Raw genomic sequence first — 41,934 nt, 5'->3', positions numbered from 1 at the left:
GAGGTGACGTTCAGCACCACGTCGTCGGCGGCGACGCCGGGCGTTTCCCGCATGGTGTGCAGGAAGTTGACGACGCCGCGGTGCGGCACCTGCACGCCCTTGGGCTTGCCGGTGGAACCCGAGGTGTAAATGACATACGCGATGTGCTCGCCCTCTACCGGATACTTTGGATTGCCGCCGGCATGTTGGGCCGCCATCGGCCAGTCGCGGTCCATGCAAAACAGTTGGGCGGAACAGGCCGGCAAGCCCTTGAGCAGGCTGTCCTGAGTGAGCAATACGCGCGGATGCGCGTGCTCCAGCATATACGCCAGCCGGGCGCTCGGATAGGCCGGGTCCAGCGGCACGTAGGCGCCGCCGGCCTTCAGGATGCCCAGCAGCGCGACCACCAGGTCGAGCGAACGCTCCAGGCACACGCCGACCAGGGTTTCCGTCGTGACGCCGATATCGCGCAAATGGCCGGCCAGTTGATTGGCGCGCCCATTCAGTTCGGCGTAGCTGAGTTCCACCCCGTCGAACGCCACGGCCACACGGTCCGGCGTGCGCGCCGCTTGGGCTTCGACCATGCCGTGCAGCGTATCCTGGGGATAGGCGCGAGCAGTGTCGTTCCAGTCCAGCAGCAACTGGCGCCGCTCGGCGTCCGGCAGCAGCGGCAGGTCCGCCACGCGCATGCCCGGCTCGGCTACCACCGCTTCCAGCAGGCGCGTCAAATGGCCTGCCATCCTTTCTATCGTCGCCGCGTCGAACAGGTCGGTGCTGTACTTCAATACGCCGACCAGGGCGTCGCCCGCGTCGGCCATCTCCAGCGTCAAGTCGAATTGCCCCTCTTGCTGCATCAACTCGTACGGTTCGAGCGAAAGGTTTTTCCATTCCAGCCGCTTGCTGCCTTGCGCGCTGGACATGAGGCCGATGAATTCGTCCGACTGCTGCGATTTCTGCAGCATGAACGCGGCTTGAAACAGCGGGTTGCGGCTGCCGTCCCGCTCCAGCTGCAACTGTTCGACCAGCAAGGAAAACGGATAGTCCTGATGCGCCAACGCGCCCAATACCCGCTCGCGCGCCTGTACCAGCAATTGTTTGAACGTCAGCGCGGCGGACAGGTCCGCGCTCAACACCACCGGATTGACAAAATAGCCAACCACACCGGTGAGGTCGTTCTCCATGCGCCCGGCCATGGGCGAGCCGACCAGGATTCTTTCTTGGTGCGAATAGCGATACAGCAGCACCTGGTAAGCCGCCAGCAACAGGGTGTACAGCGTCACGCCTTCGGCCTTGGCCAGCGCCTTGACGCCTTGCGTCAATTGCGGCGCCAGGCGGAAAGTCCAGGAGGCGCCGCGATACGACAATTGCGCCGGACGCGCATGGTCGACAGGCAGCGACAACGCCGGCAGTTCGCCGGCCAGTTGCCGCTGCCAGTAGGCGCGCAGCGCCGCGCCGCGCGGGCCGGCCAGCATGTCTTGCTGGCGCCGCACGTGGTCGGTGTAGTTCAGTTTCAACGGCGCGAAGCCGGCGCTTTCGCCCGCGTCCAATTCATACAGCGTGCGCCACTCGTCCAGCAGCATCCACAGCGACCAGCCGTCGCCGATGATGTGGTGGGCCGATAGCAGTAGCACGCAGTCGCGTTCGTCGAGTTGGAACAGATAGGCGCGCAGCAGCGGACCGGCCTCCAGGTTGAAAGGGCGGCGGTAGGCGCCGACGACTTGCTGGTGCAATTGCTGCACGTCCCAACCGGCGGCGTCGATCTGCTCCAGCGAGAATTCCTTATGCCCATGCACCACCTGCACCGGCTCGCCGTCCTTCAGCGAAAACGTGGTGCGCAGGGCGGCGTGACGCCCGATCAGCGTCTGAAACGCCTGCCGCAGTTTTTCCACATCCAAGCTCGAGCGTATCCGGACGGCGAAGGCGATGTTGTAGGCCGCGCTATCGGGCACCATCGTGTGCAAGAACCACAAGGCCTGCTGCCCGTGCGAAAGCGGATACGCCGTCATCGCCGCCTGCGCAAGCTTGCGCTTCAACAGGGCGCGCTTTTGCTCGGCGACGGAGGCGGCGGTATGGGCTGTTTCAGGGTGCATCAGGCATTTCCTTCGGAGAGTTCGATCGAGGCCAACAGCGCGTCCACCTCGGCGTCGGATAACTGGTCGATATTGGCCAACATGTGCGCGGCCTGTACGCTGTCGAGCGCGGCGGCGGCAGCGCTTGCCGGCGGCGCGGGCTGGCTTGCCACGACTTGATCGCGTTCAATTTCCTCGCGCAACACGCTGGCGATCTCGGTAATATTCGCGCCTTCGAGAAACTTGACGATCGGCAGCGCTACTTGTAATTCGCTCTCGATCCGGTTCTTGATTTCGAGTGCCATCAAGGAATCGATGCCCAACGTATTGATCGGCCGCGCCGCTTCGATATCATGCGCGGCAATGCCCAGGCTTTTCGCCAGGTGCGCGCCCAGATGCCTTTGCAAGCAGTGCTGCCGCTCCTGCGCCGACATCGCCAACAACTCCCCGCGCGACAAGACCGAGACGGGCTTGCCGGTCGAGGTAGCGCCGGTCTGCTCCGCCGCCAACAGGGCCGCGAAAAACGGCATGTTGCCGATCTGTGGATAGGTCTCGCACACCTGGCGCCAGTTCGTCGCCATCACCGCCACCTGCGGCAACGCATGCCGCAGTAGCTTTTCGAGCATGGCGAAGCCCTGCTCGGGCGTCATGCTTTCAAACCCGCGCAGCGCGAATATTTCCGCCGCGCCGGCGTGGCGCGCCACCAGGCCAACTTGCGACCAGCCGCCCCAATTGATGCTCAGGGCCGGCAAGCCAAGCGCACGCCGCTGATACGCCAGCCCGTCCAGAAACGCATTGGCCGCGACATAATTCCCCTGTCCCGGCGTACCGAACAACGATGCCACCGAGGAAAACATCACAAAGAAATCCAGCGGCAAGCCCAGGGTCAGGCTGTGCAGGTTCCAGGCGCCGCCCGCCTTGGGCGCCATGACCGACTGGAAGCGCCCGGCGTCGAGGTTTTGCAGCAAACCGGGATCGACCACCGCGGCGGCATGGACAACACCGCGCAGCGGCGGCATCGTCTGCGCGATCCGCGCCAGCACGCCGGCCAGTTGTGCCGGGTCGGCAACGTCGACACTGGCGACATGCACCCGCGCGCCAGCCGCTTCCAGCACCTTGATCGCCGCGGCCGCCGCGTCGGACGGCGCGCTTCGTCCCAGCAGCACCAGATTGCGCGCGCCACGCAGGCACAACCATTGCGCAATCCCGAGGCCGATGCCGCCCAGGCCACCGGTCACTAGATAACTGGCGTCGGCCCGCAACGCGAGCGTTTCATCTTCGCGCCCATTGACGGCCGGCGGCAAGTGCTTGCCGCGCAACGGCGCGCCGGCCTCCAGGGACAAGCGGCGCAGCCGGGGTTCATAGCGGCCGTGGCGGCGCAACGCCACCTGCAGCGCCTTGCCCTGCACCGCGCGCAATTCTTCCAGCAATTCGGCGACGTCGTCCAGGCCGGCGTCGGCGGCCACATCGACCAGCGAGCAGGCCAGTTCGGGGTGTTCGAATGCGATGACTTTCCCCAGGCCCCATACCGCGGCCTGCGGCGGCGCCACCGTTTCGCCTTGCAACGCCTGGCCCTGGCGCGTCAGCACGCTCAAATTCACGCGCTGCGAGGTCTGCCCGGCCGCCAGGGCCTGCAGCAATTGCAGCAGGCTCAGGCAACCGGATTCGCAGGGGCCATGCCACCAATCGGCCGCGCCGGCTTCGGCGGATGCCGGTAGCAAGCTCCAGAAATGCAGGATATTCATGGCCCGTCCACCAGCGTCGTCGAGCAGCTGCGGCAGCAACAGCGCGTAGTGGTCGGGCGCCAGCGGGTCGATGTCGAAACAGTGCGCATCGGTACGCCGAAACTCGGCGCCGGCAAGGACCAGGCTGCAGCTTTCGCCGCGGCCGCGCAGCGCACGCGCAATCTCCGGCCCCAGCAAGTGGTCGCCGCACACCACCCAATGCGTTGGGGGCAGCCCTTGGGAAGCGCCATCGGCGTGCTCGCGCGAGACCGCGTCCCATTGCACGTCATACAGACAGGCATCGGCGTTTTGGTAGGCCAATGCCTTGCCGAAGCCGACCCGCTCCAACGCCAGGCCATGCACCTCGACCAGCACGCGGCCGGCCTGGTCGAGGATCTGCACGTCGCCCTCCACCCGCCTCATGTCCGGCGTGACGGCCGAGCGCAGCAAGGCGCGGCTCCACAATGCGGCGCCGGCGGGCGGCAGCGCGTAGACGGTCAAACTGCCTACGCCGACCGGCAAGAACAGGTCATTTTTCTGCAGTGCGCTTTCATTCTGGTGCAATTGCCCGGCCAATACCTGGAGGCAGGCGTCGAGCAGGGCCGGATGCAGCAGATAGGCGTCGTTCACCTGGGCGGCCGGCAATTGCACCGCGCCAACCGTTTCCCTGTCGCGCAGCCACAAGCTGTTCACGCCCTGAAAGGCCGGGCCGTACGCCACCCCTTTGTGGGTCAGCACCTTGTAGTGCTCGCCGCTGGAAATCGTCTGCGGATAATCCAGCGCCAGCGTCGCGGCGGAAAAATCCGATACCGGCGCCGCCGCATCCTGGGCGCGGCACAGCTCTATGCTCGCATGCAAAGTCCAAGCGGCGTCGTCGGCGCAAACTTGGGGCCGGCTGAAAAACTGGATAGCGGCGCTTTGTTCCGGCCCGGCAGTAAGGATCAATTGCAGCGTTCTGGCGTCCCGCTCGGGCAGGAACAGCGCCTTGCGGATGACCAGGTTTTGCAGCACGCAATTGTTGCAGCCGAATACCTGCTGGCCCGCCGCCAGCGCCATTTCAAGGTAGGCGGTGGTCGGCAGGATGATCGCGCCCTGGACCTTGTGGTCGGCGAAAAACGGAAACGCCGCGACATCGACGGCAATTTCCCAAAATCGCACGCCGGGGTTGGCGGCAAATTGCCGGCTCTGCTTGAGCAGCGCATGGCCGCCCGGCGCCAACGGCGGCGCGGCTGGCGCGGCGGCGGCGGCGGCCGGTACCCAAAATGCCTTGCGCTGCCATGGATAGGTCGGCAACGCGACAAAGGGCTGCGGCGCCGGATAGACCCGATCCCATTGCAGCGGATAACCCTGGGCATACAGGGCGCCCAAGGCGCCGAACAAGTGCATCTGCTCGTCGGCGTTGCGGCGCAGCACCGGCAGCGTGGCGCCTTCGCGCTTGGCATGGCGCAGGCATTGCGATATCGCGTAGGACAACACCGGCGGATACGGCGCGATCTCAATAAAGGTGTCGCACGCGGCGTCGATCAATGCGCCGACGGCATCGGCGAACAGCACCGCGTCGCGGATGTTGCGCGCCCAGTAAGCGGCGTCCATGTCGCGTCCGTCGATCATCTTGCCCAGCACCGACGACGCCAGCGGCAGCGTCGCCGATGTCGGCGCGATGCCCGCCAGCGCGCGCGTCAGCGCGTCCACATCGATACTCTGATCGTGGCCGGCGCCCGGGGTGTCGAGGATGTTGCAGAACACCTGCCGCGCCTTCAAGGACGCGACCAGTTTCGCCACGGACGCGGCATTGCCCGACAGGACCACCGAGGTCGGGCTGTTGTTGACGGCAATGGCGACGTCCGCCGCTTCCGCGTCGAGGATGGCTTGCACTTCCAGGCGCGGCATTTCGACGGTGGCCATGGCGCCACGCCCGGCCGCGGCCGCCGCGCCGTCCCGCAGGCAGCGGCTGCGCAAGAAAATAATCCGGGTCGCGTCGGCCAGGCTAAGCGCGCCGGCCACATGGGCCGCCGCCACTTCGCCGAAACTGTGGCCGACAATGGCCGCCGGCTGCACCCCTTTGGCGCGCCACAACGCGGCCAGCGCCACCTGGTAGGCGAATTGGCAGGGATGGTAGACGTCGAGCTGTTGCGGATCGAGCGCCCCGCCCTGCTCGCCACACAAGCGTGCCAGCAAAGGCCAATCCGCGTATTCCTGAAACAACTGTGCGCATTGGTTGAGGACGTCGAAAAAGACCGGCTCGCTGTCCAGGAAATCGCGGCTCAGGCTCCAAGCCTGGCCGCGATGGCCGGAGAAGACAAAGGCCAGTTTCGGCTGTCCGCCGGGCTGCCGAGGCAAATAGGACACGCCCGCCAGCATCTCGCCGGCAAGGAAGGCGCGCAAGCGCTCCACCAGTTCATCGCGGTCGGCAAACACGATGCCCAAGCGGCACGCGTGGTGGTCGCGGCGCAGCGCCGCACTGTGGCATAGCGCGTCCAGGTTCAGCGCATCCGCAGGCTGCTCCAGCAAATCCAGGTAAGCGCGGACCAGCTCGTGCAAGGCCTCCGGCGTGCGCGCCGACAGCGGCAACAGTTTCACCGTGCGCGGCGCCGGCGCGGGCCGCGCAACGCCAAGCGCCGGCGCCTGTTCCAGCACGACGTGGGCGTTGGTGCCGCCGAAGCCGAAAGCGCTGACTCCGGCAAGGTGCGGCCCGCCCTGGTCGCGCCAGGCGGCCTCGGTTCGCTGCACGCGCAAACCCAATCGATCGAAAGGGATGTAGGGATTCGGTACCGCGCTGTGCAGGCTGGCCGGTATCCGGCCATGCTTTAATGCCAGCGCGACCTTGATCAGCGAGGCGATCCCGGCGGCCGCTTCGGTATGCCCGATATTCGATTTCACCGACCCGATCGCACAAGTGCGGCCGGCCGGCAATACCTGGCCGAGCGCATGCGCCTCGATAGGATCGCCCAGCAGGGTGCCGGTGCCGTGCGCCTCGACGTACTGGAGTTGGTCCAGCGGACGCCGGGCGCGCTGGAAGGCGGCGCGGATGACCGCCTCCTGCGCCGCCTGGTTCGGCGCGCTGATGCCATTGCTTAAACCGTCGTGGTTGACCGCGCTGCCCGGGATCAGCGCGTAGATCTGGTCGGCATCGGCCAGCGCCCGCGACAAGGGCTTCAGCACGACGATGCCCACGCCTTCGCTGCGCACCATGCCGTTGGCCTGGGCGCCGAACGCCATGCAGCGCCCGTCCGGGCTGGTGCCGCCGGCGGCGGAAAAACTGATGGTCACATCGGGCTTGAGGATCAGGTTGACGCCGCCGGCCAGCGCCAGCGTCGATTCGCCGCTCCACAAGCTCTGGCACGCCAGGTGCACCGACACCAGGGAGGAGGAACAGGCGGTGTCGACCGCCAGGCTGGGCCCCTTCAAGTCGAAGACATAGGAAATCCGGTTGGCCGCGATACTGAACGCGTTGCCGGTCGCCCAGCGCGGATCGATGGCGCCGCCGGAGCCGGACAGCAGCGCGCTATAGTCGTTGTTGCAGATACCGATAAATACGCCGGTGCGCGACGCCTTGAGTCCGGCGGCGGGCATGCCGGCGTCCTCCAGCGCCTCGTAGGCGGTTTCCAGCAACAGCCGCTGCTGCGGGTCCATCGTCACCGCTTCGCGCGGCGAGATGCCAAAGAAGTTTTCATCGAAGCGGTCGATGTTTTCCAGGAAGCCGCCCCAGCGCGTATTCATTTTGCCCGGCACCGATGGCGCCGCGTCATAGAAGGCGTCGACCGGCCAGCGCTCCGGCGGAACTTGCGTAATCGCGTCGGTCTGCTCGCGCAGCAGAGTCCAGAACGCCGCGGCACCGGCGGCGCCGGGGAAACGGCAGCCGATGCCGACGATCGCAATCGGCTCGGCGGCGCCGGCGCCAGGCGGCGGCAGCGGCGCCGGCGCCGGCGCCCGCGCTGCCGCGTCAAGGCTGTTGGCCAGCAGGTCGATGGTCGGGCAGTCGTACAGCAGGGTCGGCGCAAGGCGTCGTCCCAGGTGCTGCTCCAGTTCGCCCGACAAGCGCACGGCGGTCAGCGAGTCGATGCCGTATTCGGCGAACGGTTTGTGAATATCGATCTCCGCGGCGGCGCGCTTGGCATACTCGCCCACGCGCGCTTTCAGCCAGTCGCGCACGGCCTGCGCCGCCGCCGTTGCCACTGGCGCAGCCGGCGCCGGCGCCGCCGCCGTACCGTCGCGCCAGGCGTGCAGCACATCGAGCGTGCCGTCCAGCAATGCTTCCTTGCAAGCACGGCGGCGTATCTTCCCGCTCGATGTTTTGGGAATGCCGCCGGGTTTCAACAGGTAGAGCGCATGCGGCCAAATTTCGTGCTGAAGAAAAACGCTGTCGCGCACCGCCGCGCACAAGGCCTCGACATCGAGCCGACGCACATGCTGCCGTTCCACTTCAACCACCAGCACCAGTTGCTCTTCGCCGTCGCGCTCCTGCGAAAAGGCGGCGCCGCAGCCATGCCGTAGCGCCGGGTGGGATTGCTCCATGGTCTGTTCGATATCGTGCGGATAATAGTTGCGCCCGCGCAGAATGATCAAGTCCTTCAGGCGGCCGGTAATGAAGAGTTCTTTGTCTTGTACAAAACCAAGATCGCCGGTGCGCAGGAAAGGCCTGTCGCCGCCGGCCAGGCGGGCGCCGAAGGTTTCCAGCGTCTGCGCCGGCCGGTTCCAATAGCCTTGCGCGACGCTCTCGCTGGCGACCCATATCTCGCCGACGCGGTCTGGCGCGCAGACACTGAAGGTCTGCGGATCGACGATCAGGACCGTTTCTTCGTCCGCGATCTGGCCACAGCCGACGCTGACGCGCACGCCGTCGCCGCCGCCCGCCACGGCGCCGACCCGGTCCTGCAACAGCAGCGAGGCGTCCAGGCCAATACTGACCGGACGCTCGCCGCGGCGCCCCGACGCCACCAGAATCGTCGCCTCGGCCAGTCCGTAGCAGGGGAAAAATGCGCTGCGGCGAAAGCCGCTGGGCGCAAAAGCGGCGGCAAAACGCTCCAGGGTGTCCAGACGTACCGGCTCGGCGCCGTTGAAGGCGACGTTCCAACGGCCAAGATCGAGGCCCGCGCGCTCTACCGCCGTGGTCTTGCTGACGCACAACTCATAGGCGAAATTCGGGCCGCCGCTGGTGCTCGCCCGGTAACGCGAAATGGCCCGCAGCCAGCGTATCGGCTGTTGCAGGAAATGCACCGGCGACATGAACACCAGCGTCGCGCCGACATACAGCGGTTCCAGCGTATTCGATATCAAGCCCATGTCGTGAAACATCGGCAACCAGCCGACCACCAGCATGTCGGGCTGTCCGCAACTCTGTTTGATGCGCTCCAAATTGGCCATCAGGTTGCGGTGGCTGACCATCACGCCCTTGGGCGTACTGGTCGAGCCGGAGGTGTATTGCAGGAAGGCCGTGGCGGACGGCTGCCGCGGCACGCCGGGGAAATCGCCTGCCGCCTCGGCCGGCACATCGTCCGTGGTCAGGCAGCGCATGCCGTGCAGCGGCGAGGCTGGCTGCGTCGACAGCGGCAACTCGTCGACGACGGCGCGGGTCGTCAGGAACAGGCGCGCGCCGCAATCCTTGATGACGCTCGCCAGGCGCTCGTCGGGGCGGTTGCGGCGCGGCGGATACAAGGGCACCGCGATCGCGCCCGCGTACAGCACGCCGAAAAGCGCCTCGATGAAATCCAGCCCGGACGGATACAGCAGCGCGACGGGCTGTCTGCCGGTGTCGAGCGCAATCAGGCGCGCCGCGATGGCGCGGGCTTTTTTATCCAGTTCGCCATAGCTGAGGCGAATTTCTTGCGTTTCGCCGTCGGCCAGGAAGATGTAGGCGGTCTGGTCGGCCTGATGCTCGGCGCGCCAGGCCAATACATCCAGCAGGGTGGCAAAATCCGCTCCGGCGGCGTCGACGTGCATACTCGTGGGCTTCATTTGTATCGCTTCCTCAAGCTGTTTCCAAAGAATTTTTGGTGCTACTGTCGGGCTTGGGAATGGACGCATCCGTCAAGAGGTCGAGGTTTCCGTTCAAGAAGCCGTCCTTGCAGGCGCCGCGGCGGATTTTTCCGCTCGATGTCTTGGGAATGCCGCCCGGCTTCAGCACGCACACCACATGCGGGCGCAATTCATGGTGCAGGAACACATTGCGTTGAACCGCCATCGTCAATTCGTCCAGATCGAGCGCACGCACATATTTCCGATCCACTTCCAACGCCACGAGCAGGCGCTCCTCACCCTCGACCTCAACCGAAAATGCCGCGCAGCAGCTTTCACGCACCGCCGGATGGGCTTCCTCGATGCTGCGTTCGATGTCTTGCGGGTAGTAATTCGCGCCGCGGATAATGATCAAATCCTTGAGGCGCCCGGTGATGAACAACTCATTGCCATGAATGAAGCCCAGGTCGCCCGTGCGCAAGAAGGTGGCGTCACTGCCGGCCAGTCGCGCGTGGTATTTTTCCCGGGTTTCCGCGGGCCGGTTCCAATAGCCCTGGGTCACACTGTCGCCGGCCACCCAGATCTCGCCGACGCGATCCGGCGCGCAGGCCGACAGGGTTTGCGGATCCACGATGGCGATTTTTTCGGCATCGGCAATCTGCCCGCAACCGACGTTGTTGCTGACCTTCCCGGCATCGTCGGCGGCGACGCGGACCCGGTCCTGCAACAGCGCCGCACTGTCCAGCCTCAGGCTGACCGGCCGTTGGCCGCGGTCGCCCGCGGCCAACAGCAAGGTCGCCTCGGCCATGCCATAGCACGGCAAGAAGGCGCCGCGGCGAAAACCGTGGGGCGCGAAGGCCGCCGCAAAGCGGTCGAGGGTTTCCAGCCGGACCGGTTCGGCACCATTGAAGGCGACCTCCCAGCTGCTCAAGTCCAGGCCCGCGCGTTGCTCGGGCGTCGATCTGCGGACACAAAAATCATAGGCGAAATTCGGCCCGCCGCTGGTCGTCGCCCGATGCCGCGAGATGGTGCGCAGCCAGCGCATCGGATTTTGCAGGAAATGCACCGGCGACATGAACACCAGTTGGCCGCCGACGTACAGCGGTTGCAGCGTGTTGCCGACCAGCCCCATGTCGTGGAACAATGGCAGCCAGCCGATCATTTTCAGTTTTTCCGTGTGGCCAAAACTCTGCCTGATCAGTTCCAGGTTGGCCATCAGGTTGCGGTGGCTGACCATGACGCCCTTGGGGCTACTGGTCGACCCGGAGGTGTACTGAAGGAAGGCGGTGTGCGAGGGATGCGGCAATGTTTGCGCCGGCTGCGCCAGCGCCGCGCACGCCGCGGTATCGGTATCGGTGGCGATGCCGCGCAGCGCGGCCAGCGCCGGCGTTTGCGCCACATAGCGCGCCATCTCGCCGAGGATATCGGCGGTCGTCATCAGGTAGCGCGCGTCCGAATCGGCGATGACGGCGGCCAACCGTTGGTCGGGCCGGTTGCGGTGCGGCGGGTACAAGGGCACCGCGATGGCGCCGGCATACAAGGCGCCGAAGAAAGCCACGATGAATTCGAGGCCGGCCGGATACAGCAGCAGGACCGCTTGCGCCCCTACCCCCTGTGCGGCCAGTTGCGCCGCGATCGCCTTGGCGCGCCGGTCGAGTTGGCCAAAGGTGATCGACACGGCGTCGTCCTCGCCGTCGACGAGAAAGGTATACGCCACCTGCTGCGATTGGTGCAGCGCGCGCCATTTCAACAGTTCGACCAAGGTAGGGAAATTTCTTCCGTCCACGTGTTGCTGTGCATTCTCAAGCGTCATCTTGTTTCCCCAATGTTTTTAACATCCACCGTCACGGCTCCCGCACGCCAGGCTACAGATCGTTGACTTTGAAAATCGGAAAATAACTTGAGATCTTTCCCTCCGCGTACTGTTGCGCCAGTTCGGGAATGTCGTCCCACGACCAGGGCGCGTCGGTGCACGGCACCATCCAGTCATGTTCTTCCGCGTAAAGCAGGGCCTCGTGGGTATTGCGCGAGCCGTGCGTGTAAACATGGATATGCCGGTTGATGCACTCGTTGGCACGATTGACCTGCAGCTCCGATCCTTCCTTCCAGCCGCAGGTGGTGATCACCCCTTGGCGCGCGAGCGACTTTTGCGTCGCGCGGAACACCGGCCCGCCGATGTTGTCGATAAAGATGGACACGCCGGCGCCACCGGTGTGTTCTTTGACGAGATCCAGGAAAATCCCCTCCGAGCGCACGTAACGCTTGCGGTAGTCGAGGTCTTCCTTGAATTTTTTTTCGTCGAACATCAGGTCCGGGAATTGCCGCCGGTCGATCGCGGTCAAGCCCAGGCTCCGGCACAGCGCCAAACGCCGGTCGTCGGACGCGACCATGGCCACGCGGCAGCCCTGGGACTTCGCCAGCATCAGTTGGGCCAGCGAGACGCCGCCGCCCCACGCCCACACATGCGGCGACTTCGCCTCTGTTTCATCGACTTGCAGACGCAAGGCGCCATACGCGACTTTCCAGTTATCCCACGCGGTGGCGTAACGGATGGGAAAGCTGGCCCACTGCTGGAGCGAACGTTTGGAATTGCGTGGAAGCGGATAAACCTGGCTGGCGTGGAGCTTCATTTGCTTGGCGAGCACGCCCATCGTGCCGGGCGCGTCGTAGGCGAGGATCTTGACTGGATAGCCGAACGCATCCCATAGATCGACGCTGACCAGGACGCACAGGTCGCCCTCCTTGACGTTGTCGACCGCCGCGCCGACCCGCAGGATCCGCACGACGCCGGCGTTGCCAAGCACCACGCGCGGTTCGCCCCGCTGGCGGCAGATGTCGAGCGGCCAACGGCTGATGGCATGCGCCATGTTGCCTTCCCAGCAGCCATAAATCGGCTCGGCAAGCACTTCCTGCTCGGTGATCGGCTTGAATGAAAAAATTTCACGCGTCAGCACGCCCGGCTCCGGAATACCCGAACCGGCACGCAGCACCCAAGCTTCTGTATCAATCATGGAATCTTTAACCCATCTCAAGAAAAGACCGCCGCGCGTCTACACCCCGACGTATCGGAGTGCAACTCAGCCCAGCAGGGGGATTTCGTTAATGTCGACTAACAGATGGAAGGCTGGACGGCATGCGTCCGCGCTTCGGCAAGCCCGGCAAGTCCAGCACGCCGAGCTTAGCGGCTCGCCTCGGCTTCCTCGATCGCAGCAAGGGTGGCGACCCCGCCGGCGGTGTGTGGAGTGGCAGCCATGTGCTTTCTGAGCGAGAGGGGACGCATGTCCAGCCACACCTCATTGATATATTCCAGGCAGGATTCGCGTACTCCGCGCTTGCCAGCGAGATGCCAACCCAAGGGGATGGCCTTGTCAGCCGGCCATATTGAATACTGCCCTTCGTCGTTCACCACGACTTCATACACGAGTCCAGCGGAGGCGTTTTCAGATAACATGGGGAAACCCTTGCATGATTAAAAGTAGATATTTACAAATAAACCAATGAATGCCAGCTCAGACAACTCTTTGCGGACCTGGCGCGCGCCGGCTCGGGATAAACGGGTAGCGAAAAACGTTCTACGCGCTTAATTGATATATCCGCTAGATTTCCCAATTATAATAGTTGTATTTATGCAAACAATGATTCTACGCTATTTTATTGACAAGATTCTATCAAAATGTAACAAAATTATAACTATCTAACCCGGCGGCGCGGACGCGGATACGCTTGTTGGTATCCTTTTTCCGCCGCCGACACCGCGCCGTCGGTAGGCGGGGGAAGGCCTGCACCGGAGCCGGATTCACCACAGGGGCGACGATTTGACGTATCCTCGCTTCATTCTTCCACCGAACAGGATCGAGCATGGGCAATCGCCTTTCTAAAATCGCCACCCGCACCGGCGACAACGGCAGCACCGGCTTGGGCGACGGCAGCCGCACCAGCAAGGACAGCGTGCGCGTGCACGCAATGGGCGACGTCGACGAGTTGAACTCCCACATCGGCCTGCTGCTGTGCGAAACCATGCCGGAGCCGCTGCGCGACGAACTGGTGGGTATCCAGCACGACCTGTTCGACCTCGGCGGCGAAATCTGCATCCCCGGCTACCAGTTAATTACCGAAGTGCACGTGGGCCGCCTCGACGATCTGCTGGAAAAATACAACGCCGACTTGCCGGCGCTGACCGAGTTCATCCTGCCGGCCGGCTCGCGGGCGGCGTCGATCGCGCACATCTGCCGCACCATCTGCCGCCGCGCCGAGCGCAGCATCGTCGCGCTGGGCAACGCCGAAACCATTCACGACCACCCGCGCCAATACGTCAACCGCCTGTCCGACCTGCTGTTCGTGCTCTCGCGCGTACTCAACCGCTTCGGCGGCGGCGGCGACGTCCTGTGGCAGCACGAACGCAAGCGCGGATAAGCACCGCACGGGGCTATCGGGCCGGGTGCACACCAAGGGGAATACGATGACTATATTCAATCCAAACCGGCGCGCCGCCGCCTCGTTCGACACGCCGGCGCCGCCGCGCCGCCGGTTTCTGCAAACCGGCGGCATGGCGCTGGCCAGCGCCATGGGCGGCAAGGCGATGGCGGCCGTTCCGCCGTCCAACGCGCCGGAACGCACCCTGCGCCTGTACAACACCCACACCGGCGAGCAATCGAACACCGTCTACTGGGCCGACGGCATCTACCAGCCGGACGGGTTGAGCGAAGTCAGCCGCCTGCTGCGCGACCACCGCTCCAACCAGGTCGGCGACATGAACAAGGGCCTGCTGGACCTGCTGTTCCTGCTCTCGTCCGCGCTCGACACGCAGGAACGCTTCCAGGTCATTTCCGGCTACCGTTCGCCGGCCACCAACGCCATGCTGCAAAAGAAAAACAAACACAGCGGCGTCGCCACCCGCAGCCTGCACATGGACGGCCTGGCGATTGACGTCCGCGTGCCGGGCCGCGACTTGGCCGACGTGCGCCGCGCCGCCATCGCGCTGCAAGGCGGCGGCGTCGGCTACTATCCCGAATCGGACTTCGTCCACGTCGACATCGGCAGGGTACGCACCTGGTAAAGGCGCCGCACCTGCAAATAATACGAGTGAAAATGATACAAGCAATGAATTTACGCGGTTGGCGCGGTCGCGGCGCCGGGGTGGTACTCAGCGCCTTCCTGCTGGCCAACGCCGGCAACGCGCACGCCGAGGGCGGCGCGGCCTGGTTTGTCGACGGCCGTCCCAGCGCCGAGGCCGGCGAGGCGCTGGCGATTTTGCAATCGGCCCCGGCCGACGGCCTCAATCCCGACGATTACCAGGTCGACATGCTGGCGCGCGCCTTGGGCGCCGCGGCGCCATTGACGGGCGCGGAACAGGCCAGCCTGGCGCGGACGCTGAGCGCGGCCATGGAACGCTACGTCTCCGACTTGCATTTCGGCAGGATCAATCCGCGCGACGTCCACGCCGCGTTCGCCTTGCCGCCCAAGCAACTGGACCCGGCCAGCTATGTCGCCGACGCCGTCGCCACGCACACGCTGCCGGCCGCGGTGCGGGCCGCGGCGCCGCAACTGCCGCTGTACGCGGGCTTGCGCCAGGCGCTGCAACAATACCGCGCGCTGGGCGCGCACCCGGCCTTGCAACAACCCCTGCCCGCCCCCGCCGGCGGCAAATTGGCACCCGGCCAAGCCTACGCCGGCGCCGCCGACCTGGCGCGGCGGCTGAGCGCACTGGGCGACTTGCCGGCGGACGCGAAAGGCGGCGCGCAGTACCGCGACGCCCTGGTCGACGGCGTCAAAGCCTTCCAACTGCGCCACGGCCTGGCCGCCGACGGCGTCGTCGGCAAGGGCACCCTGGTGCAGCTCAACACCTCGCCGGCGGCGCGCATCCGGCAAATCGAACTGACGCTGGAACGCCTGCGCTGGACCCCGCTGCTGCTGGGCGAACGGATGATCGTCGTCAACGTGCCGGAGTTCGTGCTGCGCGCCTACGAGGTGAAGGATGGCGGCGCGCAACTGCGCATGAACGTCATCGTTGGCAAGGCGCTCGACACGCGCACGCCGCTGTTCGTCAAAGACATGCTCAACATTGAATTTAGCCCGTACTGGAATATTCCGCCGTCGATCGCTAAGGCGGAAACCGTGCCGCGGCTGCGCCGCGACCCGGCCCACTTCAGCAAGCAGGGCCTGGAATTCGTCAGCGCCGCCGGCACCACCGTGCCACAATTGTCGGCGGCCAACCTGGATGCCGTGATGCGCGGCGAATTGCGCATCCGCCAGCGGCCGGGGCCGATGAACGCGCTGGGCGACATCAAGTTCATCTTCCCCAACAGCGACAACATCTATCTGCACCACACGCCGGCGGTGCCGCTGTTCAAACGCGACCGGCGCGACCTGAGCCATGGTTGCATCCGCGTCGAAGATCCGGTCGCGCTGGCGAAATTCGTGCTGCAGGACCAAGCCGAATGGACCGAGCAGCGCATCCGCGACGCGATGGGCAGCGGCAAGTCCCACACAATACGGCTACAGCGCCCGCTGCCGGTGGTGATCGCCTACGGCACCGTGATCGCCAAGAACGATGGCAAGGTGTATTTCTTCAACGATATCTACGGCAACGACAAGTTGCTCGATACCGCCTTGAAGTCAAAAGAAAGCGCAAGGCGCAGCCCGCCAAAAGCGTCGTAGGGCGGAAGTTGTTGCTACGCCGATTTGATCGCCGGCGCCCTGATCCGATAGGAAAAAAATAGACGCCGGTGGCCGCGAGGCCACCGGCGTTCGGCGCTCGGCGTTTAGTGCGCCGTCAGCGTCCCCGCGCGCTGCTCCATGAAGTGCAGGCCGCTGTGCGGGCACAATTCCAGCCAAGCCAGGTCGACATGGTCGAGACAGTCTTGCTTGCATCCAGTAACACCAATATCCGTCCAGCCATCGGGGATGGCCTTGCGCTCCGGCCAGATGGCGTACTGCTCTTCCTGGTCCATCAAAACCCGGAAGACAACCTCTTGATGGGTAAGTAACATATTTGGGCTCTTAATGTAAAAAAACATGGTTCGAGTTCAAAAAACAACCTTCATGCCCGTGGCCGAAACAGCGTTTTTCGAATTTATTTATGGCAATATCATATACGTTCTGGCCGCCTCAATATACGCGAATACACACATTTCCGATGCATAAACCACGCTCTCCGGCAGAGGTCGGAAATCCTGTATAAAGCTTGCCACAGCGCTGTTTCTTTGGCATGATTAGGCGCATGAACACGCCAAATTCTTCCGTCTCGAACCGCCCCCGCAGCGCCGCCACCGGCCCTGGCGCAGCGGCGTTCGGCGGTCGTGCCTGCGCGCGCGTGTCCTTCATCCGCGTTTCCGCCGTCTCCATTATTCGAATTATTCAGGGTCGCTGAGCTACGGCGTCGCCGGTGCTCGGCGCCCCGAGCAGCGACGCGTCGTCGACGCCTTCCCTCGTCTATTCTATGGAGAAACACCAATGCTTACTTGCGCGCCAAGCCCGGCCGAACTCGCCTATCCCAGCCTTGAACAAATCCGCCGCACCGCCGACCGCCTGAGCGGACAAATCCTCCACACGCCGGTCTGGCGCTGGCAAACCGGCATCGTCGAAGAGGCCTTGAGCCCCGCCAGCGAGGTGTGGCTCAAGCTGGAACTGTTCCAAAAAACCGGCACCTTCAAATTGCGCGGCGCGCTCAACTGCATCGCCGCGCTCGACCCGGCGGCGCTGCGCCGCGGCGTGGTCGCCGTCAGCGCCGGCAACCACGCCATCGCCGCGTCCTACGCCGCCAAACTGGCCGGCTGCGGCATCAAGGTGGTGCTGCCGCAACACGCGCTGCCGGCCCGCATCGCCGCTTGCAAAGATCTCGGCGCCGACGTGATATTGATGCCCGACATGCACCAGGCGTTCGCGCTCGGCCAGCGCATCGAGCGCGACGAGGGCCGCACCATGCTGCACCCGTACGACGGCGCGCTGACGGCGCAGGGCACCGCCACCGTCGGCCTGGAGTTGATGGAGCAAGTGCCCGGACTGGACGCGGTGGTGGTGCCGGTGGGCGGCGGCGGCCTGTGCGGCGGCATCGCCGCCGCCGTCAAACAGCTCAACCCGCACTGCGCGGTGTACGGCGTGGAACCGTTCGGCGCCGACGCGCTGTACCGCAGCTTCCAGTCGGGCCGGCCGGAAACGCTGGAGCGGGTCGACAGCGTCGCCGACAGCCTGTGCGCGCCGTACTCGATGGCCTACAGTTTCGGCGTGTGCCGCCGCTTCGTCGACGAGGTGGTGCGGGTCGGCGACGACGCGATCTGCGCCGCCATGCTGCACCTGTTCCGCGACGCCAAGCTGGTGGCCGAGCCGGCCGCCGCGGTCGCCACCGCCGCGCTGCTGGGGCCGCTGCGCGAGAAGCTCGACGGCAAGCGCGTCGCCCTCATCGTCTGCGGCTCGAACATCGACTCGGCGCGCTTCGCCGAACTGCTATGCCGCGGCGCGCGCGCCCGGGCGGCGTAGCAAAACCAAGGATGTAACCGTGGTGTCAGAGCTTCAGGTCCGACCCCGGCTCTGCGCCGCTGGTGGACTTTTTTTGCATTGCCGACGCGCGCTTTCAATACCGGCGCCAAATAAAAAACGACGCAACGGCGTCGTTTTTATTGCCAACCCACAAACGCTTGTCAGCCGTTGTTGACCACCAGCCGCGGCTCGCCGCCGGCGAAGCGCTGCTTGATCGACGCGCAGATGCCGGCGCCGTCCAGGCCGACGCTTTTCAGCAGCAAGGCGGTGTCGCCGTGGTCGATGAACTTGTCCGGCAGGCCCAGCATCAGCAGCGGCTTGACGATGCCCTCGGCGGCCATCGCCTCGGCCACCGCCGCGCCGGCGCCGCCCATGACGCAACCCTCTTCCACCGTCACCAGGTAGTCGTGCTCGCGCGCCAGCTGGCGCAGCAGTTCGACGTCGAGCGGCTTGACGAAGCGCATGTTTGCCACCGTCGCGTCGAGCTGCTCGGCTGCGGCCAGGCTAGGCGCGACCATCGTGCCGAACGCCAGGATGGCGATCTTGGCGCCCTGGCGCTTGATTTCGCCCTTGCCCAGCGGGATCGTGGTGAATTCCTTGTGGATCGCCGCGCCAACGCCGGCGCCGCGCGGGTAGCGGACCGCCGCCGGGCCGTTGTACTGGTAGCCGGTGGTGAGCATCTGGCGGCACTCGTTTTCGTCCGCCGCGGCCATGACGACCATGTTCGGGATGCAGCGCAGATAGGCGATGTCGTAATTGCCGGCGTGGGTCGCGCCGTCGGCGCCGACCAGCCCGGCGCGGTCGAGCGCGAACGTGACGTCGAGGTTTTGCAGCGCCACGTCGTGGATCAGCTGGTCGTAGGCGCGTTGCAAAAAGGTCGAGTAGATCGCCACCACCGGCTTCATGCCCTCGCAGGCCAGGCCGGCGGCAAACGTCACCGCGTGCTGCTCGGCGATGCCGACGTCGAAGTAGCGGTCGGGGAACTGCTCCTCGAACTTGACCATGCCCGAGCCTTCGCGCATCGCCGGCGTGATGCCGACCAGGCGCGGGTCCTTCGCCGCCATGTCGCACAGCCAGTTGCCGAACACTTCGGTGTAGGTGATCTTGCCGGCGGCGGCGGGCTTGAGGCCCTCGGCCGGGTTGAATTTCGGCGTGCCGTGGTACAGCCCCGGCTCGGCCTCGGCCAGCTTGTAGCCCTGGCCCTTCTTGGTGACCACGTGCAGGAACTGCGGACCCTTCAGCTGCTTCAGGTTTTGCAGCGTCGGAATCAGCGAGTCGAGGTCGTGGCCGTCGATCGGGCCGATGTAGTTGAAGCCGAATTCCTCGAACATCGTGGCCGGCATCACCATGCCCTTGGCGTGCTCCTCCAGGCGCTTGGCCAGTTCCCGCATCGGGCCGGGCAGCACCGACTTGCCGACGTTCTTGGCGGCCGCGTAGAACTGGCCCGACATCAGCCGCGCCAGGTAGCGGTTCAGCGCGCCCACCGGCGGCGAGATCGACATGTCGTTGTCGTTCAGGATCACCAGCAGCTTGATGTCTTCCTGCACGCCGGCGTTGTTGAGCGCCTCGAAGGCCATGCCGGCCGTCATCGAGCCGTCGCCGATGACGGCGATGGCGTGGCGCGGGTCGCCCTTGATCTTGGCCGCCTGCGCCATGCCCAGCGCGGCCGAGATCGACGTCGACGAGTGCGCCGTGCCGAAGGTGTCGTATTCGCTTTCGCTGCGGCGCGGGAAGCCGGAGATGCCGTCCAGCTGGCGCAGCGTGTGCATCTGCTCGCGCCGTCCGGTCAGGATCTTGTGCGAATAGGTCTGGTGGCCGACGTCCCAGACGATGCGGTCGTGCGGCGTGTTGAACACGTAGTGCAGCGCCACCGTCAGCTCGACCGTGCCCAGGTTCGACGACAGGTGGCCGCCGGTCTTCGAGACCGAGTCGAGCAGGTAGTGGCGCAGTTCGTTGGCCAGCGGCGTCAGCTGCGAGCGCGCCAGCTTGCGCACGGCCGCCGGTTCATTGATGGTTTCTAACAGTTTCATTTATGCCTTCCGCTGCACGATGAGGTCGGCCAGCTCGCGCAAGCGCAACGCCGCGTCGCCGAACGGCGCGAGCGCCGCGTGGGCCTCGTGCCGTAGTTGTTCTGCCAAGACCCTGGATGGCTCCAGGCCCAAAATGGATACGTAGGTCGGTTTGTTGGCCGCCGCGTCCTTGCCGGCGGTCTTGCCCAGCGTGGCCGAATCGGCGGTGGCGTCGAGCACGTCGTCGACCACCTGGAAGGCCAGCCCGATCGCCCGCGCGTAGGCGTTCAGCGCGACCAGCTCGGCGGCCGTCAAGTCCTTGCCGCACAGCGCGCCCAGCACCACCGCCGCGCGCAACAGGGCGCCGGTTTTCAACTGGTGCATCTGTTCGAGCTGCGCCAGGGTCAAGCTCAGGCCGACGCTGTCGAGGTCGATCGCCTGGCCGCCGCACATGCCGGCAGTGCCCGACGCCTGCGCCAGCAACGCCAGCATCGCCACCTGGCGCGCCGGCGGCAGGCCGCCGGCCTCGGCCAGCACGGCAAACGCCTGCGACTGCAGCGCGTCGCCGACCAGCAGCGCGGTGGCGTCGTCGTAGGCGACGTGCACGGTCGACTTGCCGCGCCGCAGCGCGTCGTCGTCCATGCACGGCATGTCGTCGTGCACCAGCGAGTAGACGTGGACCATCTCGACCGCCGCCGCCGCCCGCGCCAGGGCCGCCGCGCCGGCGCCGAACAGCGCGCCGGCCGCGTACACCAGCAGCGGGCGCACGCGCTTGCCGCCGCCCAGCGCCGCGTAGCGCATGGCGTCGTGCAATTTGTGCGGCACCGCGCCTGCGCCCGGCAGCAATTCGTCCAGGCTGCGTTCAACGCCCGCCTGCACCGTCTTCATCCAATCGTCGAAACCCGCCGCGGCCGTCACGACGCCGCCTCGTCGCCGTTAGCGTCGGAGAAAGGTTTCAGCATATCGCCTTCCAGCACCTTGACCTGCGCGTCGACCTTATCGAGTTGCGCGGCACAATATTTGACCAGTTCCGAGCCGCGCTGGTAGGCCGCGACCGACGCTTCCAGCGGCAACTGGCCCGCCTCCATTTGCGTCACCAGTTGCGCCAACTCGGCCATCGCTTCTTCAAACGAGGCCGGCGCGCCGGTTACGGGTAGTATTTTCTTTGACATAAGCACTCAGATAATTTCTCGGCACAGGGGGCGACGGTGGTGGAACCGCGCAGTGTAGAACGTTATTTTAGAACAAACTACTCTAATCAGTGAAAACTTCGCCGCCGCCACGCGCGCGCCGGCCGAGGCGGACCCGGCCGAAAGTGGCAATAAGCCTGGATTTTATCGCATTCGCCCGCATCTGCGCCCCCGATTGGCGCGCGCGCGGCCGGCTTTTTTGCGCAAAGCCGCGGCAACGTGGCCGCTTTGACAAAGCAAGCGCCGATACGCGGTATAATCGCCGGTTCTGTCCGAAATACCGTTTCAAAAACATTGAATTCAGGTCTTTGCGGATTCTTTCTCTCTCTGGCTGTTGCACATATGAAGGGGGGTTGGGATGTCCGATCTGGCAACTCACGCCAAGCTGGCGCCGTCAAACGCGCAACTTCCGGTCCACGTCTATTTTGACGAAGCGCTACTGCGGCGCGAAACGCAGCAATTGTTCCAAGCCGGCCCGCGCTACGTCGGGCACGAGCTGATGGTGCCGAACGTCGGCGATTTCGCCACCCTCGCTTCCGAGCACGAGGGTCGCATGCTGGTGCGCAACGCCAACGGCGTCGAGGTGCTGTCGAACGTCTGCCGCCACCGCCAGGCGCTGATGTTCAACGGCCGCGGCAACGCCAACAACATCGTCTGCCCGCTGCACCGCTGGACCTACGACTTGAAGGGCGAACTGATCGGCGCGCCGCACTTCGCCGAAACGCCGTGCCTGAACCTGTCGAAGACGCCCTTGCAAAATTGGAACGGCCTGCTGTTCGAGCAAAACGGCTACCACGTCATGGACAAGCTCAAGCAACTGTCGGTGGCGCCGGACCTGGATTTCTCGACCTACATGTTCGACCACGTCGAAGTGCACGAGTGCAACTACAACTGGAAAACCTTCATTGAAGTCTATCTGGAGGATTACCACGTCGAGCCCTTCCACCCGGGCCTGGGCAGCTTCGTCAGTTGCGACGACCTGCGCTGGGAATTCGGCGGCGACTACAGCGTGCAGACCGTCGGCGTGCACAAGGGCTTGCTCAAGTCCGGCTCGCCGGTCTACCAGCGCTGGCAGGAGCAGGTGCTGAAGTTCCGCGGCGGCACGCCGCCGCCGTATGGCGCGATCTGGCTGACGCTGTACCCGAACATCATGGTCGAATGGTATCCGCACGTGCTGATCGTCTCGACGCTGTGGCCGGACGGCCCGCAAAAGACGCGCAACGTCGTCGAGTTCTATTACCCCGAGGAAATCGTGCTGTTCGAGCGCGAATTCATCGAAGCCGAGCGCGCCGCCTACATGGAAACCTGCGTCGAAGACGACGAGATCGCGCTGCGCATGGACGCCGGGCGCCGGGTCTTGATGCGCCGCGGCGTCAGCGAGGCCGGACCGTACCAGTCGCCGATGGAAGACGGCATGCAGCATTTCCATGAGTGGTACCGCAGCATGATCGATTTGTAAGCGCCGCGCACCGCCGCCCCACCCCGCCCCGCCCCGCCCCGCCCCTAAGGATCACATGCAATCGTTGTGGATGCTGTTTGCCAGCTTTATGTTCGCCATCATGGGCGTGTGTGTGAAACTGGCGTCGAGCCTGTACTCGACGTCGGAAATCGTCATGTACCGCGGCATGGTCGGCATGACGGTGATGTGCTGCATGATCCTGTACCAGGGCGGCAGCTTCAAAACGCGCTTCGTCGGCGGCCACCTGTGGCGCGGCATCGTCGGCGTGGTCGCGCTGTGGCTGTGGTTTTACGCCATCGCCATCCTGCCGCTGGCCACCGCGATGACGCTCAACTACATGGCGCCGATCTGGATGGCCCTGATCCTGCTGTGCGCCGGCTGGTGGCACGCCAGGAACCACGTCGAGTGGCCGCTGATGGCCGCCATCGCGATGAGCTTTGTCGGCGTCACGCTGCTGCTGCAACCGGTGTTCGAATCGCAGCAACTGTCCGGCGCGCTCACCGCGCTGGTGTCGGGCATGCTGTCGGCGCTGGCCTACCTGCAGGTGCGCAAGCTGGGCCTGCAGGGCGAACCCGAATACCGCGTGGTCTTCTACTTCTCCATCGTCAACTTCCTCGCCGGCCTGTTCGGCAACATCGCCAGCGCCGGCCTGGGGCCGGTGACCTGGCACGCCCACACCACCGCGCAGGGCGGCTTGCTGCTGCTGGGCATCGGCCTGTGCGCGACGATGGCGCAAATGGCGATGACGCGCGCCTACCGCCTCGGCAAGACGCTGGTGGTGGCCAACCTGCAATACACCGGCATCGTCTTCTCCAGCGCCTGGGGCGTGCTGATCTTCGGCGACGTCTTCGACTGGCACGGCTGGGCCGGCATCGGCGTGATACTCTGCTCCGGCATCGCCGCGACCTATTACAATACCCGCAACACCGAACGCGGCGCCGCGATAGCCCGCACCGATCCCATCGCAAGCGAAGTTTAAGGAGACTGCCGATGCACACGACCCTGATCAGCGCCAACGCGCTGGCGCAGCATTTGACCGACCCGGACTGGATCATCCTCGACTGCCGCCACGACCTGATGAACCCGGACGCCGGGCGCGACGCCTTCGCCGCCGGCCACATCCAGAACGCCCAGTTCGCCGGCGTCGACGCCGACCTGTCCGGCGCCAAGCTTGGTCCGGACGGCGCCTTCCGCGGCCGCCACCCGCTGCCCGAGCGCAACGCGCTGGTCGCCACCCTGCGCGCCTGGGGCGTCAACGACGGCTCGCAAGTGGTGGCCTACGACGCCCACGGCGGCATGTTCGCGGCGCGGCTGTGGTGGTTGCTGCGCTGGATCGGCCACCCGGCGGTGGCGGTGCTCGACGGCGGCCTGGCAGCCTGGCAGGCGCGGGAGCTGCCGCTGGTGACGCCGCTGGCGCCGCGCGCGCTCGGCAACATCGTCGAAAAACACACGCTGACCCGCACCGTCGACGTCGCCGCCGTGCTGGCCAACCTGCACGGCGGCGCCGACACCGTGGTCGACGCCCGCGCGCCGGAGCGCTTCCGCGGCGAGAACGAAACCATCGACCCGGTCGGCGGCCACATCCCGGGCGCCAGGAACCGTTTCTTCAAGGACAACCTGCAGGCCGACGGCCGCTTCAAGGACGCCGTCGAACTGAAACGCGCGTTCCTATCGCTGTTCGACGCGCCGCAACACGCCATCATGCAATGCGGCTCCGGCGTGACCGCCTGCCACAACCTGCTGGCCCTGGAAGTGGCCGGCCTGCACGGCGCCGCGCTGTACCCGGGCTCGTGGAGCGAATGGTGCGCCGACCCGGCGCGGCCGGTGGCCACCGGCGCCTGACGGGGCGTTCGCAGAGCACGCGTGCTCAATCGACTATCAAGGTTTTTGATATTGCCTCTGCGCGGGTGAGCGAGTTGAGAAACGCGTGTCGTGCCCTGGCTGACCAGCGCACGGTCAAGCTAGTCGGCTTGACCGTGGCGTTTTTCATGCGCGTTCAGTAGTTGCCTGGCAGACCGCATCACTTCGGCGTGATCAAAACTCTTCCCGGTAGCAAACTCATGGTCGGCTTTTTGGCTTTCCAGGACGCTTTCTTCACAGGCGGCGAAACCGTCCCTTAAGACGAAGCGCAACATCGACTGCGGGGTCCGGCCGGCAAGTTTGGCAAGCCGCTCAAGGCGTCGTTGATCTGTCTTTGACAACACTGTGCTTGATTCGACCGGAATGGTTTGTTCGACGTCCATCATGCGCCCCTTACTGGTTTAGTCGAGACACGCCATCATAACTGGGTACGCGTCCGGGCACATCTGTTGCGCTCGTGCAATGCTTGAGCATACACAAGCGCAGTACACCATACGCTCGGCAGCCGGGGTTCAGCCGTGGTTGTGGCGCGTCAGGAACAGTACGATGACCACGCCCAGCCCGATCAAGAGGATCTGCGGGATGGTTTCGCGCAAGGTGGCGCGGCGCTGCATTTGCGGCATCAGGTCGCTGACGGCGATGTAGATGAAGCCCGACGAGGCGAACACCAGCACGTACGGGATCAGGTGGCTGGCGTGGTCCAGCGTGAAGTAGCCGAGCAGGCCGCCGGCCACCGCCATCAGGCTGCACAGCAAATTGAAGACGTAGGCGCGGGTGCGCGAGAAGCCGGCGTTGAGCAGCACGATGAAGTCGCCGATTTCCTGCGGGATTTCATGGGCGATGATGGCCAGGCCGGTGACCAGGCCCAGTTTCGGGTCGGCCAGGAAGGCCGCCGCGATCAGGATGCCGTCGGTGAAATTGTGCATGCCGTCGCCGACCAGGATCATCCAGCCGGCCTTGCCGGCCTCGTGCTTGTCGTGGCCGTGCGCGTGGTGGTGGCCGTCGCCCTCGTGGTGGTGCGAGTGGCGCAGGATGGCGAATTTCTCCAGCATGAAGAAGGCCAGCAGGCCCGCCAGCAAGGTCGCGAACAGGCTGCGCGGGTCCGCCTGCGATTCGAACGCCTCCGGCAGCGCATGCAGCAGCGAGGTCGACAGCATGATGCCAACCGACAGGCTGACCATGCGCTCGACCATCTTCGACAGCAGCGCGAACGAAAAAATCGCCGCCGCCGTAATACTGAACACGCCCGCGATCGTCGTCGCGAGCAAAATGGAAATGAGTATCGGATCGATTTTGCTTACCTTTTATGCCGGGGCGCGATGCGTGCGGCGCCCCTGTCCTGTGCTGTGCGCGCTCAAACGGCGACGCAAACCGGGCATTTTACAGCCCGGCGGCACTTCGCGTTCGTCAGATCACGCCGTTTTCCCGAAACCAGGCCAGGGAACGGCCGAAACCGTCCTTGGCGGCGGCTTCGACGTAGCTGGGCCGGTAGTCGGCGTTGAAGGCGTGGCCGGCCTCCGGGTAGACCACGAAGGCCGACTTGGCGCCGCCCTTGGCCAGCGCCGCTTTCATTGTTTCAATCGATTCGAGCGCGATGCCGCTGTCCTTGCCGCCGTACAGGCCCAGCACCGGCGCCGTCAAGGTCGGCGCGACGTCGACCGGGTGGCGCGGGGTGATCGGGCTGGACTCGCCGACCAGGCGGCCGTACCAGGCCACGCCCGCCTTGACGCGCGGGTTGTGCGCCGCGTACAGCCAGGTGATGCGCCCGCCCCAGCAAAAGCCGGTGATACCGAGCTTGTCGACGTTGCCGCCGTTGTTGGCGGCCCAGGCCACCACCGCGTCCAGGTCCGCCATCACTTGCCGGTCCGGCGTCTTCGAGACGATCTCTTTCATCACCTCGGCGACGCTGGCGGCCATGCCCGGGTCGCCCTGGCGCACGAACAATGCCGGCGCCAGCGCCAGATAACCCTGCTTGGCGTAGCGCCGGGCGACGTCGGCGATGTGCTCGTGCACGCCGAAAATCTCCGACACCACCAGGATCACCGGCAAGTTGCTTTTGCCGTCGGGCTGGGCGCGGTAGACCGGCACGGTCTGGCCGCCCACCACGACGCCGACGGTGCCGGCGCTTAAGCCGGTGGCGTCGGTCTTGATCAGGCTTTGCGCCGCCACCGGCAAGGTGGCGGCGGCGAAACCGCTGCCCAGCGCCACTGTCAGGAAGTCGCGCCGGTCGATCCCGTCCGCTTGACCGGTCTCGCTGAGCAAACTGTGGCCATCCTTGAGCAAATCATCCATGCGTTTCCTCCTGTGGGTGGTGAATCCGACCGGGTCCAGGTTTGGCAGGTCGGCGTAAGCCGACCTGCGCCACGCTAACATTGGCGCAGCGGCCCGGGTGGTGTTAATGCGCCTCGTCCCAATTCTTACCGACGCCGACTTCGGCCGTCAGCGGCACTTTCAGCTGCGCCACGCCGGCCATCAGCGCCGGCAGCTTTTCGCGCACCAGCGCCAGCTCGGCCTGCGGCACCTCCAGCACCAGCTCGTCGTGCACCTGCATGATCATCTTCGTTTGCAGCGCGTCCGTTTCCAGCCAGCCCTGCACGGCGATCATCGCCAGCTTGATCAGGTCGGCGGCGGTGCCCTGCATCGGCGCGTTGATCGCGGCCCGTTCGGCGCCCTGGCGGCGCGGGCCGTTCGGCGAGTTGATCTCGGGCAGCCACAGGCGCCGGCCGAACACGGTTTCAACGTAGCCGCGCGCCTTCGCCTGCAGGCGGGTGTCGTCCATGTATTGCTTGACGCCGGCGAAGCGGGCGAAGTAGCGGTCGATATAGCTTTGCGCGGCGGCGCGGTCGACCCCGAGGTTAGCGGCCAGGCCGAAGGCGCTCATGCCGTAGATCAGCCCGAAGTTGATCACCTTGGCGTAGCGGCGCTGCTCGCTCTGCACCTCGGCGGCCGCCACGCCGAAGATCTCGGCGGCGGTGGCGCGGTGGATGTCGACGCCCTCGGCGAAGGCGCGCAACATCGCCTCGTCGCCCGAAATATGCGCCATGATGCGCAATTCGATCTGCGAATAGTCGGCCGAGACGATGACGCTGCCCGGCGGCGCGATGAACGCTTCGCGGATGCGCCGGCCCTCCTTGGTGCGGATCGGAATATTCTGCAGGTTCGGGTCGTTCGAGGCCAGCCGGCCCGTCACCGCCACCGCCTGCGCGTAGTTGGTGTGGACGCGGCCGGTGTCGGCGTTGATCATCTTCGGCAGCTTGTCGGTGTAGGTCGACTTCAGCTTGGCCATGCCGCGGTATTCCAGCAAGATCTTCGGCAGCGGATAGTCCTCGGCCAGCTTTTGCAGCACCTCCTCGTCGGTCGAGGGCGCGCCGGTCGGGGTCTTTTTAATCACCGGCAGTTTCAGCTTGTCGAAGAAAATCTCGCCGATCTGCTTCGGCGAGCCGAGGTTGAACGGCTGCTCGGCCAGCTCGTAGGCTTTTTGCTCGAGTTCGAGGATGCGCTTGCCCAGCTCGTTCGACTGGACGTTCAACAGCTCGGCGTCGATCAGCACGCCGTTGCGCTCGATCTTTTGCAGCACCACCGCGGTCGGCATCTCGATGTCGCGGTAAATCGTGGTCAGGTGGGCGTCGCCGTCGACGTGGCCCCACATCGCCTTGTGCAGGCACAGCGTGACGTCGGCGTCCTCGGCGGCGTAGCCGGTGGCGACGCCGATTTCCACCTGGTCGAAGCAGATCTGGTTGACGCCCTTGCCGCACACGTCGACGAAGGGAACGGTCTTGCGGTTCAGGTGGCGCAGCGCCAGGCTGTCCATGTCGTGCGTCTTGTGCGACTCGAACACGTACGACTGCAGCAGCGTGTCGTGCGCGATGCCGCGCAGCGCCACGCCGTGGTTGGCGAAGATATGGCTGTCGTACTTCAGGTTCTGCCCCAGCTTGGGCTTGCTGGCGTCCTCCAGCCACGGCTTGAGCTTGCCCAGCACGTAGTCGCGCGACAGTTGCTGCGGCGCGCCGGCGTAGCGGTGGGCCATCGGGATGTAGGCGGCCACGCCCGGCTCGCACGACAGCGACATGCCGACCATTTGCGCCGTCATCGGTTCCAGCGAGGTGGTTTCGGTGTCGACCGCGGTCAGCGCGGCGGCGTCGATGCGCGCCAGCCAGACGTCGAGCTGGGCCTCGGTGAGCACGGTTTCATACTGCGCCGGGGCGGCCTCGGCGTCGACGTTGCCGAACAGGTCGCCGGTGGGCGAATTCAGCGCCGCCGAGCCGGCCGCCGCCTGGCCGGCGCCGATGTCGCGCAACAGCGACTTGAAGCCGTATTGTTCGTAGAACGCCAGCAGGGTCGCCTTGTCCTCGTCCAGCGCCCCCAGCGACTCGGCGATCGACACCATGTGGCCGGACAGGTCGCAGTCGGTCTTGACGGTAATCAGGGCGCGCGCCCGCGGCAGCCAGTCGAGCGCCTTGCGCAGGTTCTCGCCGACCGCGCCGCCGACGCTGGCGGCGTTGGCGATCACGCCCTCCAGGCTGTCGTAGGCCGCCAGCCACTTCAGCGCCGTCTTCGGACCGCACTTGGACACGCCCGGCACGTTGTCGACGGCGTCGCCGATCAGCGACAGGTAGTCGATGATGCGGTTCGGCGGCACGCCGAACTTGGCCAGCACGGCCGCCTCGTCGAACGTCTCGTTGCTCATCGTGTTGATCAGCGTCACTTGGGCGTTGACCAACTGGGCCAGATCCTTGTCGCCGGTCGACACCACCACGCTCATGCCGGCGGCGGCGGCCTGCACCGCCAGGGTGCCGATGACGTCGTCGGCCTCGACCCCCTCGACCATCAGGATCGGCCAGCCCATCGCCTTCACGGCCTGGTGGATGGGCTCGATCTGCAGCGCCAGGTCGGGCGGCATCGACGGCCGCTGGGCCTTGTACTCCGAATACATCTCGTCGCGGAAGGTCTTGCCCTTGGCGTCGAACACGCAGGCAATGAAGGCGGCCGGGAAATCGGCGCGCAGGCGGCGCAGCATATTGATCATGCCGTGCATGGCGCCGGTCGGCACACCGCCGGGGCCGCGCAAATCGGGCAGCGCGTGGAAGGCGCGATACAGGTAACTGGAACCGTCAACTAACAGCAGGGTTTTTTGCATAATGCCATTGAAAAGTGATGTGCCGCGCAAGGTGCGGGCGGAAGAAGGTACTGGAATGACACGATTATCGCAGAGTTTACGCCGCCCGCCCGCGCCGCGCCCCATTCTCGCTGGCAAAAAAAGCGCCATATAGCGACCCGAGCCCAGGGTTGTCGCGGCGCGCGGCGGTTTTGCCGCTTTTGCGCATATTCAACGCATTTGAAACATGCGGCGTGGCGGTTTGTTACAATGACTAGCACAACGCCATTCTTTGCGGTCCAACTGAAGCGATACCATATCATGATGCGCATATCCATATTCCGGCAATTCCTGGCCCTGTCCCTGTTGGCGTTGTCGGCCGCGGCCGGCGCGCAAACGCCCAGCTCGGCCCCGCCCAAGCTGGAGAAGCTCGACGAGTCCGGCGACGCGCCCATCACCGTCACCGCCCCGGCCGAGAAGAAAATCACCGAGAAGCGCGAGCAGGGCAAGGTCACCGAGGTCAAGGTCACCACCGGCAAGAGCACGTATTACGTCAAGCCGAACACCCCGGCCGGCAGCGCCGTGCCCGGCGACCTGACCGGCAGCGCCAATCGCGGCCCGCAGTGGAAGGTGATGGAGTTTGGCCCGGGCAAGAAAAAGCAAGACCCGAAAGAACAGGAAGCGGCCGACAACGCGCCGCCGCCGCCCGCCAAGTAAGCCACCGACGTCCCGCCGCGGCGCAGCAAGCGGCGCCGCGTCGGCGTTTTTTTCGACCCACCCACTTTTATCTTTTCCCTCATGGCAGTTTTTACCCCGCTCAGCCTGGACGATGTCAGCCAGTGGATCACCCAATTCCCCCTCGGCAAGCCATTGGCGCTCAAAGGTATCGCCTCCGGCATTGAGAACAGCAATTTTTTCATCAATACCGAGCGCGGCGAATTTGTGCTGACGATCTTTGAAAAGCTGACGTTCGAGCAGTTGCCGTTTTATCTGAACCTGATGCGCCACCTGGCCGAGCGCGGCGTGCTGGTGCCGGCGCCGATCGCCAACGCCGACGGCGCGCTGCTGGCCGCGCTGCAGGGCAAGCCGGCGGCCATCGTCAGCAAGCTCGACGGCAGTTCGCAGATGGCGCCGCGGCCGGTCCATTGCGCCGCCGTCGGCGCCATGCTGGCCAAGATGCACCTTGCCGCGCGCGACTTCCCGCTGCGCCAGCCGAACCTGCGCGGCCTGGACTGGTGGAACGCCACCACGCCCGAGGTGCTACCCTTCCTGTCCGACAGCAACGCCCACCTGTTGCGCGCCGAAATGCACTTCCAGGACGCCTTCGCCAGTTACGACGCCTACAAGGCGATTCCGCGCGGCCCGGTGCACGCCGACCTGTTCCGCAACAACGTCATGTTCGACGGCGAGCGCCTGACCGGCTTCTTCGACTTTTACTTCGCCGGCTGCGACAGCTGGTTGTTCGACGTCGCCGTCACCGTCAACGACTGGTGCATCGCGCTCGACACCGGCGTGCTCGACGTCGCCCGCGCGCGCGCGCTGCTCGACGCCTACCACGCGGTGCGCCCGTTCAGCGACGACGAGCAAACCGCGTGGCAGCCGATGCTGCGCGCCGCCGCGCTGCGCTTCTGGCTCTCGCGCCTGTACGACTTCCACCTGCCGCGCGAGGCGGAAATGTTGACGCCGCACGATCCGGCGCATTTCGAGCGGATTCTGCGCGAACGCATCGCCACCCCGGCACCGGTGCTGTTCTGATGGTAAAACTACCCGCAATGACAGGCTGGCTCTGGGTCAAACAAGGTTTCGGCCTGTTCCGCAAGCAGCCGGGCGGCATGTCGACGCTGTTCCTCGGCTATATGTTTTGCATGCTGCTCGTCAGCGTGGTGCCGCTGCTCGGCCAGGTGTTGCCGGTGATCCTGGTACCGGTATTCTCGGTCGCCTTCCTGCAAGGCTGCCGGCACATCGAGCAGGGCCAGCGGGTGTTCCCGAACCTGCTGCTGAGCGGTTTTCGCAAGCCGGCCTTTCCGATGCTGTTCGCGCTGGGCGTGCTGTACATCAGCATGGCGGTGCTGGCCATCGGCGCCTCGTCGCTGGCCGACGGCGGCGTGTTCTGGCAGTTGATGACCGGGCAGATCGACGGTCAGTCGGCCGTCGTCAAGGAGTCCGACATCGGCGCCGCGATCCTGCTGGCGATTGCGCTGTACGTGCCGGCGGCGATGGGGTTTTGCTTCGCCGCGCCGTTGATCTACTGGCAAAACATGAGCGTGGGCAAAGCCGTCTTCTTCAGCTTTTTCGCCGTGCTGCGCTCGTTCAAGGCCTTCGTCGTGTTCGCGCTGACCTGGTTCGGCATCAGCGTGCTGGCCAGCCAGATCCTGTTGCTGATTTTCGGCCGCAGCGACCTGGCGATGCAGGTGATGGTGCCGCTGTCGGTGGTACTGACGGTGATCATGCACTGCTCGTTCTACGCCAGCTACCGGCAAATCTTCGGCGCGCCGCAGGGCGTCTCGCTGGACAAGCCCGCGCCGTGAGCGCCAGCGGGGGCCGACCTTCAGGTCCGCCCCCCGGGTCGGCGCCGCCCGGCGCTTACCTGCCCAAACGCTCCAGCTTGGCGATGCTCAAGTCGAGCACTTTCATGCCATATTGCCCGAAGTTGATCTGGGCACGGGCGTTGCTGCCGCCGCCCTCGATGTTGACGATGACGCCCTCGCCGAACTTGCCGTGCGCCACGGACTCGCCGATGCGCCAGCCCGGCCCGCTGGCCTTGTGCGCGATCTTTTGCGCGATCGCGTTGTCGGAGCCGGCGCTGCTCATCGGCGCGGTGTCCCAGGCCGATTTCTTGTTGCCGAACCAGTTCGCCTGCACCTTCGGCGACAACCACTTCAGCGACTCCTCCGGCAACTCGTCGAAAAAGCGCGACTTCATGTTGTAGCGGGTCTGGCCGTGCAGCATGCGCGTCTGCGAAAAACTCATGTACAGGCGCTGGCGCGCGCGCGTGATCGCCACGTACATCAGGCGCCGCTCCTCCTCGACGCCGCCGTCCTCCTTCGAACTGCTTTCGTGTGGGAACAAGCCCTCCTCCAGCCCGGTGATAAAGACGTTGTCGAACTCCAGCCCCTTGGCCGAGTGCACCGTCATCATCTGCAAGGCGTCCTGGCCGGCCTGGGCCTGGTTGTCGCCGGCCTCCAGCGAGGCGTGCGACAGGAAGGCCGACAGCGGCGACATCACCGCCGGCAGCGGCGCGTCGGCGTCGACGATCTCGATGCCGTCCCGCAGCGTGACCGGCACGCCGGACTGCGCCTGGGCCGCCGGCCCCAGGTACGCCGGCGCGCCCTGGCCGAAGCCCTCTTCGGAAACGAACTGGGTGGCGGCGTTGACCATCTGCTCCAGGTTCTCGATGCGGTCGGCGCCCTCCTTCTCGTTCTGGTAATGGCGCAGCAAGGTGCTGGCCTCCAGCACCACGCGCACCATTTCCGGCAGCGCCAGTTGCTGGGTTTCAAAGCGCACGCCCTCGACCAGCTTGACGAAGCCGGCCAGCGACGAGCCGGCCTTGCCGGCCACGTAAGGCACGGCCGCGTACAGGGAAATGCCGTACTGCCCGGAGGCGGCCTGCAAGGCCTCGATCGAACGCATGCCGATGCCGCGCGTGGGGAAGTTGACCACCCGCAGGAAGGCCGAGTCGTTGTGCGGATTGTCCATCAGTTGCAGGTAGGCGATCACGTGCTTGACCTCGGCGCGCTGGAAGTAGCGCTGGCCGCCGTAGACGTGGTAGGCGATGCCGGCCGAGAACAACGCGTGCTCGATCACCCGCGACTGCGCGTTCGAGCGGTACAGCACCGCGATCTCGCTGCGCGAGGCGCCCTCGGCGATCAGGTTCTTCGATTCCTCGATGATCCACTGCGCCTCTTGCAGGTCGGAGCTGGCCTCGTACACCCGCACCGGCTCGCCGTGGCCGGCGTCGGTGCGCAGGTTCTTGCCCAGGCGCTTGCTGTTGTTGGCGATGAGCATGTTGGCGCTGTCGAGGATGTGCCCGTGCGAGCGGTAGTTCTGCTCCAGCTTGATCATGTTCTTGACCTGGAACTCGTGCTCGAAGGAAGTCATGTTGCCGACGTTGGCGCCGCGGAAGGCGTAGATGCTCTGGTCGTCGTCGCCGACGGCGAACAGCGCGCCGCCGTCGCGGCCGCCGTGACCGGCCAGCAGCTTGAGCCAGTTGTACTGCAAATTATTGGTATCCTGGAACTCGTCGACCAGGATGTGGCGGAAGCGCGCCTGGTAATGCTCGCGCAGCGGCTGGTTGCGGCACAGCAGCTCGTAGGTGCGCAGCAACAGTTCGGCGAAGTCGACCACGCCCTCGCGCTGGCACTGGTCGTCGTACATTTGGTACAGCTCGACCAGCTTGCGCTCGTTGGCGTCGTAGGCGTCGACCTTGTCGGCGCGCAAGCCCTGGTCCTTCGCGTTGTTGATGAAATACATCAAGGTCTTCGGCGGGAACTTCTCGTCGTCGACGTTGTTCGCCTTCAACAAGCGCTTAATCACCGACAACTGGTCCTGCGAGTCGAGGATCTGGAAGGTCTGCGGCAAGGCGGCGTCGCGGTGGTGGGTGCGCAGCAGGCGGTTGCACAGGCCGTGGAAGGTACCGATCCACATGCCGCGCGTGTTAATCGGCAACATCGCCGACAACCGCGTCATCATTTCCTTGGCGGCCTTGTTGGTGAAGGTCACGGCCAGAACGCCGGCCGGCGACACCTGCCCGGTCTGGATCAGCCACGCGATGCGGGTGGTCAGCACGCGCGTTTTACCGGAGCCGGCGCCGGCCAAGATCAAGGCGTTCTGGGCTGGCAGGGTGACGGCGGCCAGTTGTTCGGGATTGAGGTTGTGAAGAAGTTTTTGCATGCCGTGATTATACCGGGATGGGCCGGCGGATTTGGCGCCGTCCGCGCCCCGCACTTTTTTACAAGGCGGCGGCGGCGGCGGATGCGACAGTGGCACCCCGATCCACCACCGCGACAGGCAATCCCATGCAGCAGAACCATCCGAACGGGCGCCGGGCGCCAAATCTGAGCTTCACCAGCGACAATACCGCCGGCGCCGCCGCCGCCGTCATGGCCGCCATCGCCGACTGCGGCGCCGGCCCGGCCCAGCCCTACGGCAACGACGCCCGCACCCGCCGCGTCGAGCAGCGCTTCTCCGAGCTGTTCGACACGCAGACCAGCGTCTTCCTGGTGCCGACCGGCTCGGCCGCGAACGCCTTGGCGCTGGCCGCGCTGACGCCGCCCTGGGGCAACGTGCTGTGCCACGCCGACAGCCACATCAACAACGACGAATGCGGCGCGCCCGAGTTCTACAGCGGCGCCAAGCTGGTGCCGCTGGGCGGCGCGGCCGCCCGCATCGATCCGCGCCAGCTCGCGCCGGCCGCCGCCCGCAAGGTCGGCGACGTCCATTCGACCCAGCCGGCCTGCGTCAGCATTTCCCAGGCGACCGAGCTCGGCAGCATCTACAGCGTTGCCCAGGTGGCCGAGATCGGCGCGCTGTGCCGCGCCAACGGCCTGCGCCTGCACATGGACGGCGCCCGCTTCGCCAACGCGCTGGTGGCGCTGGACTGCACGCCGGCGCAACTGACCTGGCAGGCCGGCGTCGACGCGCTGTCCTTCGGCGCCACCAAGAACGGCGCGCTGGCGGCCGAGGCGATCGTCCTGTTCGACCTCTTGCTGGGCGAGCAAATGGCTTACCGGCGCAAGCGCGGCGGCCATTTGCTGTCGAAGATGAGCTTGCTGTCGGCGCAGATGGAGGCCTACCTGGCCGACGACCTGTGGCTGCACAACGCGCGCCACGCCAACGCCATGGCGGCGCGGCTGGCACAGGGTTTGCGCCAGTTGCCGGGCGTGACGCTGCCGGGGCCGGTGCAGGCCAACATCGTCTTTTGCGCGATGCCGGCGGCGCTCATCGACGCCCTGCAGGCGCGCGGATTCAGCTTTTACCACTCGCGCTGGGGCGCCGGCGTGGTGCGCCTGGTCACCTCGTTTTGTACCAGCGCGGACGACGTCGACCACCTGCTGGAGACGGCGCGCCGACTGCTCGACTAGCGCCCCCCCTCTCAATACCGCGAAGGCGGCACGCCGTAGGCCAGGCGGAAGGCGCGGTTGAAGTGGCTCTGGTCGTAGAAGCCGCTTTCCTGCGCGACGTCGGCCACCAGGCGGCCGCCCCGGCGCAGCGCGGCGCAGGCGCGCTCCAGCCGCAGCCGGGTCAGCCAGGCGTGCGGCGTCATGCCCACCGTATTCTTGAAGCGGCGTAAAAACTGGAAACGCCCCAGTTCGCACAACCGCGCCAACTGGTCGATGCTGATCTTGCTCGCGTAATGGGCGTGGCAATAGTCGCTGAGGCGTTGCCAGTCGCGCATCGAAAAGCACGATCCGCCGCCATCGCCCGGGGCCGCGCCGGGCTGCAGCAAATGCCCGAGCACATCGAGCCAGCGCTGCTCCTGCGCGAGGATATCCACGCCGTGCTGCAACTCCTGGTGCAGGGTCAGCAACTGGCGGAACAAGCGCGGCTCGGCGATGCTGCGCGGCGCCAGTTGCGGCGCGCGGCCGCCGCCGGCCAACTCGCCGGCCAGGCCGTGCAGCAGCGCCGGCTCGACGCGGAAGGTGCGCAGCGTGAAGGCGGCGTCGCCTTCGCCGCTGCCGTCGTGCATTTCACCGGGCGGCATCACCGAGATCGCGCCCGGCCCCAGCAGCACGCGGCGCCCGCCCGACTCCTGGCGCTGCAGGCCGTCGCAGAGCAGGCCGATGTGGTAGTCGAGGTGGTAATGGCGCTCGAACGCCTGCTCGCGGTACCTGCCCTCGCTAAGGATCAGGCCCGGGGTCTGGGCCACCCGGTGATACCGGACCGTATCGTCCATGGGCGCCTCCCGTGCGCGTCAAAAACCCCAGTCTAGCAGCGCCGGCGCGGCTGTCTTGTATTTTATTGCGCGGCGAACCGGCAAAAAAAAGCGGCGCGGCGGGCCAGGCCCGCTGCGCCGCAACTGGTTTTTATTATTAGTAGATCACTACCGAGCGGATCGACTCGCCGCTCTTCATCAAATCAAAGCCTTCGTTGATGCGTTCCAGCGGCAAGCTGTGGGTAATCAGGTCGTCGATATTCAGCTTGCCCTCCATATACCAGTCGACGATCTTCGGCACGTCGGTGCGCCCGCGCGCGCCGCCGAAGGCCGAACCCTTCCACACCCGCCCCGTCACCAGCTGGAACGGCCGGGTCGAGATTTCCTCGCCGGCCGCCGCGACGCCGATGACGATCGACTGGCCCCAGCCCTTGTGGCAGCACTCCAGCGCCTGGCGCATGGTGGTGGTGTTGCCGATGCACTCGAAGCTGTAGTCGGCGCCGCCGTCGGTGATCTGGACGATGCTGTCGACGACGTTCTCGACCTCTTTCGGGTTGACGAAGTGGGTCATGCCAAACTTGCGCGCCATGGCCTGGCGCGCCGGGTTGATGTCGACGCCGATGATCTTGTCGGCGCCGACCATTTTGGCGGCCTGGATCACGTTCAGGCCGATGCCGCCCAGGCCGAACACGACCACGTTGGCGCCCGCCTCGACTTTGGCGGTAAACAGCACCGCGCCGACGCCGGTGGTGACGCCGCAGCCGATGTAGCACACCTTGTCGAACGGCGCGTCTTCGCGGATCTTCGCCAGCGCGATTTCCGGCACCACGATGTAGTTGGAGAACGTCGACGTGCCCATGTAGTGGAAGATCGGCTTGCCGTCGATCGAGAAGCGCGAGGTGGCGTCCGGCATCAGGCCGCGGCCCTGGGTCGAGCGGATCGACTGGCACAGATTGGTTTTCCGCGACAGGCAGAATTTGCACTGGCGGCATTCCGGCGTGTACAGCGGAATCACGTGGTCGTCTTTTTTCAGGCTTTTCACGCCCGCGCCCACGTCGACGACGACGCCGGCGCCCTCGTGGCCGAGGATGGACGGGAAGATGCCCTCCGGATCGGCGCCCGACAGCGTGTAGTAATCGGTATGGCAGATGCCGGTGGCCTTGATTTCGACCAGCACCTCGCCCTCGCGGGGACCGCCCAACTCGACTTCTTCAATCGTCAGCGGCTGTCCCGCCTTCCAAGCGATGGCTGCTCTGGTTTTCATGTTTTTATCCTGTGATATGGGGTTGCCGGACCGACCGGCCTGTCAACGCAGGCGCCGGCCCCGCACATCATATCAAGAGCCGGCCGGCGTGGATACAGCGCTCGCGTGCGCGGCGTCGCAACCGGGCTCGCCGGCCAGCAATTGCGTCAGCGCGCGCGCCAACTGGCGCATCGACGTCGCCGGCTTGAGCAGCGCGGCGTCGGCGGCGCCGCGCCAGATACTGTCGCGCGCCGCGTACAACAGCAGCGCCGGCGGCGTGGCCGCGCATTGCAGCACGTCGAGCAGGGCCGCGCCGTCGCCGTCCGGCAGGTCCGGGTCCAGCACCACCAGGCTGTAGTCGGCCAGGCGGATCGCGGCGGTGGCGGCGGCCAGCGTCGGCGCGTGCGTCACCCGCGCCTCCGGCATCAGCAGCGCGGCCAGCAACAGCGCGGCGTCGGCGTCGGTGTCGATGTGCAGCACGCGCGGTTGCGCGGCGGCGGCCGGCGCCACTGCGTACAGGGGCGCGCGCGCCGCGGTGGCGCAGGTTTCGGTCAACGGCGCGGCTATGGTGGTGGTGGTGGTCATGTGCGAACTCCCCTGTCTGCGCGCCAACCCGGGCGCGGCGACCGTTGTGGCCGGCGACGCGCAAGCTGCTGCATCACAATGCTGGACGGCGGAGCTGGGCCGAGGAATATGCCGCGGCCGCGAGGGGAAGGCGGCCGGGATAGGGCATGTCGCAATGCGCGCAAGGCGGGTTGGGGCTTAGGCCGCGACACAGTCAGTCTACATCATTTTTTCCGCAAAGCAATTAGAATCGCGCTGGCGTCAAGTTCAAACCGGCACCGGGGCGTCAACCCGGGGTCGGACCCCGGCCTTCGCCGTTGCGTGGTTTCCGCGCTATTTCGATTTGTGGCGGGCGCTGAACGCGCCGTGCAGGCTGTTCAAGGTTTCCTCGGCGGCCAGCAACTGGTTGGCGATCTCGTTGATTTTGCGCCGGCTCGAACGGGCGTGGTCGCGCAGCACCTCGAAGGCGGTGTTGCGGTCGGTTTGGAACTTGCCCATCAACAGGCCGACGGCCAGGCTGGTCTCGCGCCCGGCGGCCAGCGCCGAGTTCAGGTTCAGCTCGGTGCGCCGCAGCTGGCGGATCTCGTCGGCGCGCGCCAGGCCGGCCTCGAAGGCCGGCATCAGGCGCGCCTCGTCGACCGGTTTGACGACGTAGCCGACCGCGCCGTAGGCGGCGGCCTGCTTGCCCGAGTCGCTGTCGCCGCTGCCCGACAGGAACATGAACGGCACCGCGGTGTCGGCGTGCAGGCGCTTGGCCAGGTCCAGGCCGGACATGCCGGGCATGTGGATGTCGAGCAGGGCCAGGTCCGGCTCGCGCACGGCGATCTGCCGCAACGCCTCCTCGGCCGACGAGGCCAGCATGGTCTCGTAGCCGGCGTGGCGCAGCACTTCGCCGAGGAACTCCAACAGCAATTGATCGTCATCGACAATTATAATCAGTCGTTTGATGGCGCTAGGAAGGGTCATGGCAGGGGCTTAGGACAGTGTCGACGAGGTATTATAAGCCGATCCCGCCGGTGCGCACGCTTAGCCGCGCCGCGGCGCCGCCAACAACAGATTAAATTCGTCCACCGCCGCCGCCACGTCCGCCGCCAGGTAGACGCTGCTGATGGCGGCGACCATGTCGGCGCCGCGCCCGGCCAGCGGCGCCGCGTTGGCCGGCGTCATGCCGCCGATGACGACGCAGGGCAGCGCGATCTCGGCCTTGGCCCGCAGCACGATGTCGGGCGCCGTCGTCACCGGGTATTGCTTCACCAGCGAGGGGTAGAAGCCGCCGAAGGCGACGTAACTGGCGCCCTGCGCCGCCGCCGCGCGCGCCAGCGCCATGTCGCCGTAGCAGGAGGCGCCGACGATTTTGCCCGGCCCGAGCGCGGCGCGCGCCTGCGCCACCGAGGCGTCGGTGCCGCCGACGTGGACGCCGTCGGCGTCCAGGCTCTGGCACAGTTCGACGAAGTCGTTGATCACCAGGGGGCAGGCGTATTTGCGGCACAGCGCCAGCAGGGCCGCGGCCTGCTCCCGGCGCAGCGCCGCGTCGGCGTTCTTGTGGCGGTATTGCAGCAGCGCGACGCCGGCGGCCAGCGCCTGTTCGGTGACGTCGAGCAGCTTGTCGGTGTCGTCCCAGTTCGGGGTGACCAGATAAAGTCCACGCATGGTGTTTCCTTTGGTTGTCAGCAGAAGCGCCGCGGCATCAACTGCCCCGGCGCGATCGGATAGGCGCTCGCCAGCGTCCGGTGGCAGTAGGTTTGCGCGCCGTCCAGCGCCTCGGCCATGCCCTGGCCGCGCGCCAGCAGCGCCGCGATGGCGCTGGCCAAGGTGCAGCCGCTGCCGTGGAAGGCGCCCGGCAGGCGCTGGAAATGCCAGTCGCGCTCGCCGTCGGGGCCGAACCAGCGGTTGCGCACCAGCGCGCCGCCGGCGTGGCCGCCGGTGATCAGCACGTGGCCGCAGCCGCGCGCGCGCAGCGTCGCCGCCTGCGCCGCCAGGTCGGCGTCGGCGGCGCCGGCCAGGCCGCTCGCTTGCGCCGCCTCCGGCAGGTTCGGCACGATCAGCGTCACCAGCGGCAGCAGCGGCGCCAGCGCCCGCACCGCGTCGCCGCGCGAGAGCGCGTCGCCGTTGCCGCTGGCCAGCACCGGGTCGAGCACCACCGGCAGCCGCGGATCGCGCTCGCGCAGCAGCGCGATCAACTCGGCGATGGCCTGGGCGTTGGCGGCGCTGCCGGGGATGCCGATTTTGACGGCGCGCACGCGGATCTTGTCGATCAACGCCTGGGCCTGGCGCCGCACCACGCCGGGGTCGACCGGCAGCACGCCGAACACGCGGTCGTTGTCTTGCACCGTCAACGCGGTGGCCACCGGCAGCGCGTGGCCGCCCTGGGCCGCGATGGCCAGGATGTCGGCGGCGATGCCGGCGCCGCCGGACGGGTCGATGCCGGCGAACACCAGCACCGGCGCCGGCGTCATGCCAGGCGTCCCGCCATCGGCGACGACGGCGCGGCGGCGAAGCGCTTGGGCATGCGCCCGGCCAGGAAGGCTTCGCGCCCGGCCTGCACCGCCAGGCGCATCGCCCGCGCCATGCGCACCGGGTCGCGCGCGCCGGCGATCGCCGTGTTCATCAGCACGCCGTCGCAGCCGAGCTCCATGGCGATGGCGGCGTCCGACGCGGTGCCGACGCCGGCGTCGACCAGCACCGGCACCGTGGCCTGCTCGATGATCAAGGACAGGTTCCACGGGTTCAGGATGCCCATGCCGGAGCCGATCAGCGAGGCCAGCGGCATCACCGCGACGCAGCCGATCTGCTCGAGGATCTTGGCCTGGATCGGGTCGTCGCTGCAATACACCATCACGTCGAAGCCGTCCTTGACCAGCGCCTCGGCGGCGACCAGGGTTTCCGGCATGTGCGGGAACAGCGTCTTTTCGTCGCCCAGCACCTCCAGCTTGACCAGCTTGCGCCCGCCCAGCAGCTCGCGCGCCATTTGCAGCGTGTAGACGGCGTCCTTGGCGTTGTAGCAGCCGGCCGTGTTCGGCAAAATCGTATACTGCGACGGCGGCAGCACGTCCAGCAGGCTGGGCGCCTTCGGGTCCTGGCCGATGTTGACGCGGCGGATCGCCACCGTGATGATCTCGGCGCCGGCGGCGTCGGTGGCCTCGCGCGTTTGCGCCAGGTCGCGGTACTTGCCGCTGCCCACCAGCAGGCGCGACGAAAAGGTTTGGCCGGCGATGGTCAGCAGGTCGGTGTTGTCAGTGGTAGTCATAATCGTTTCCCTTGGGGTGGATAGGCTGCGTTCACGTACGGCCGGTGCGCGCCGGCGTTCAACCGCCGCCGATGGCGCGCACGATGTCGACCTGGTCGCGCTCCCGCAGCACCTGCTCGGGGGGGGGGGGGGGGGGGGGGGGGGGGGGGGTGAAGCCCAGCACCAGCACCGGGCCGCCCCGCTCAGGCGCCTCG

32 protein-coding genes are annotated in these 41,934 nt (G+C 66.1%); 11 read left to right on the top strand and 21 right to left on the bottom strand.

What is annotated here, in order from left to right:
- From ACFDR9_RS11850 to ACFDR9_RS11830, 5 genes are all read right to left on the bottom strand, one after another.
- The coding region (locus tag ACFDR9_RS11850; protein ID WP_409031123.1) for a non-ribosomal peptide synthetase at nt 1-2,069 on the bottom strand (2,069 nt) is incomplete at its 3' end.
- On the bottom strand, nt 2,069-9,727 hold the full coding sequence (locus ACFDR9_RS11845) for an SDR family NAD(P)-dependent oxidoreductase (protein WP_409031122.1): 7,659 nt from the start codon (nt 9,725-9,727) through the stop codon (nt 2,069-2,071). The genes ACFDR9_RS11845 and ACFDR9_RS11850, both read right to left, overlap by 1 nt.
- A gap of 13 nt (nt 9,728-9,740) precedes the next feature.
- On the bottom strand, nt 9,741-11,540 hold the full coding sequence (locus tag ACFDR9_RS11840; protein ID WP_409031121.1) for a fatty acyl-AMP ligase: 1,800 nt from the start codon (nt 11,538-11,540) through the stop codon (nt 9,741-9,743).
- Between the two features lie 52 nt (nt 11,541-11,592).
- Nucleotides 11,593-12,738, bottom strand: a complete 1,146-nt coding sequence (locus ACFDR9_RS11835; protein ID WP_026133507.1) for a zinc-binding dehydrogenase — start codon at nt 12,736-12,738, stop codon at nt 11,593-11,595.
- Between the two features lie 167 nt (nt 12,739-12,905).
- A complete protein-coding gene (locus ACFDR9_RS11830) occupies nt 12,906-13,178 on the bottom strand; it encodes an MbtH family protein (RefSeq protein WP_409031120.1) in 273 nt (90 codons plus the stop codon).
- Nucleotides 13,179-13,585: 407 nt separating this feature from the next.
- Here ACFDR9_RS11830 and ACFDR9_RS11825 point away from each other — a divergent pair, with 407 nt between their 5' ends.
- The 3 genes from ACFDR9_RS11825 to ACFDR9_RS11815 are packed head-to-tail and all read left to right on the top strand — an operon-like array spanning nt 13,586 to nt 16,384.
- Complete coding sequence (locus ACFDR9_RS11825; RefSeq protein WP_017879301.1) at nt 13,586-14,140, top strand: cob(I)yrinic acid a,c-diamide adenosyltransferase; 555 nt, start codon at nt 13,586-13,588, stop codon at nt 14,138-14,140.
- A 46-nt stretch (nt 14,141-14,186) separates the two neighbouring features.
- The gene (locus ACFDR9_RS11820; RefSeq protein ID WP_017879302.1) at nt 14,187-14,783 is read left to right on the top strand and encodes a DUF882 domain-containing protein; all 597 of its coding nucleotides are present in this window, start codon (nt 14,187-14,189) and stop codon (nt 14,781-14,783) included.
- Between the two features lie 44 nt (nt 14,784-14,827).
- On the top strand, nt 14,828-16,384 hold the full coding sequence (locus tag ACFDR9_RS11815; RefSeq protein ID WP_409031119.1) for a murein L,D-transpeptidase: 1,557 nt from the start codon (nt 14,828-14,830) through the stop codon (nt 16,382-16,384).
- Between the two features lie 104 nt (nt 16,385-16,488).
- Here ACFDR9_RS11815 and ACFDR9_RS11810 read toward each other — a convergent pair whose 3' ends face one another.
- Entirely contained in the window at nt 16,489-16,716 is a 228-nt protein-coding gene (locus ACFDR9_RS11810) for an MbtH family NRPS accessory protein (protein ID WP_026133511.1), read from the bottom strand.
- A 463-nt stretch (nt 16,717-17,179) separates the two neighbouring features.
- On the opposite strand from ACFDR9_RS11810, the gene ACFDR9_RS11805 reads away from it, so the two are divergent.
- A complete protein-coding gene (locus tag ACFDR9_RS11805; protein ID WP_409031118.1) occupies nt 17,180-18,202 on the top strand; it encodes a threonine/serine dehydratase in 1,023 nt (340 codons plus the stop codon).
- Nucleotides 18,203-18,363: 161 nt separating this feature from the next.
- Here the strand turns inward: ACFDR9_RS11805 and dxs are convergent, their stop codons facing one another.
- The 3 genes from dxs to ACFDR9_RS11790 are packed head-to-tail and all read right to left on the bottom strand — an operon-like array spanning nt 18,364 to nt 21,383.
- A complete protein-coding gene (gene dxs / locus ACFDR9_RS11800; RefSeq protein ID WP_409031117.1) occupies nt 18,364-20,232 on the bottom strand; it encodes a 1-deoxy-D-xylulose-5-phosphate synthase in 1,869 nt (622 codons plus the stop codon).
- Complete coding sequence (locus ACFDR9_RS11795; protein ID WP_409031124.1) at nt 20,233-21,099, bottom strand: polyprenyl synthetase family protein; 867 nt, start codon at nt 21,097-21,099, stop codon at nt 20,233-20,235.
- A 26-nt stretch (nt 21,100-21,125) separates the two neighbouring features.
- Nucleotides 21,126-21,383: an exodeoxyribonuclease VII small subunit gene (locus ACFDR9_RS11790; RefSeq protein WP_017879308.1), complete on the bottom strand. Its 258-nt coding sequence runs from the start codon at nt 21,381-21,383 to the stop codon at nt 21,126-21,128.
- Between the two features lie 376 nt (nt 21,384-21,759).
- Here ACFDR9_RS11790 and ACFDR9_RS11785 point away from each other — a divergent pair, with 376 nt between their 5' ends.
- The 3 genes from ACFDR9_RS11785 to ACFDR9_RS11775 are packed head-to-tail and all read left to right on the top strand — an operon-like array spanning nt 21,760 to nt 24,702.
- A complete protein-coding gene (locus ACFDR9_RS11785) occupies nt 21,760-22,860 on the top strand; it encodes an aromatic ring-hydroxylating oxygenase subunit alpha (RefSeq protein WP_409031116.1) in 1,101 nt (366 codons plus the stop codon).
- Between the two features lie 55 nt (nt 22,861-22,915).
- The gene (locus ACFDR9_RS11780) at nt 22,916-23,839 is read left to right on the top strand and encodes a DMT family transporter (RefSeq protein WP_409031115.1); all 924 of its coding nucleotides are present in this window, start codon (nt 22,916-22,918) and stop codon (nt 23,837-23,839) included.
- An 11-nt stretch (nt 23,840-23,850) separates the two neighbouring features.
- The gene (locus tag ACFDR9_RS11775) at nt 23,851-24,702 is read left to right on the top strand and encodes a sulfurtransferase (RefSeq protein WP_409031114.1); all 852 of its coding nucleotides are present in this window, start codon (nt 23,851-23,853) and stop codon (nt 24,700-24,702) included.
- A 119-nt stretch (nt 24,703-24,821) separates the two neighbouring features.
- Here ACFDR9_RS11775 and ACFDR9_RS11770 read toward each other — a convergent pair whose 3' ends face one another.
- The 4 genes from ACFDR9_RS11770 to polA all read right to left on the bottom strand — a co-directional run bounded on the left by ACFDR9_RS11770 (nt 24,822) and on the right by polA (nt 29,857).
- Nucleotides 24,822-25,106 (bottom strand): hypothetical protein, encoded by a 285-nt coding sequence (locus tag ACFDR9_RS11770; RefSeq protein WP_409031113.1) that lies wholly within the window; start codon nt 25,104-25,106, stop codon nt 24,822-24,824.
- Between the two features lie 126 nt (nt 25,107-25,232).
- On the bottom strand, nt 25,233-25,988 hold the full coding sequence (locus tag ACFDR9_RS11765; protein WP_017879313.1) for a ZIP family metal transporter: 756 nt from the start codon (nt 25,986-25,988) through the stop codon (nt 25,233-25,235).
- 139 nt (nt 25,989-26,127) lie between these two features.
- Nucleotides 26,128-27,012, bottom strand: a complete 885-nt coding sequence (locus ACFDR9_RS11760; RefSeq protein ID WP_409031112.1) for a dienelactone hydrolase family protein — start codon at nt 27,010-27,012, stop codon at nt 26,128-26,130.
- 103 nt (nt 27,013-27,115) lie between these two features.
- Nucleotides 27,116-29,857 (bottom strand): DNA polymerase I, encoded by a 2,742-nt coding sequence (gene polA / locus ACFDR9_RS11755; protein WP_409031111.1) that lies wholly within the window; start codon nt 29,855-29,857, stop codon nt 27,116-27,118.
- A 279-nt stretch (nt 29,858-30,136) separates the two neighbouring features.
- On the opposite strand from polA, the gene ACFDR9_RS11750 reads away from it, so the two are divergent.
- From ACFDR9_RS11750 to ACFDR9_RS11740, 3 genes are all read left to right on the top strand, one after another.
- Complete coding sequence (locus ACFDR9_RS11750) at nt 30,137-30,532, top strand: DUF2782 domain-containing protein (protein WP_017879316.1); 396 nt, start codon at nt 30,137-30,139, stop codon at nt 30,530-30,532.
- A gap of 81 nt (nt 30,533-30,613) precedes the next feature.
- The gene (locus tag ACFDR9_RS11745) at nt 30,614-31,570 is read left to right on the top strand and encodes a homoserine kinase (protein WP_409031110.1); all 957 of its coding nucleotides are present in this window, start codon (nt 30,614-30,616) and stop codon (nt 31,568-31,570) included.
- Nucleotides 31,571-31,587: 17 nt separating this feature from the next.
- Entirely contained in the window at nt 31,588-32,343 is a 756-nt protein-coding gene (locus tag ACFDR9_RS11740) for a BPSS1780 family membrane protein (protein WP_409031109.1), read from the top strand.
- A gap of 55 nt (nt 32,344-32,398) precedes the next feature.
- On the opposite strand, the gene ACFDR9_RS11735 is transcribed toward ACFDR9_RS11740, so the two are convergent.
- The gene (locus tag ACFDR9_RS11735) at nt 32,399-34,705 is read right to left on the bottom strand and encodes a UvrD-helicase domain-containing protein (RefSeq protein WP_409031108.1); all 2,307 of its coding nucleotides are present in this window, start codon (nt 34,703-34,705) and stop codon (nt 32,399-32,401) included.
- A 125-nt stretch (nt 34,706-34,830) separates the two neighbouring features.
- Between ACFDR9_RS11735 and ACFDR9_RS11730 the strand changes: the two genes are divergently transcribed.
- The gene (locus tag ACFDR9_RS11730; protein ID WP_409031107.1) at nt 34,831-35,895 is read left to right on the top strand and encodes a threonine aldolase family protein; all 1,065 of its coding nucleotides are present in this window, start codon (nt 34,831-34,833) and stop codon (nt 35,893-35,895) included.
- An 11-nt stretch (nt 35,896-35,906) separates the two neighbouring features.
- Here the strand turns inward: ACFDR9_RS11730 and ACFDR9_RS11725 are convergent, their stop codons facing one another.
- The 7 genes from ACFDR9_RS11725 to ACFDR9_RS11695 all read right to left on the bottom strand — a co-directional run bounded on the left by ACFDR9_RS11725 (nt 35,907) and on the right by ACFDR9_RS11695 (nt 41,740).
- Nucleotides 35,907-36,707, bottom strand: a complete 801-nt coding sequence (locus ACFDR9_RS11725; RefSeq protein ID WP_409031106.1) for an AraC family transcriptional regulator — start codon at nt 36,705-36,707, stop codon at nt 35,907-35,909.
- Between the two features lie 136 nt (nt 36,708-36,843).
- Nucleotides 36,844-37,950 (bottom strand): S-(hydroxymethyl)glutathione dehydrogenase/class III alcohol dehydrogenase, encoded by a 1,107-nt coding sequence (locus ACFDR9_RS11720; RefSeq protein WP_409031105.1) that lies wholly within the window; start codon nt 37,948-37,950, stop codon nt 36,844-36,846.
- Between the two features lie 72 nt (nt 37,951-38,022).
- On the bottom strand, nt 38,023-38,514 hold the full coding sequence (locus tag ACFDR9_RS11715; protein ID WP_409031104.1) for a hypothetical protein: 492 nt from the start codon (nt 38,512-38,514) through the stop codon (nt 38,023-38,025).
- A gap of 312 nt (nt 38,515-38,826) precedes the next feature.
- A complete protein-coding gene (locus tag ACFDR9_RS11710) occupies nt 38,827-39,459 on the bottom strand; it encodes an ANTAR domain-containing response regulator (RefSeq protein ID WP_026133514.1) in 633 nt (210 codons plus the stop codon).
- A 60-nt stretch (nt 39,460-39,519) separates the two neighbouring features.
- Nucleotides 39,520-40,143 carry a thiamine phosphate synthase gene (thiE, locus tag ACFDR9_RS11705; protein ID WP_017879325.1) on the bottom strand — a complete coding sequence of 208 codons (624 nt, stop codon included), beginning with the start codon at nt 40,141-40,143 and terminating at the stop codon, nt 39,520-39,522.
- 17 nt (nt 40,144-40,160) lie between these two features.
- On the bottom strand, nt 40,161-40,949 hold the full coding sequence (locus ACFDR9_RS11700; RefSeq protein WP_409031103.1) for a hydroxymethylpyrimidine/phosphomethylpyrimidine kinase: 789 nt from the start codon (nt 40,947-40,949) through the stop codon (nt 40,161-40,163).
- Nucleotides 40,946-41,740: a thiazole synthase gene (locus ACFDR9_RS11695; protein ID WP_017879327.1), complete on the bottom strand. Its 795-nt coding sequence runs from the start codon at nt 41,738-41,740 to the stop codon at nt 40,946-40,948. The genes ACFDR9_RS11700 and ACFDR9_RS11695 overlap by 4 nt, the downstream gene beginning before the upstream one ends.
- Nucleotides 41,741-41,934 lie beyond the last annotated feature (194 nt).

The organism is Janthinobacterium sp. CG_23.3 (genome assembly GCF_046115965.1).
Taxonomy (GTDB): domain Bacteria; phylum Pseudomonadota; class Gammaproteobacteria; order Burkholderiales; family Burkholderiaceae_D; genus Janthinobacterium.
This window is presented reverse-complemented; position numbering and strand designations above follow the sequence as displayed.

What these genes read in the sequence shown, in the direction of transcription:
- ACFDR9_RS11845 (WP_409031122.1), bottom strand. Translation starts at nt 9,727, where the DNA reads ATGAAGCCCACGAGTATGCACGTCGACGCCGCCGGAGCGGATTTTGCC.
- ACFDR9_RS11840 (WP_409031121.1), bottom strand. Translation starts at nt 11,540, where the DNA reads ATGACGCTTGAGAATGCACAGCAACACGTGGACGGAAGAAATTTCCCT.
- ACFDR9_RS11835 (WP_026133507.1), bottom strand. Translation starts at nt 12,738, where the DNA reads ATGATTGATACAGAAGCTTGGGTGCTGCGTGCCGGTTCGGGTATTCCG.
- ACFDR9_RS11830 (WP_409031120.1), bottom strand. Translation starts at nt 13,178, where the DNA reads ATGTTATCTGAAAACGCCTCCGCTGGACTCGTGTATGAAGTCGTGGTG.
- ACFDR9_RS11825 (WP_017879301.1), top strand. Translation starts at nt 13,586, where the DNA reads ATGGGCAATCGCCTTTCTAAAATCGCCACCCGCACCGGCGACAACGGC.
- ACFDR9_RS11820 (WP_017879302.1), top strand. Translation starts at nt 14,187, where the DNA reads ATGACTATATTCAATCCAAACCGGCGCGCCGCCGCCTCGTTCGACACG.
- ACFDR9_RS11815 (WP_409031119.1), top strand. Translation starts at nt 14,828, where the DNA reads ATGAATTTACGCGGTTGGCGCGGTCGCGGCGCCGGGGTGGTACTCAGC.
- ACFDR9_RS11810 (WP_026133511.1), bottom strand. Translation starts at nt 16,716, where the DNA reads ATGTTACTTACCCATCAAGAGGTTGTCTTCCGGGTTTTGATGGACCAG.
- ACFDR9_RS11805 (WP_409031118.1), top strand. Translation starts at nt 17,180, where the DNA reads ATGCTTACTTGCGCGCCAAGCCCGGCCGAACTCGCCTATCCCAGCCTT.
- dxs (WP_409031117.1), bottom strand. Translation starts at nt 20,232, where the DNA reads ATGAAACTGTTAGAAACCATCAATGAACCGGCGGCCGTGCGCAAGCTG.
- ACFDR9_RS11795 (WP_409031124.1), bottom strand. Translation starts at nt 21,099, where the DNA reads ATGAAGACGGTGCAGGCGGGCGTTGAACGCAGCCTGGACGAATTGCTG.
- ACFDR9_RS11790 (WP_017879308.1), bottom strand. Translation starts at nt 21,383, where the DNA reads ATGTCAAAGAAAATACTACCCGTAACCGGCGCGCCGGCCTCGTTTGAA.
- ACFDR9_RS11785 (WP_409031116.1), top strand. Translation starts at nt 21,760, where the DNA reads ATGTCCGATCTGGCAACTCACGCCAAGCTGGCGCCGTCAAACGCGCAA.
- ACFDR9_RS11780 (WP_409031115.1), top strand. Translation starts at nt 22,916, where the DNA reads ATGCAATCGTTGTGGATGCTGTTTGCCAGCTTTATGTTCGCCATCATG.
- ACFDR9_RS11775 (WP_409031114.1), top strand. Translation starts at nt 23,851, where the DNA reads ATGCACACGACCCTGATCAGCGCCAACGCGCTGGCGCAGCATTTGACC.
- ACFDR9_RS11770 (WP_409031113.1), bottom strand. Translation starts at nt 25,106, where the DNA reads ATGATGGACGTCGAACAAACCATTCCGGTCGAATCAAGCACAGTGTTG.
- ACFDR9_RS11760 (WP_409031112.1), bottom strand. Translation starts at nt 27,012, where the DNA reads ATGGATGATTTGCTCAAGGATGGCCACAGTTTGCTCAGCGAGACCGGT.
- polA (WP_409031111.1), bottom strand. Translation starts at nt 29,857, where the DNA reads ATGCAAAAAACCCTGCTGTTAGTTGACGGTTCCAGTTACCTGTATCGC.
- ACFDR9_RS11750 (WP_017879316.1), top strand. Translation starts at nt 30,137, where the DNA reads ATGATGCGCATATCCATATTCCGGCAATTCCTGGCCCTGTCCCTGTTG.
- ACFDR9_RS11745 (WP_409031110.1), top strand. Translation starts at nt 30,614, where the DNA reads ATGGCAGTTTTTACCCCGCTCAGCCTGGACGATGTCAGCCAGTGGATC.
- ACFDR9_RS11740 (WP_409031109.1), top strand. Translation starts at nt 31,588, where the DNA reads ATGACAGGCTGGCTCTGGGTCAAACAAGGTTTCGGCCTGTTCCGCAAG.
- ACFDR9_RS11735 (WP_409031108.1), bottom strand. Translation starts at nt 34,705, where the DNA reads ATGCAAAAACTTCTTCACAACCTCAATCCCGAACAACTGGCCGCCGTC.
- ACFDR9_RS11730 (WP_409031107.1), top strand. Translation starts at nt 34,831, where the DNA reads ATGCAGCAGAACCATCCGAACGGGCGCCGGGCGCCAAATCTGAGCTTC.
- ACFDR9_RS11725 (WP_409031106.1), bottom strand. Translation starts at nt 36,707, where the DNA reads ATGGACGATACGGTCCGGTATCACCGGGTGGCCCAGACCCCGGGCCTG.
- ACFDR9_RS11720 (WP_409031105.1), bottom strand. Translation starts at nt 37,950, where the DNA reads ATGAAAACCAGAGCAGCCATCGCTTGGAAGGCGGGACAGCCGCTGACG.
- ACFDR9_RS11715 (WP_409031104.1), bottom strand. Translation starts at nt 38,514, where the DNA reads ATGACCACCACCACCACCATAGCCGCGCCGTTGACCGAAACCTGCGCC.
- ACFDR9_RS11710 (WP_026133514.1), bottom strand. Translation starts at nt 39,459, where the DNA reads ATGACCCTTCCTAGCGCCATCAAACGACTGATTATAATTGTCGATGAC.
- thiE (WP_017879325.1), bottom strand. Translation starts at nt 40,143, where the DNA reads ATGCGTGGACTTTATCTGGTCACCCCGAACTGGGACGACACCGACAAG.
- ACFDR9_RS11700 (WP_409031103.1), bottom strand. Translation starts at nt 40,949, where the DNA reads ATGACGCCGGCGCCGGTGCTGGTGTTCGCCGGCATCGACCCGTCCGGC.
- ACFDR9_RS11695 (WP_017879327.1), bottom strand. Translation starts at nt 41,740, where the DNA reads ATGACTACCACTGACAACACCGACCTGCTGACCATCGCCGGCCAAACC.